Below are 57,671 nucleotides of genomic sequence, written 5' to 3'. Positions count from 1 at the left end.
ACGGTTCCGTATACGGCGGTTCCTGCCTACTGACAAACAGCATCAGCGAGCTTGATTCCGTTGATGTATCGCCTGCAGTAGCTAAGCGCCCAGACCGAACCGGCCCTCGGAGTTTCCGACTCCTACCTCCTGATGATCTCGCCCCCGCTCTTCGCGGAGTTTCTGCTTTACGCTCCAACAGAGAGCACACCCGACTTTCCACTCATGGCAGGTTCAGCCCTTCATCACTCCGGTTCCGAGCAACTACTATGCGGATTCCACGCCATCCGGCCTCTGCTGACTTCTGTTCGCCCATCCCGTCACCTCTCGGGGCCGGTAGCACATGGCAGGCCAAACAGATCTCCCAGGGTAATTCGCGCGACCTTCCTGCTTATGCCTGTCGGATTTACGTCGTAGCGTTCCGTGCAAGTATCGGGCTTTGGCAATCGTTGCTACCTCACCCCGCTACGCCGCCTCTATCCGCTTCCTGTTCGTCAGGCCAGCATTTTGCCTCGGGCTTCCTTCAGATTCGCAGTCGCCCGCGACACCCTTGCCTCTGGCTAACACTTCCCCTTGCCGGGTGTGTAGAGGACTTTCACCTCCAAGTCGTCCAGTCCACCACCACAGTGAACCGAACAGCGCCAGTCACGGCGCTACGCGCCATGCCTGGCGCACAACGAAAACGCCGCGCATCGAGCGCGGCGTCTGTCATCAGGCGAAGCATTCAGATCGAGAAGGACGACCCGCAACCACAGGTGGTGGTGGCATTGGGGTTCTTGATCACGAAACGCGAACCTTCCAGCCCTTCCTGATAGTCGACCTCCGAACCAGCCAGATACTGGAAGCTCATGGCATCGACCACCAGACTCACGCCTTCACGCTCGACGATGGTGTCGTCCTCGGCCACGTCCTCATCGAAGGTAAAGCCGTACTGAAAGCCCGAGCAGCCGCCGCCCGTGACGAACACGCGCAGCTTCAGGCGCGGATTGCCCTCTTCATCGACCAGGTTCTTCACCTTGCTGGCCGCGCCTTGGGTAAAGTGCAAGGGGGCAGGGGTGAAGGTTTCGACGCTCATTCTGGACTCCCGGCGCCATGCGCCATACTGCTTTGGGCGTGCATTATCCGCTTGCCCGACGAAATTGGTCAACTATTGCTCGATTTCCAGCGTAGCGGGAAGCTCGAGTGGCCGCTCACCATCCTTGAGGTGACAGAGGCGCCCCTCGATCTGCGCCCCCATGGCCATCTCCATCAGGCCGTAATGCAGGTTGCCGCGAACCCGGGAGCGTGAACCCAGCTCAAGATGGCCGCTGGCGAACACATCACCACTCACCTCTCCATCGATCACTATATGGGGTGCGCGTATCTCACCTTCAACCAGGCCGCCTGCACTCACGCGCACCAGCCCTTCGGTAGCCAACAGATTACCGGTGACCCGACCATCCACTTGCACCGCGCCCTGAAAGCGCATGTCGCCTACCAGCTCGGCGCCAACGGCAATCAGGCTGGTCTTACCGCTGAAGCGCTGCAAGTCGGGTTTGGTCTTGTCTTTACTCCACATGGGTGGCTATCGCTCCTGATTTTATCCATTCGAATGTACGGCTCAGCGGTTTGTCACCCTCGACCTCCGCCTGAACCTTGACCTGACGCGGCTCGAAGCCCTCAGGTAGTTGTAGCTCGCCGAAACGACCCGCTTCGGGGAAGGACTGGAAGTGCTTGAAGGAGAAGGCAATGCTGCTCTCGCTGACCTCGTCGGACAACGCCGCCAGCTCCAACATGGCCGGCTTACCGTCCTGCAGTCCTTCGACCGTGATACGCAAGCGCCCCTGCAATGCCTCATCACTGGTACCGACTCGGCTCATCAGCAATTTGTAGCGGAATCGCTGCGGCGCGTCCGTGGCTTGCAGCTCAAAGGCGCGAATGCGAATGCCTTCACGACGACTGGCAGGTGCCAACACGCCTTTATAGAAGGCCAGATCCTGCTGCTGCTTGAAGATCTGCTCCTCCAGCAGTTTGATGGTGCGGCGATTCTGCTCCATGGCCTGCTGAGTGACCTTGTCGCTACTGCCGACCACAGCCAGGCGCTGGCGCAACAGCTCCAGTTCCTGCTCCTGTTCGGCAACACGGGTCAGCAGTGCGTGCGTATCTTCGGGCGTCTGCTGAGGCTGCACCTGTGGCCAGTACCATCCCAGGGCAAAGGCCGCCGGTACGGCGAGCACCAGCAGCAGTTGCAGCCAACGGCGTCTGCGCTCACGACGCGGATCGCTGAGGCGGACCTCCCAGCCCGGTATCACGGCAGCAGGGCCGCGTGCGACAGGCCGAGACGCTCGTCGAGACCGAAGAGGATGTTCATGTTCTGCACCGCCTGGCCGGAGGCCCCCTTGACCAGGTTGTCGATCACCGAGAGCACCACCACCAGGTCGCCGCCCTGCGGACGGTGCACGGCGATGCGGCAAACGTTGCCTCCGCGCACGCTGCGGGTTTCCGGGTGGCTGCCCGCCGGCATCACATCGACGAAAGGCTCGCCGGCGTAACGCTTCTCGAACAGTGCCTGCAGATCGACCGAGGTATCGGCCACGCGCGCATACAGGGTCGCGTGAATGCCACGAATCATCGGCGTCAGGTGTGGTACGAAGGTAAGGCCGACATCGCTACCTGCTGCCTGGCGCAGCCCCTGGCGAATTTCCGGCAGGTGGCGGTGGCCCTTGACCGAGTAGGCTTTCATGCTCTCGCCGGCCTCACAGAACAGTGAACCAACGCTGGCGCCACGACCGGCACCGCTGACACCGCTCTTGCAGTCGGCGATCAGGCTACCGGTCTCAGCCAGTCCAGCTTCAAGCAGCGGGATCAGCCCCAGCTGAGTAGCGGTCGGGTAGCAGCCGGGTACGGCGATCAGGCGCGCAGTCTTGATCGCCTCACGATTGACCTCGGGCAGACCATACACCGCCTCGCTCAGCAGCTCGGGGGCGCCGTGCGGCTGGCCGTACCACTTGGCCCACTCCTCGGCGTCCTGCAGACGGAAGTCAGCGGAGAGGTCGATTACTCGCGTACCCGCAGCGAGCAACTCACCAGCAAGCGCATGGGCCACGCCGTGCGGAGTGGCGAAGAACACCACATCACAGGCGCCCAGGGTGGCGACATCCGGCACGCTGAACGCGAGCTCGGGGTAATGGCCGCGCAGATTGGGGTACATCTCATCGACGCGCAGGCCGGCCTCGGAACGGGAAGTGATCACGCTCACCTCTGCCTGCGGGTGTTGCGCCAGCAGACGCAGCAGTTCGACACCGGTGTAGCCCGTGCCGCCGACGATACCGACCTTGATCATCACATGCCCCTTTGCAAAAGCCATTGGAAAGCTGCCGATGATAAAGCCGCATCGGCCAAGCTCCAACCGCGGAGGTGACGCAGGCGTCGACTGCCTCTACTATCGAGACCATTTTTCAGCGTGAGAGGCGAAAATGCTCTATCTCTGGCTCAAGGCTCTGCACATCATCGCCATGGTCTGCTGGTTCGCCGGCCTGTTCTATCTGCCGCGTCTGTTCGTCTATCACGCCATGAGCAGCGACGCAGCCAGTCACGAGCGATTCTGCATCATGGAGCGCAAGCTGTATCGCGGCATCATGATCCCCTCGATGATCGCCACGCTGGGCCTGGGCATCTGGTTACTCAGCCTCAATTCGGCGTACTACTTCTCGCAGGGCTGGATGCACGCCAAGCTCACGCTGGTGGTGGCCCTGGTGATCTATCACCACCTGTGCGGAGCACAGCTCAAACGCTTTGCCCGCGGCGAGAACAGCCGCAGCCATGTGTTCTATCGTTGGTTCAATGAAGCACCGGTGCTGGCACTGCTGGGGATCGTCATCCTGGTTGTCGTCCGCCCCTTCTGAGGAGTTCATCATGTCTCTACCTGCCCTGCTCGATCAACGCCTGCGCCTGCCTCTGGTGGCTGCGCCGATGTTTCTGGTGTCCAACCCGCCGCTGGTCAGTGCCTGCTGCAACAGCGGCATCGTCGGCAGCTTTCCGGCGCTGAACCAGCGCGAGAGCGCCGGTTTCGCCGCCTGGCTCGATGAGATCGAAGGCAGCCTGGCAAGCAACGCCGCGCCTTATGCCGTCAATTTGATCGTGCATAACAGCAACCCGCGCCTGCAGGCGGATCTGGCCATCTGCGTCGAACGCCGCGTGCCCATCGTCATCACCAGTCTGGGCGCGGTGAAGGAAGTGGTCGATGCGGTGCACAGCTACGGCGGCCTGGTATTCCATGACGTGACCACCCGCCACCATGCGGAAAAAGCTGCCGAAGCGGGTGTGGACGGCCTGATCGCCGTAGCCGCTGGCGCGGGCGGCCACGCCGGGACCTGGAGTCCTTTCGCCCTGCTAGCCGAGATTCGTCAGTTCTTCGACAAGACCGTGTTGCTGTCCGGCTGCCTCAACCACGGCCACGAAATTCTCGCCGCGCAGTTGCTCGGCGCCGACCTGGCCTATATGGGCACCCGCTTCATCGCCACGACCGAGAACAATGCGTCGGCCGATTACAAGGCGATGATTCTCGAAGCGCGGGCCGCCGACATCATTCTCACACCCGCCGTGTCCGGTGTACCGGCCAGCTTCATGCGTCAGAGTCTGGAACAGGCCGGCTACGACCTGAAACAGCTGCAGAACAAGGGCGATATCAACTACGGCGAGAAGCTCAAGCCGATGGATGAAGAAGCCAAGGCCTGGAAAACCGTCTGGTCGGCCGGCCAGGGCGTCGGCGGCATCGACGACCTGCCGTCGGTGCAGGAGCTGGTGTCGCGACTCGACCACGAATATCGCGCCGCACTGACACGTAGCCAAGCGCTGGGGCAACGCTGGCCGCGATGAAGCGTCGCCACCTGCTGGGCCTGGGCGCGCTCGGTCTACTCGGCGGCTGGGCGCTGCGCCCAACTGATCGAGGTCGCGAGCATGACGCCTACTTCGCCGAGCTCAACCGGCACTTGCAGCGCGATGGCGAGGGCATCCCCACCCTGCTGCTCGACCTCGATCGGCTCGACGCCAACGCCGATCTGCTGGCCGCAAGACTGGGCGGTCGTCTCCAGCTGCGCCTGGTGGCCAAATCACTGGCCAGCACCGGCCTATTGGAGTACCTGGCCAAGCGCCTGCAGACCCCGCGCTTCATGGTCTTTCATCAGCCGCAACTGAACCACCTGGCCAGGAGCTTTCCCCAGGCCGACCTACTGCTTGGCAAACCCATGCCGGTTGCCGCTGCGCTGAATTTCTATCGCCAGCTTGCGCACCACCTGGATTTCGATCCCGACCGCCAGGTGACCTGGCTGATCGACAGCCAGCAGCGCCTGGTGCAATACGGTGAATTGGCCAAGGCGCTGGGGCGACCGCTGCGCATTGCGCTGGAAATCGACGTTGGCCTGGAGCGCGGCGGTTTCACCACGCCGCAAGCGCTGGCTCAAGCGCTGCTGCAGCTTCGCCAGCAGCCGGCACTGCATCTGCAGGGGCTGATGGCTTATGACGCGCATGTCGCACACAGCCCGCCCTGGCAGAATCAGTTACGAGCATTCAGCGAGGCCGATGAGCGCTATCGACTATTTATCAGCAGCGCTCAGGGCTTCAGCGATCTTTGGCCAGCTAAGCCGCTGCTCAACGGTGCCGGCAGCCTGACCTACCTGCTGCACAGCCAGCAGGAGACTTCGCTCAATGAAGTCGCCGTCGGTTCCGCCCTGCTCAAGCCCGCGGAGTTCGACACGCCACTGCTCAAAGAGCATCAGCCGGCCCTGTGGATCGCCAGCCCCATACTCAAGACGGTCGACGGCGCCCTGCCCTACCTGCAACCGCTGCACCCCCTGATCAGCGCCTGGAACCCCAACCGAGAGAACGCCTACTACCTCTACGGCGGTCGCTGGCCGGCGCAGCCCGTCTCACCGGCCGGGCTCGACTACGACGAACTCTACGGCCGTAGCGCCAACCAGGAGCGCCTGGTGGGTGGTAAAGGCACACGACTGACGAACAACGATTGGGTATTTCTGCGCCCCGCGATCAGCGAAGGCGTGCTGGGCGATTTCAGCGAAATACGTCTACTACGCCGCGGCCAACTGGTCGGCCGCTGGAGCACAATAGGTAACAGCTGAACAATAGCCATGAGCGGCGCTTCAGGCCGCTTGTATATTGGCCTCGCGGCACTCTAGGCTTATGCCTCGCTTGCTGCTCAACGGGCGCTCGCTCCCCCCACTTCCCGCCGACAAGGAAGCTCGCATGAATCAACCGCGCTACAAGATCGTGTTCGACGGCCAACTGATGCCCGAGGCATCGCTGGAAATGGTCAAGACAAACCTGGCCCGTCTGTTCAAGAGCGACCTTGCCCGTATCGACAGTCTGTTCAGCGGAACGCCGGTGGCGCTCAAGCGTGATCTGGGCGAAGGCGAGGCGGAGCAGTACCTCAATGCTCTGCAGAAGGCGGGGGCCAAGGTGCGCAAGGAGCTGGATCAGGCCGCCAGCCTGAGCCTGGTGCCAACCGAAGCCGAAACCGAGCAGGCCGTGGACGCGGCCACACCGCATATGACCTGCCCCAAATGCGGTCATGAGCAGGTCAAGGCGAGCGAGTGCTCCGCCTGCGGCATCATCATCGAGAAATACCTCGCGCGCCAGGCACAGTTGGCCGAAGCCGCTCCGGCCCCGGTACCTGTCGCAGCGGCTGCATCGCCCTACGCACCGCCACAGGCAAATGTCGCCGAGCAATTGCCGCAGTACTCCGAGCTCAAGGTCCTCGGCGTCAGCGGCCGGATCGGCCGCGTGCGTTACCTGGGCTGGCTGATGGCAATGACGCTGTGTTTCATCCCGATCATGTTGATCGGTACCGGCATTGCAGCCATGTCCTCGACCCTGGCCATGTTGGCGCTGGGCATCGTCAGTATTGCAGCTGTGGTGATCGGTATCTTCATCGGCGTGCAGCGTCTGCATGACATCGGCTGGTCCGGCTGGCTGCTGCTGGTACACCTGATCCCGGTAGTCGGCAGCGTGTTCGCCCTGCTGATGCTGATCATCCCCGGCACTCAAGGCGTCAACCGCTACGGCCCGCCACCGCCCCCCAACAGCACCGCAGTCAAGGTACTGGCCTGGTTGTTCCTGCTCATCCCCATCAGCGGCATCGTCGCTGCCATCGCCATTCCCCAGTATCAGGGCTATGTCGAGCGCGCCGCCGAGTATCAGGAGCAGTAATTCCCGACCATGCGCAGCTATGCATTGATCACCGGCGCGTCCAGCGGCATTGGCCTGGCCTTGGCCGAAGCCCTGGCACGCCGGGGGCGCAACCTGATCCTGGTGGCGCGCCGGCGTGATGCACTGGAAAGCATCGCCTGCGAGCTGGCCCAGCGCTTCGGCGTCGAGGTGCTGTTTCGTCTCTGCGACCTTAGCGAGCCGCTGCAATTGTCCGGTCTGCTACTGGAACTGGAAGAAGGCCAGTGGCATGTCGATCTGCTGGTGAACAACGCCGGCCTCGGCTGCGCAGGTCCGTTCCTGGAACAGGACTGGAGTCGCGAGCTGGAGCAACTGGAAGTCAACGTGCTGGCGCTGACCCGCCTGTGTCACGCACTCGGTCAGCGCATGGCCGAGCACGGCAGCGGGCAGATTCTCAACGTCGCCTCGGTCGCGGCCTTTCAGCCCGGCCCCTGGATGAGCAGCTACTACGCCAGCAAGGCCTATGTACTGAATTTTTCCGAGGGTTTGCGCGAGGAGCTGAGAGGCCGCGGCGTGCGTGTGTCAGTACTCTGTCCTGGCCCGACCCGCAGCGCCTTCTTCCGCGCAGCGCAGATGGACGTCGCGCGGATCGCCGGCAGCAAGCTGATGATGAGCGCCGAGGAAGTCGCGCTGATCACCGTTCGCGCACTGGAAAAGAACCGCGCCATCATCATTCCCGGCTGGCGCAACCGCCTGCTGGCCCTGAGTCCACGCCTCGCGCCGCGCTGGCTGGTACGCAAAATCAGTGGTCGCCTGAACCGCCACTTCACCGGCGCCTGATCAGCCGGCATTGACCGTGCGCCCATCGGCCCACTCTCGCAACGCCATCAAGCGCTCGGCCATCACCACCGACAGCGGCGCCGTGCTCTGCAGCGCGCGCAGCAGCAACCCCTGATCGACCGCCTGCTGCTGCGCCTGACCAGCGTACAGGGCGCTGACCACTGCCTGCTCAATCTCGGCACCCGAGTAGCCCTCGCTGGCAGCAGCCAGCTGCGCGAGATCGAAGCTGCCTGGTTCCAGTTCACGACGCTGCAGGTGGATACGGAAGATGTCGGCCCGCACCTCGGCACTGGGCAGGTCGACGAAGAACAGCTCGTCGAAGCGCCCCTTGCGGACCAGTTCCGGCGGCAGACGGTCGATGGCATTGGCCGTGGCCACCACGAACACTGGCGCCTTGCGCTCGGCCATCCAGGTCAGCAGGGTGCCAAGTACTCGTTGGCTCACGCCGCCATCGTGCTCGCCACTGGCAAGCCCTTTCTCCACCTCGTCCATCCACAGCACGCAGGGCGCCATCTGTTCGGCCAGGCGCAGCGCCTCACGCAGGTTGCGCTCGGTCTCGCCGAAGAATTTGTTGTACAGGCAGGCGAAGTCCAAACGCAGCAGCGGCAAGCCCCAGAGCCCGGCCACTGCCTTGGCCGCCAGGCTCTTGCCACCGCCCTGTACCCCGACCAGCATCACGCCTTTCGGCGCATCCAGGAGCTTGCCTTCGAGAAAGCCGGCCTGACGTTCGGCCAGCCAGCGCTTGAGGTTGACCAACCCGCCGACTTCGGCGAAGCGTGCAGTGTCGTATTCGAAGCTAAGCACGCCCTCCAGATCCAGCAGCTGGAACTTGGTCTTGTTCAGCTCGGGGATGTCTTCCTGGGTGATCGCGCCATCATCGCAAATCACGTTGCGCGCCAGCGCGCGTGCCTCGGCATGGCTGAGGCCGCGCAGGTTCTTCACCACCTGCTGCAAGGTGCGGTTGTCGGTACGCACGCGTACGCCGCGATTGCCTTCGCTCCAACGCGTCGCTTCGTCACGCACGATGCTCAGTAGCTCGTCTTCCGACGGCAGCGCGAGACTGAAACGAGCCGCGAAACGCTGTACTTCGGCAGGCAGCTTGAGCGCATGCGACACCAGCACCAGCGTCGGCTTGTGCGCGGCCTCGCTCATGGCGATTTCCTTGAGCAGGCGCACCAGCCTGGGGTTGTCATCGAGGAAGGGATGCAGGTCGCACATCACGTAGAGGTTCGGCTGCAGATCGGCCTTGATCATGCGCAGAGCGGCTTCGGGCTCCAGGGTCGGTGACTCGTCCACCGCTGCGCCGCCGAAACCCAGACGCTGCAGGCCTCGGTCACCGACCAGGTGTGCAGGCCGAGACCGCGTTTGATCGCCAAACCTGTCAGGGTTTCCAGCACGCGCAGCTCGTCCCAGGACTCGATCACCACCAGCTTGACCTTGGAATCCAGCACCAGTCCAAGATCATGAATATCGTTCTTCAACACCGACTCCTTGGGAGATTTGGCCAGCCAGGCACGCAGGGTTACCATCCGCGGCTTCACAGAATCGAGAACTTACCGCATGGGCCGCCTGAACATGCAGATCGTCGCTGGAGGCATCACGCCGTGCAAGTGCTGAAAGCGCGCTGCGTCACAGTATCCATGGCCATCGCAGCCGGCCTGCTGGTTAACCTGCCGGCCACTGCTAGCGAAACCATCAGCGACCCCTTGCCCGGGGGCGCTCAGGGCCCCGAAGTGGTGGTGATTCCGGCTGGCGAGTTCCGCATTGGCGATGCCAGCGGTCGCGGCAATGACAACGAGCGTCCGCAACGATCGATCAAGTTCGATCAAGCCTTCGCCATCGGCCGCTACGAAGTCACCTTCGCCGACTGGCAGAAGTACGCCGACGCCAACGGGCTGCCCACGCCTAACAACGAGGGCTGGGGCCTTTCGGCGCAGCGCCCGGTGATTCACGTGTCCTGGCGTGACGCTCACGCTTACACCCAGTGGTTGTCACGCGAGACGGGTGCGCGCTATCGCCTGCCGACCGAAGCCGAATGGGAGTATGCAGCGCGCGGAGGCAGCCAGAGCTACTACTGGTGGGGCGAGCAGCTCGACAGCAGCGAGCAGGCGCCACGCGCCCACTGCCGTGGTTGCGCCAGCTCGCGCCTGCTGCGCAACAAGACAGCCGCTGTTGGCCAGTTTCCGGCCAATGGCTTCGGCCTGCATGACACTGCAGGCAATGTCTGGGAATGGACAGCTTCCAACTACACGCAGCGCTTCGACGGCAGTGAAACGCAGAGTGCCGGCCTGCTCGACAATAGCCCGCGCGTGGTGCGCGGCGGCGGCTGGAACAGCGGCCCGGTCTACCTGCGCAGCAGCATGCGCGACCTCAAGCAACCGCATCACCGCGACTATGCCCTGGGCTTTCGCGTGCTGCGCGAGCTGCCCTGAACGCGGACGACCTGGCGACTTTGCAGTAGACTAGCGCTGTTGTTACCTCTGGAGGTGCCCCATGGCCAGCGAACGCCAGTATTCCCCCGTCGACCGCCTGCTACTGCAAGCCGATGCCGCGCTGCGCACGCTGCTGCCATTCAGCGGCGCGTCGAGTCGCCCCTCGCCTGCCATCGTGCAGAACGAGACCGAGCTGAGCAGTGAGGAGTCGCGTCATGTCGCCGGCCTGATGCGCATCAATCACACCGGTGAAGTGTGCGCCCAGGCGCTCTATCAGGGCCAGGCGCTGACCGCCAAGCTGCCGCAAGTGCGTAGCGCCATGGAGCATGCGGCCGATGAGGAAATCGACCACCTTGCTTGGTGCGAGCAGCGCATTCGTGAACTGGGTAGCCACCCGAGCGTGCTGAACCCGCTGTTTTACGGTCTGTCTTTCGGCGTTGGCGCCGTCGCCGGCCTGGTCAGTGATCGCGTCAGCCTCGGCTTTGTCGCCGCCACCGAGGATCAGGTGTGCAAACACCTGGACGAGCACCTGGAGCAACTGCCCGAGCATGATGCCAAGTCGCGCGCCATCCTCGAGCAGATGCGCATCGACGAACAGCAACATGCCAACAGTGCCCTGGCGGCGGGCGGCGTGCGCTTTCCGGCGCCGATCAAGTTCGGCATGACCTTGCTGTCGAAGGTGATGACCAAGAGCACCTACCGCATCTGAAACGAACGAGGGCGCCATTGGCGCCCTCGTCATTTTCAGCGAACCTCAGCCCAGCTCGACGATTTCGTAATCGTGGCTAATATCGACGCCGGCACGACCCAGCATGATCGAGGCCGAGCAGTACTTCTCCGCCGATAGCTCCACCGCCCTTTTCACCTGAGCCTCTTTCAGCCCACGGCCCTTGACCACGAAGTGCAGGTGGATCTTGGTAAACACCTTGGGCTCCTCGTCTGCACGCTCGGCATCCAGGAACACTTCGCAGCTTTCTACCGGCTGGCGGCCCTTACGCAGAATGCTGACCACATCGAAGTTGCTGCAGCCTCCGAGGCCGATCAGCAACATCTCCATCGGCCGAATACCGAGGTTACGACCACCGGCATCGGGTGGACCGTCCATCACCACGGCATGGCCACTACCGGACTCGCCGAGGAACAGAGCTTCACCGGCCCATTGCACACGCGCTTTCATCGTTCTTGGCTCCCAGAGTGGAAAAGTCCGGCAGATTAGCACAGCCGGGCAGCAGTCCGATGTGCGTCGATAACGCTAAAGTTCCGCCGGGTTATGTTACCCAGGTCGCAAAAAAGACCCCACTCATAGCGTGTCTGTTAAGCTGACGCCGGATTGCTGGCACACTTGGCCGGATAACAAATAAGAAATTGCCGTTGGACAAAGGCCTTCACTTTTCATATTCGGGACTCGGGCATGGTTGCTATTACCCTTACACCAAAAATCAAGAATCTCGACAAGCTTCTCGCGCACTGTCATCGCCGTCGTTACACCGCCAAAAGCACCATCATCTACGCAGGTGATCGCTGCGAAACCTTGTTCTTCATCGTCAAGGGCTCGGTCACCATCCTGATCGAGGATGACGATGGCCGTGAAATGATCATCGCCTATCTCAACTCTGGCGACTTTTTCGGCGAGATGGGCCTGTTCGAGAAAGATGGTTCAGAGAAGGAACGCAGCGCCTGGGTCCGCGCCAAGACCGAATGCGAAGTCGCGGAAATCAGCTACGCCAAGTTCCGCGAACTGACCCAGCAAGACCCCGAAATCCTCTTCGCCCTCGGCAGCCAGATGGCCGAACGCCTGCGCAATACTACGCGCAAGGTCGGCGACCTGGCCTTCCTCGATGTCACTGGCCGTGTTGCGCGTACTCTGCTCGACCTGTGCAAGCAGCCGGACGCCATGACTCATCCGGATGGCATGCAGATCAAGATCACCCGCCAGGAAATTGGACGCATCGTCGGTTGCTCACGGGAAATGGTCGGCCGCGTGCTCAAGTCCCTGGAAGAGCAAGGCCTGGTTCACGTCAAAGGCAAGACCATGGTGGTCTTCGGCACCCGCTGAACGGCCCCAATAGAAAAAGCCGGCTTGATTGCCTAATGCTGATCAGATAAGTTAGTCACCACCCCCTCCTACTTGCAGTAGAGGGGGCGCTTTTCGTAGGAGCCAGCTTGCTGGCGATGCTTTTTATGGCGGATCGCCGGCAAGCCGGCTCCTACAAAGATCGAGTGCAACGGCTTAACTGACTGGCATTAGGCTTGATTGCCGGCTTTTTTATGCGCGTTATTCCGGGTCCGCGCCGATTACTGCAGGCCGGCCGCGTTCGGGAAAGAACAGACGCTGCAATTCGCCGCCCGGGCTCTCGGCGCGCATAAAGGCCTCACCGACCAGAAAGGCATAGACCTCGTTGATCTCCATCAGCTCGACATCGGCGCGATTGAGAATGCCGCTTTCGGTCACCACCAGGCGATCACGCGGAATACGCGGCAGCAGGTCGAGGGTGGTTTCCAGGCTGACATCGAAGGTGTGCAGGTTGCGGTTGTTGATCCCCACCAGTGGTGTGTCCAACGTATTCAGCGCCCGCTCCAGCTCGGCGCCGTCATGCACCTCGACCAGCACGTCAAGGCCGACGTCCTTGGCCACCGAGGCCAGCTCGGCCATGCGCACGTCATCCAGGCAGGACACGATCAGCAGCACGCAGTCGGCACCGAGGGCGCGGGCTTCGACGATCTGGTACGGATCGACCATGAAGTCCTTGCGGATCACCGGCAGCGCACAAGCGGCGCGGGCCTGTTGCAGGTACTGGTCGGCACCCTGAAAGAAGTCGATATCGGTCAGCACCGACAGGCAGGTGGCGCCACCGGCCTCGTAGCTGCGGGCGATATCTGCCGGGACGAAGTCGGCGCGCAGCACACCCTTGCTCGGCGAGGCCTTCTTGATCTCGGCGATCACCGCCGGCTGCTTGCGCGCCGCCTGCTCGAGCAGTGCGCGGGCGAAGCCTCGCGGTGCGTCGGCACTGCGTGCAGCAGCCTCGACTTCGGCCAGGCTGACCTGGGCGCGCCGCGCCGCCACTTCCTCGAACTTACGGGCGACGATCTTCTCCAGTACGGTTGGTACGCTCACCCTTCGTTCTCCTGTTTGAATACCGCGGTAAAGGACACCAGCTCTTCCAGCTTCTCGCGCGCCAGGCCGGTGTGCAGGGCGTCATGCGCCAGCTGCATACCTTCGCGCAGGCTGCTGGCATGATCCGCAGCGTAGAGCGCCGCGCCAGCATTGAGCACGATCATATCGGCGGCCTTCTGACCGTTGTCGGTCTTGCGCCGGCCGAGGGCATCGTGGATCAGCGCCAGTGACTGCTCGGCGTTGTCGACGGTCAGGCCGATCAGGCTCTGACTCTTGATAGCGAAGTCCTCAGGCTGGATGCGGTACTCGCTGACCACGCCATTCTTCAGCTCGGCGACGAAGGTCGGCGCGGCCAGGCTGACCTCGTCCAGGCCGTCCTGCGCGTGCACCACCAGCACGTGCTCGCTGCCCAGACGCTGCAGCACTTCGGCCATCGGCCGGCACAGCGCCTGGCTGAACACGCCGATGACCTGATGCTTGGCGCCTGCCGGGTTGGTCATCGGGCCAAGCATGTTGAAGATGGTGCGCAGGCCCAGCTCGCGGCGCGGGCCGATGGCGTGCTTCATCGCCCCGTGATGAGACGGCGCGAACATGAAGCCGACGCCCACACTCTCGACGCAGCGCGCGACCTGCTCCGGCTTGAGCCCCAGGTAGACGCCGGCGGCTTCCAGCAGATCGGCGCTGCCACTCTTGCCGGAGACTGCGCGGTTGCCGTGCTTGGCCACCTTGCCACCGGCCGCAGCGACGACGAAAGCCGCCGCAGTGGAGACGTTGAAGATGTTCATGCCATCGCCACCGGTGCCGCAGGTGTCGACCAGCCGCTCGGCGTCGATCTTCACCGGCGAGGCCAGCTCACGCATGACGCTGGCGGCACCGACGATCTCGTCAATGGTCTCGCTCTTCATGCGCATGCCCATGAGAAAGGCGCCGATCTGCGCGTCGGTGCACTGGCCGGTCATGATCTCGCGCATGACCGCCTGCATTTCCTCGGTGGTCAGATCGAGCTGGGCGACGATGCGGCCCAGGGCTTCCTTGATATTCATGCGCGCACGCCTCCGGTCTGCTTGAGGAAGCTGGCGAACAGTTCGTGACCCTGCTCGGTGAGGATGGACTCGGGGTGGAACTGCACGCCCTCGACGTTCAGGGTCTTGTGGCGCAGGCCCATGATCTCGTCGACCGAGCCGTCTTCATGCTGCGTCCAGGCGGTGATTTCCAGGCAATCCGGCAGGGTCTCGCGCTTGACCACCAGGGAATGATAGCGGGTCACGGTGAGCGGGTTATTGAGGCCGGCGAACACGCCCTTGTCTGCATGGAACACCGGGCTGGTCTTGCCGTGCATCACCTGGCGCGCGCGCACCACCTCGCCGCCATAGGCCTGGCCGATGCTCTGATGGCCCAGGCAGACGCCGAGGATCGGCAGCTTGCCGGCGAAATGCAGGATGGCCTCGATGGACACGCCCGCTTCGGTCGGCGTACAGGGGCCGGGAGAGACGACGATGCGCTCGGGCTTGAGTGCTTCGATTTCAGCGATGGTCAGTTCGTCGTTGCGAATCACGTGCACATCAGCGCCCAGCTCACCCAGGTACTGCACGACGTTGTAGGTAAAGGAATCGTAGTTGTCGATCATCAGCAGCATGGTATGCATTGCCTCTTGATGTACTGCCTTGGTAGCCCCGAAGAACAGGTTTCACGCCCGAGCACGGCTCGAGGACAGGGGAAACAACGGGAGCGAACGATAACGAACCGGCCGGGCCGGCAAGGGAAAGGTCAGGCGCGCCAGCGCCAACGGGCCAGGGCCTTGAGGAGACGCATCAGAAGGGTGCTGCTGAAGGTCACAGGGGTATCTCGCTTCACGATTGCCGCACAGTAGCCCAGCTCATGGCCAGGCGCAACCGTGAACGGCGGTTCAACGTACGCGACGCGCATAAGCAGCCAGCACGGTGCGTTCGGACTGCACCAGGTAGGCATCAAGCGCCTGCGCAGCCTCCTGAACCTGACCGGCTTCGAGGCGCTGGAGAATTGCCGCATTCATGTCGATGTAGGGCGAATGAAGGAGCTCGGCATCGTTGAGCAGACCGAAGGCCAGGCGCAGCTCGGCGGACAGATGGGCATAGAAGGTATTGAGGCGCTCACTGTCGGCCAGTTCGACGATGGCGGCGTGAAACGCCATGTTGGCGGTCCCCGCGCCGCTCCAGTCCTGCGCCTCACGGCAACGTTCGGCTGCGGCCACGGCCTGTGCCATGCGCTGCACGGCGGGATGTTTGGGGTAGGCCTGAGCCAGTGCCTGACATTCGATGAACCGGCGCACTCGGTATATATCGATGATCGAGGCCATATCCGGTATGGCGACGAACACTCCACGATTGGGCTCGTGCTTGAGCAGACCTTCCTGGGTCAGCACACGGAAAGCTTCGCGCAGGGTATTGCGAGAAATATCCAGGCTTTCACTCAGCGCAGCCTCTGACAGGCGCTGACCAGGCACCAGCTCACCATCGACCAGCTTGCGGCGGATTTCGGCCGTCACTGTTTCGCCAAGAGTGCGCGGGTTGTCGGGCATGTCTTTGCTCATCGTTCCATCCATTGTGCTTGGTGGGGCTGCCGGGCTCGCAGATGCTCCATGAGTCCGCCCCCCGAAGCAAGCGCTGCCGGGTGTCACCAGTTGCACAGCAATGGAACACAATCGGGTAATTAGGTAACAAAACAGTGCATATTGATGAACCATAAAATATTTATTGTTGAACAATATGCTCAGCATTAATCAACAATACAGCCCGACTCGAAGGGTCTTGGCACAGTGATTGCCTTGTCATGGACAACAGATCCTCCCCCATCCAGGAGCGCCCCATGCAAGCCCAGACCACCGCTGACTTCGCCCGCTCACGCCGCTCATCATTGATCGCGGCCATTTTCCTGATGGCCACTTCGGCCATTGGCCCCGGCTTCATCACCCAGACCGCCACCTTCACAGCAACCATGGGCGCCGCCTTTGCCTTCGGCATCCTTGCTTCGATCCTCATCGACTTCGTTGTCCAGCTGAACGTCTGGCGTATCGTCACCCTGACCCGCATGCGCGCCTCGGACCTGGCCAACGCGGCAATTCCCGGTAGCGGCTATGTGCTGGCGGTGCTGGTGATCTTCGGCGGGCTGGTGTTCAACGTCGGCAACATCGCTGGTGCCGGCCTGGGCCTGAATGCGCTGATGGGGCTGGATCCGAAATGGGGCGGCGGCCTCAGTGCGCTCGTCGCCATCGGTATCTTCCTGTCCAAGCGCGCAGGCATCGCAGTTGACCGTCTGATCGTGGTGCTGGGCCTGCTGATGATCCTGCTCACCCTGTTCGTCGCCATCGCCTCCAATCCGCCCCTGGGCGAAGCGTTGCGCCAAACTGTGTGGCCGGACACGATCAACTTCGCCACCATCACCACCATCGTCGGCGGCACTGTGGGCGGCTATATCACCTACGCCGGCGCACACCGCCTGCTGGATCGCGGCCTGGTCGGCGAGGAGCATGTGAAGGAAGTTACCAAGGCAGCGCTGAGCGGTATCGCGGTTACCGGCGTAATGCGCTACATCCTGTTCCTGGCGATTCTCGGCGTAGCCGCCAGCGGCGTGGTCATCGACACCTCAGGCCAGGGCGCCAACCCGGCGGCACAAGCCTTCCAGGCGGCGGCGGGTCAACTCGGCCTGCGCGCTTTCGGCCTGGTGCTCTGGGCTGCGGCCATCACCAGCGTGATCGGCGCGGCCTATACCTCCATGTCCTTCATCACCGCCTTCATGCCTGGCATCAGCGAACGGGGGCGTAACCGCGCTACGGTGTTGTTCATTGCTCTGTCGCTGAGCGTTTATCTCATGCTCGGCACTGCGCCAGCCGCTCTGCTGGTGTTCGCTGGCGGCTTCAACGGCCTGATTCTGCCGATTGGCCTGAGCATCTTCGTCTACGTCGGCTGGCGTCGATCCGACCTGATGGGCGGCTACCACTATCCACGCTGGCTGCTGACCCTGGGTGCCGTTACCTGCATCCTGACCTGGTACATGGCGGTCAAATCGGTCGGCCCGATTTTCGCCTTCCTCAACGTGGCCTGACTCCAGGAGACCCAACATGCCAACCATCGACCTCAACAGCGACCTGGGCGAGAGCTTCGGCCAGTGGTGCATGGGCGACGATGCCGCAATGCTCGACATCGTCACCAGCGCCAACGTCGCCTGTGGTTTCCACGCCGGCGACCCGGCCGGCATCCTGCGTACCCTCAGGGCCGCAGCGGCCAAGGGCGTGACCATCGGCGCCCATGTCGCCTACCCGGACCTGGTCGGCTTCGGCCGCCGCAACATGGATATCGCCAGCTTTGATCTGACTGCCGACGTGATCTACCAGATCGGCGCCCTGCAGGCCCTGGCCACTGCCGCCGGTACATCGGTGCGCTACGTGAAGCCCCATGGCGCGCTGTACAACACCATCGCCCACGACACACGCCAGGCCCTGGCGGTGATCGAGGCGATCCGCGCCGTCGATGCACGCCTGGTGCTGGTCGCCCTGGCCGGCTCGCCGCTGATCGAGCTGGCGCGCCACGAAGGCCTGACCTGCATCGCCGAAGCCTTTGCCGACCGCGCTTACACGCCAACGGGCGCCTTGGTGTCGCGCCGCGAGCCAGGCGCCGTGCTGCACGACGCCGAGCAGGTGGCCCAACGCATGCTGCGCCTGGTGCAGACCGGTGAGATCGAAGCCATCGACGGCAGCGTCACGCGCATCGAAGCCGACTCCATCTGCGTGCACGGCGACAGCCCCGGTGCCATCCAGATGGCCCGCGAGGTGCGCCAGTTGCTGGAGCAGTCCGGCGTATCCCTGCAATCCTTCGCCGGAGCCGCCCGATGAACACCATCCAACGCGCCCAGCAGGCGGCCATTGCAGCCGCCCGCCAGGCCCGCGCCGAGTACCGCAACGGCCGCGTCGCGCCTACGGCCGGTATCGCGCCGGGCATGACCCAGGCCAACCTGATCGCCCTGCCCCGCGACTGGGCCTATGACTTTCTGCTCTACGCCCAGCGCAACCCCAAGGCCTGCCCGGTGCTCGACGTGAGTGACGCCGGCAGCCCGCACACGGTACTGGCAGAAGGCGCCGACCTGCGCACCGATCTGCCGCTGTACCGCATCTGGCGCGATGGCAAGCTGGCCGAGGAAGTCAGCGACGCCACCGCTGCCTGGGCCGAACACACGGACATGGTGACCTTCCTGATTGGCTGCAGCTTCACCTTCGAGACCGGCCTGCAGGAGGCCGGCATCGAGGTACGGCACATAGCAGATGGCTGCAACGTACCGATGTACCGTACCAACCGCGCCTGCCGTCCGGCGGGTCGCCTGCATGGCGAGATGGTCGTGTCGATGCGGCCGATCCCGGCGGATCGCGTGGCCGAGGCGGCCGGCATTTCCGGGCGTTATCCTTCGGTGCACGGCGCACCGGTGCATATCGGCGAGCCGGATCGGCTCGGCATCAAAGACCTGCACAAGCCGGATTTCGGCGACGCGGTGCGTATCGAGCCCGGCGAGGTGCCGGTGTTCTGGGCCTGCGGCGTGACGCCCCAGGCGGCGGTCATGGCCTCCGGCGTGCCCTTCGCGATCACCCACTCGCCGGGCCATATGTTCATCACCGACGTGCCTGACAGCACGTACCACGTATAGGACAAGCCCGTGCGTTTTCTCCCCGCCAACCTCGATACGTTGCTCGTCGAACTGGCCGATCTCGACGAAACCCTGGCGCTGTTCGCTGCACTGCAGGCCGAGCCCATCGCCGGGGTCGAGGAAATCGTCCCGGCGGCCCGTACCCTGCTGATCCAGTACCGGCCCAGCGCCATCGACCGCCAGGCATTGATCGACGATCTCGCCGGCCGCGACCTGAGCCGGCGCAGCGCCCGCGACAGCCGCTGCGTGGAAATCCCCGTGCACTACAACGGCGAGGATCTCGACGAGGTCGCAAGCCTGCTCGGCATCAGCCGTGAAGAAGTGGTGCGCCGCCACACCAGCGCCGATTACGAAGTGGCCTTCTGCGGCTTCGCCCCCGGCTTCGGCTACCTGACCGGCGGTGCCGACTTCCAGGTGCCGCGCCGGCAGACCCCGCGTACGCGCATCCCGGCTGGTGCCGTGGCCCTGGCCGGCAATTTCAGTGGCATCTACCCCAAGGCCAGCCCCGGTGGCTGGCAGATCATCGGCGTCACGCCGTTGCAGATGTGGGATTTGCAGCGCGACGAGCCGGCTCTGCTGCGCCCTGGCTACAAGGTGCGTTTTGTGGATGCCGGCCCGCTGCCGGCAGGTGGTCTGCCCGCCCATAAACAAACGACAGCCAGCAAGCCGCCGGCCGGTGCCCATCTTGAAATTCTCAGCCCCGGCCTGCAAACGGTGCTGCAGGATCTTGGCCGCGCAGGTCATACCGACCAGGGCGTGTCGATGTCCGGCGCCCTGGATCGCGGTGCCCTACGCGCGGCCAATCGCACAGTGGGCAATGACTCGGCCTGCGCCTGCCTGGAAGTGGTGCTCGGCGGTCTGAGCTTCCTCTGCCACGGTCGCACGCTCATCGCCATTACCGGCGCGCAAACGCCCATCACCGTCACCACTGCCAGCGGCCTGCAATGGCAGCCCGGTAATTACCAGCCCATCGAACTGGACGACGGCGACCGCGTCAGCCTCGGCGCGCCCCAGGCCGGGCTGCGCAGTTACCTGGCGATTCGCGGCGGTTTTCAGGTGGCGCCGGTGCTGGGCAGTTTGTCCTATGACAGCCTGGCACAGGTCGGACCGCCGCCGCTCAAGGCTGGCGACCGTCTTGCCTTCGACGCAATCAGCGCTGGCACCAGCGTCTCTATCAGCGAAGGCCCGGCATTCGAGCTGCCGACCAGCAAGGACGTGATCACCCTGGATGTAGTGATGGGCCCGCGCAGCGACTGGTTCACCCCGGCGGCCATCGAACGCCTGAGCAGCCAGCTGTGGCGTGTCACCCCGCAATCCAACCGGGTCGGCATTCGCCTCGAGGGCGAGGTGCCGCTGGAGCGCTGCAACCATGACGAGTTGCCCAGCGAAGGCACTTCACTGGGCGCCATCCAGGTGCCCGCGAGCGGCCAGCCGGTGCTGTTTCTCGCCGACCACCCGCTGACCGGCGGCTACCCGGTGATCGCCGCCGTGGCCAGCCACCATCTGGATCTGGCCGGGCAAATCCCGATCAACGCGCAGATTCGCTTCAACCCAATCGAGGCGTTCGCCGAACTGCAGGCCGACGTACTCCTTACCACTGCCGACGCGAAAGAGATCCCATGAAAAAAGTATTGATCGCCAACCGTGGTGAAATCGCCGTGCGTATCGCCCGCGCCTGCCGTGATTACGGTGTAGCCTCCGTGGCCGTGTACGCCAATGCCGATATCGACGCCCTGCATGTGCGCCAGGCCGACGAAGCCTATGGGCTGGACGGCGAGCGCCCGGCCGACACCTACCTGAACATCGACAAGCTGCTGGCCATCGCCAAGCGCGCCGGTGCCGATGCCGTGCACCCCGGCTACGGCTTTCTCTCCGAGCGTGCCGACTTCGCCCGCGCCGTACAAGGCGCCGGGCTGATCTGGATCGGCCCGAACCCGGAAACCATCGATGTGCTCGGCGACAAGGTCGAAGCTCGCAAGCTCGCCCAGCAGGTCGGCGCGCCCCTGGTGGCCGGCACGCCCGGCCCGGTGCAGAGCGCCGCCGAGGTGCTGGCCTTCGCCGAACAGCATGGCCTGCCGATCGCCATCAAGGCCGCATTCGGCGGCGGCGGACGCGGCATGAAGGTCGCCTGGCGCATGGACGAAGTGGCCGAACTGTATGCCTCGGCGGTGCGTGAAGCCGAAGCCGCCTTCGGGCGCGGCGAATGCTTCGTCGAGCAGTTCCTCGACCGCCCGCGCCACATCGAAGCCCAGGTGATCGCCGATAGCCACGGCAACGTGGTGGTGGTCGGCACCCGCGACTGCTCGCTGCAACGCCGCAACCAGAAGCTGGTGGAAGAAGCGCCAGCACCGTTCATCACCGATGAGCAGCGCCAGCGCATTCACCAGTCCGCCCACGCCATCTGTGCGAAGGCCGGCTATGTCGGCGCCGGCACCGTGGAATACCTGCTCAGCGCCGATGGCACACTGTCATTCCTGGAGGTGAACACCCGCCTGCAGGTCGAACACCCGGTCACCGAGGAAACCGCCGGCGTCGATCTGGTCATCGAGCAATTGCGCATTGCCGACGACCTGCCGCTGTCGTTCAGTGAAACACCGACGCCACGCGGCCACAGCTTCGAGTTCCGCATCAACGCCGAGGATGCCGGCAAGGGCTTTCTGCCCACCCCCGGCAAGATCAGCGAATTCCGCGCCCCGAGCGGCCCCGGTGTGCGCCTGGACAGCGGCGTGGAAAGCGGCTCCAGCGTGCCTGGCACCTTCGACTCGATGATGGCCAAGCTGATCGTCACCGGCGCCACCCGCGAACAGGCCATCGCCCGCGCGCGCCGCGCCCTGGCCGAGTTCCAGATCGAGGGCATCGCCTCGGTACTGCCCTTCCACCGCGCGGTGATGGATCACGACGATTTCACCGGCGGGCACTTCGCCGTGCACACGCGCTGGATCGAAACCGACTTCGCCAAGCAGATCACCCTGGCACCGCGCACCTTGCCAGTGGCCGGAGAGGCGGTGCTGCGCACCTTTATCGAGATCGATGGCAAGCGCCATGAACTGGGCCTGCCGAGCGCGCTGCTGCAAGGCCTGGCGCCATTGGGAGGTAACGTCCAGGCGGCGCCTCAGGCCTCGGCACATGCCGCCGAAAAAGGCCTGGTCAGCGCACCGATCTCCGGCAACCTGCATGCCTGGCTGGCCGAGGACGGCGCCCAGGTCAAAGCCGGCGACGTGATCGCGGTGATGGAGGCGATGAAGATGGAAACCCAGGTCACCGCGCCGACGGACGGCACCCTGCGCATTCGTGAGCAGGCCGGCGCTTATCTGGACGCCGGAGCGGCGCTGGCCAAGCTCGAGGGCTGAGATCGGCCCCAGGTATCACTGCGCTCCACCCAGGCTGCGGTTTGTCTGTAGGAGCCGGCTTGCCGGCGATGCTCTTAAAACGTATCGCCAGCAAGCCGGCTCCTACATCAAAACGACTTATGCTGCCTCAGCGCGAGCCCTGTTCCGCCAGCGCCACGGCCTTGAACATGGCGCGGCGCTTGTTCAGGGTTTCTTCCCACTCCAGCGCGGGCACCGAGTCGGCGACGATGCCGGCGCCGGCCTGCACGTGCAGCTCGCCGTCCTTGATCACGGCGGTGCGGATGGCGATGGCGGTATCCATGTTGCCGTTCCAGGCGTAGTAGCCGACTGCACCGCCGTAGACGCCGCGTTTGACCGGCTCCAGCTCGTCGATGATTTCCATCGCGCGGATCTTCGGCGCACCGGACAACGTGCCGGCCGGCAGGATGGCGCGCAGGGCATCCATCGAAGTCAGGCCTTTTTTCAGCTCGCCGGTGACGTTGGAAACGATGTGCATGACGTTGGAGTAGCGCTCGATGACCATCTTCTCGGTCAGTTTCACCGAGCCGATTTCCGAGACGCGACCAGTGTCGTTGCGGCCCAGGTCGATGAGCATCAGGTGCTCGGCGACTTCCTTGGCATCGGCCAGCAGATCTTCTTCCAGCGCCAGGTCCTGCTCCTCGGTGGCGCCGCGCGGGCGAGTGCCGGCGATGGGCCGCACGGTGACCAGGTTGTCTTCGACGCGCACCAGCACTTCCGGCGACGAGCCGACGACGTGGAAGTCGCCGAAGTTGAAGAAGTACATGTACGGCGTCGGGTTGATGCAGCGCAGCGCGCGGTACAGATCGATGGGCGCGGCCTTGAACGGAATCGACATGCGCTGGGAAATCACCACCTGCATGCAGTCGCCAGCGAGGATGTAATCCTTGATGGCGCTGACCGAGCGTTCGTAGTCCTCGCGGCTGAAGCTGGAGCGGAACGCCGGCTCCGCGCCTGCCGGCTTGTTCAGATCCACACCCAGACGCGGTGTGAACGGCTGACGCAGCTTGTGCAGGATGTCCTGCAGCTGCTGCTGACCACGCTCGAAGGCGTCCGCCTCGGCCGGGTCAGCCAGCACGATGGCGTGCATCTTGCCCGCCAGGTTGTCGAACACCACCACGGCATCGGAGACGTTGAGCAGAATGTCCGGCGTGCCCAGCGCATCGGGGTTCCCCCCGGCAGCCAGCTTGGGCTCGACGTAACGCACGCTGTCATAGGCGAAGTAACCGACCAGGCCACCATTGAAACGCGGCAACCCGGCGATGGTCGGCACCTTGTAGCGCGCCTTGAACTGCTCGACGAAGGCCAGCGGATCGGCGCACTCGTGACGCTCGACCTCGACGCCGTCGGTGGTGATCACCACCTCATGTCCGTGCACACGCAGCACGGTGCGCGCCGGCAGGCCGATGATCGAGTAACGTCCCCACTTTTCGCCGCCCTGCACGGACTCCAGCAGGTAGGAGTTGGGCGCATCGGCCAGTTTCAGGTAGATCGACAGCGGCGTGTCGAAGTCGGCGATGGTTTCGCAGGCAAGCGGAATGCGGTTGTAGCCTTCAGCGGCTAAACGCAGGAATTCTTCATGGGTCATGATCAGCCTCATGGCTCGGGGTAAACGGTCGGGTGCAAACGGGCCGCGCAGCGGCGGCAGGACGGGATCAGGCGCGCCAGCGCCAACGGGCCAGAGCCTTGATCACTTTCATCCAGAGTTTGCAGCTGACCACCACGGTGCGATCTCGACAGGCGGGGAATAGGGAGAGCGACCAAGGTAGCGCAGCCGCTCAGGCTAAGCAACCCGTAGGAGCCCGCTTGCGGGCGATCAACCGAATCATCGCCCGCAAGCGGGCTCCTACGCACAAATGCGATTACAGCAACTCAGCCAGGCTATGGACCACCAGACTCGGCTCTTCCTCGGCAATCGGGCGACCATGGTTGTAGCCATAGCTCACTGCGATGCACGGTACGCCCGCAGCGCGCGCGGCCAGCACGTCGTTGCGCGAGTCGCCGATGAACAACGCTTGCGCCGCCTCCACCCCAGCCAGGCGCATCACCTGCAGCAACGCCGCCGGGTCAGGCTTCTGCTGCGGCAAGGTATCGCCACCAATGATCCAGCGGAAATAACCACCGAGGCCGACCTGCTCCAGCAACGGCGCGACGAAACGCTCCGGCTTGTTGGTCACCACGGCGAGTTCGACAGCCGCCGTGCTCAGCGCTTCGAGCAGCTCATGCACACCGGGATAGAGCGCGGTCAAGTGATGACAGTCGGCGTAGATATCGAGAAAGCGCGCCAGCGCCTCTTCCGTCTCGGCTTCACCCACGGCCGAATGATCCAGACCACCGGCCAGGGCACGGCGCACCAATACCCGTGCGCCATTGCCGACCCAGTCACGGACCTTTTCAACGCCAGCAGGTGCACGCCCCATTTCGACCAGCATGCGGTCAACGGCTTCAGCCAGGTCAGGCACCGAGTCAATCAGCGTGCCGTCCAGGTCGAACATCACCAGGCGCGGCAGCTCACCGGCGCACAGCGCGCGCAGCGGTTTCATCCACGCACCTGGGCCAGTTCGGCACGCATGGCGTCGATCACGGTTTTGTAGTCCGGCTGGTTGAAGATCGCCGAGCCGGCGACGAAGGTGTCGGCGCCCGCCTCGGCGATCTGGCGGATGTTCTGCACGTTGACGCCGCCGTCGATTTCCAGGCGGATCTCGCGACCGCTGGCGTCGATCAGCGCACGCGCTTCACGCAGCTTGTCGAGGGTGCCGGGGATGAACTTCTGCCCGCCAAAGCCGGGGTTGACGCTCATCAGCAGGATCATGTCGACCTTGTCCATCACGTACTTGAGCACGTCCAGCGGAGTGGCCGGATTGAACACCAGACCCGCCTTGGCGCCGCCGGCCTTGATCAGTTGCAGCGAGCGGTCGACGTGCTCGGAGGCTTCCGGGTGGAAGGTGATGTACGAGGCGCCGGCCTCGATGAAGTCGCCGATGATGCGATCCACCGGCTTGACCATCAGGTGTGCGTCGATCGGCGCGGTGATGCCGTACTTGCGCAGCGCCGCGCAGACCATCGGGCCGATGGTCAGGTTGGGCACGTAGTGGTTGTCCATGACATCGAAGTGGACGATGTCCGCACCGGCGGCGAGTACGTTGTCCACTTCTTCACCCAGGCGGGCGAAGTCGGCGGAAAGGATCGACGGGGCGATGGCGAAGGGTTGCATGGCGCACCTCTGAGAACCGATTTGGGATCTCGCGAGCTAGAGCCGGGCTAGGCAAAAACTGGCGAGAACGTAACGAAGTGAAGTAACAGCCGCAGGCTGGCCCGTAGGGGGAGCGCAGCGAATCAAGCGGAGTTTACTGAAGTAAATGAGCATTCCGAGCCTGTTTTTAACGACGGCTGGCCGACGCGCAGCAGATCGCAAACGGTTCGTAGTGCTGGATAACGGTGGCGCGCATTGTAACGGCTGTGGCGCCCTTGATCGACAAGCGCAGGAGACAGGACAGGGACCGTGGGAGGGGCTTTAGCCGCGTCTGGCCTTGTGCCAAGCCAGTCGCAGCTAAAGCCCCTCCCACAATAGCGACCTGATTCAAATACCGCCGAGGCAGAGGTACTTAATCTCCAGGTACTCATCCAGGCCGTACTTGGAGCCTTCGCGGCCCAGCCCTGAAGCCTTCATACCGCCAAATGGCGCTACCTCGTTGGAGATCAGCCCGGTGTTGATGCCGACCATGCCGTACTCCAGCGCTTCGGCGACACGGAAGGTGCGCCCCAAGTCGCGGGTATAGAAGTAGCCGGCCAGGCCGAACTCGGTGTCGTTGGCCTGGCGTACCACCTCGGCTTCGTCGTTGAAGCGGAACAGTGGCGCCAGCGGACCGAAGGTTTCTTCACGGGCCACACGCATATCAGGGGTGACGTCGGTGATGACCGTCGGCTCGAAAAAGTGCCCGCCCAGCTCATGCGCCTTGCCGCCCTGCAGCACCTTGGCGCCCTTCTCCAGCGCATCGGCCAGATGCGCCTGCACCTTGGCCACGGCATTACCGTCGATCAACGGCCCAATGACGACGCCTGCTTCATCACCCGGGCCAACCCGCAGTTTGGCCACGGCCGCAGCCAGCTTTTCGGCAAAGGCATCGTAGACGGCCTCGTGTACATACAGGCGATTGGCGCAGACGCAGGTCTGCCCGGCGTTGCGGTACTTGGCCACCAGCGCGCCTTCGACCGCTGCGTCGAGATCGGCATCCTCGAAGACGATGAACGGCGCATTGCCGCCCAGCTCCAGCGAAAGTTTCTTCAGGGTCGGAGCGCATTGCTCCATCAGCTTGATGCCAACGCCGGTGGAGCCGGTGAACGACAACTTGCGCACGATGGGGTTGGCGCACAGCTCGGCGCCGACTTCGCGGGAACGCTCGGCATCGGCCGGCAGTACGCTGAACAGCCCGGCCGGGATGCCCGCGCGCTCGGCCAGCACAGCCAGCGCCAGGGCACTGAACGGTGTCTGCGGCGCCGGCTTGAGCACCATGGCGCAGCCAGCGGCCAGCGCCGGACCGGCCTTGCGGGTGATCATCGCTGCCGGGAAGTTCCAGGGCGTGATCGCCGCGGTCACGCCAATGGGCTCCTTGGTCACGATCAGGCGCTTGTCCGGCTGGTGGCCTGGGATGGTGTCGCCGTAGACGCGCTTGGCTTCCTCGGCGAACCATTCGATGAAGGATGCCGCGTAAAGCACCTCACCGCGCGCCTCGGTCAGCGGCTTACCCTGCTCGGCCGTCATGATCCGCGCCAGATCTTCCTGATTGGCCAGCATCAACTCGTACCATTTGCGCAGCCGCGCCGCGCGCTCCTTGGCGGTCAGTGCGCGCCAGGCCGGCTGAGCAGCCTGGGCGGCCTCGATGGCGCGGCGGGTTTCGTCGGCGCCCAGGTTGGGCACGAAACCCAGCGATTGGTCATTGGCCGGGTTGAAGATTTCCGTGGCACTCCCATCGGGTGCATCGCACCACTTGCCGTCGATATAGGCCTGGTGGCGCAGCAGATCGGGATCGTTGAGTTGCATAAGTCGCTCCTGCAGTTGAGCGCACTCGGCGCCCAACTGACATATTCAATCGAAAGGAATCACTCGGCCGGCGGCAGATCCTTGGTGAAGGTCTGGTCGTTCTCGCCACGGAAGAAACGGGTGCCGTAGATCAGCAGGCACAGTCCCAGGCCGATGGCGAATGCCCAGCCGGCACCCTTGATCGCCAGTACCGCGCCGATCACGCCGGCAATGCCCAGGTCACGCTGGCTGCGCACCTCCATGATGCCCAGGCGCACGCTGACGTAGCCCTGGATCAGCAGGGTCAGCGCCAGCGCCACACCGAGAATCGGCTGCACCAGGGTCACCACCGGCAACAGCAGCAGACCGGTGTTGGTGCCCCAACGGAACGAGCCGACGCCGCCGTAGATGGATTTCATCGCCTTGGCGCCACCCTTGAAGCGTTCGGTGATCACCACCTGCATGGCGGACCACTGCGGACCACACATGGCCACGTCCGGCCCGAAGATGCTCATGAAGGCATTGCGCCCACCGAAGATCAGGTGCGAGCGGTCGGGGTTGAAGTCGACCTTCTCGTCACGGCGCACATGGTCGGCTTCGCCGAGGATCGCCTTGGCGCCGAGCACGTCGCCGAACACCACCAGATAGGCGGCGAACACGGTGGGAATGGCGGTGATGAACATCATCAGCGGCGGCATGCCCAGACCGAACACCGTGTATTCGTTGAACAGGGTGACGAAGTCCGGCTGGCTGATGCCCCACTCGATGCTGGGCCAGGGTGCCTCACCGAAGATCGGCGCGACGATCACCGCCAGCAGGATGATCGGGAAGATGCCCAGCTTGGCGAAGTTCCACCAGAAGCGGTTGCGCTTCTTCAGCTCCTGGAAATGGATGGAAAACACCAGGTAAAAGGCGATGCCGATGGCAATGGAAATGGTCCAGGGGAAGGCATCGAAACGGCCGCCTTCCTTGAACACCGTCACCACCGCACTGAGGCCGGCGCCCATGATGATGCCGGCCTTGAGCGCGGAAGGCACCAGCGACACCACCTTGCGCGCCATGCCCGTCATACCGAGGCTGATGGAGAATATCCCCAGCATTAACTGGAAGGCAATCAGCGCATGCACCCGCTCCGGGCCCTCCGGAAACTGGCTGCAGTAGGCCATGAGCAGTGGAATCGCCGGGGTGATCCAGCCGGGCACCACGGGATCACCCAGCAAGTGGTGAGTGAGGTAGAGCAGGCCATTGAGTATGACCACCGCCAGCGCCACCTCGAAGGGCATGCCGAGGAATTCGGTCATCAGCGGAATCGCCGCCAGATCCACCGCGCACATGAGCAGGCCCTGCATGTAGTCGGAGATTTCAAAGCGGTAATGAATGAAAGGCAGACGCACCTTGAATGGCCCCACCGGCCAGTAGGGGGCTTCCACACCAAGGTCTTGTTGATGCAGTTCGGACATTTGAGTCACCCAGCTTTATTAGAGTTGTATTTCAGCCGGCCCCAGTACACTGGGGCCTTTCATCTTCGTTGCGGTAATCAGTAGGCGGCGCGGTAGATCTGCTCGATATCGCCGGCCGTCAGGCGCCGCGGATTGTTGCGCATCAGGCGGTCGATCTTGCTGGCCTCTTCGGCCATGGCCGGGATGGCATCTTCCGGCACGCCGAAGCTGCGCATGCCCTTGGGAATGTCGACGCTGGCGCACAGCTCGGCCATGGCCTCGACGGCCAGGTCGGCGGCGGCCTTGTCGCTCAGGCCATGGGTTTGCACACCGAGAGCAGCAGCGATCTCGGCCATGCGCTCGACGCAGGCCAGCTTGTTCCAGGCCATCACGTAAGGCAGCAGCAAGGCATTGCTGACGCCATGAGCGATATTGAAGCGACCGCCCAGCGGATAGGCCAGCGCATGCACGGCGCCCACGCCGGCATTGCCGAAGGCCATACCGGCCATCAGGCTGGCGGTGGCCATGTCTTCGCGAGCGAGCAGGTCAGCCGGATTGGCATAGGCCTTGGGCAACGCCTTGGCGATCAGCTTGATGGCGCCGATGGCCAGGGCGTCGGTGATCGGCGAGGCATTCACCGACAGGTAGGACTCCACCGCGTGCACCAAGGCATCGACGCCACTGGCGGCGGTCACGCCACGCGGGCAGGTCAGGGTCATCAGCGGGCTAACCAGGGCCACGTCGGGCAGCAGGTAATCGCTGACGATGCCCTTTTTCAGTTGCGCCTGCTTGTCGGAGAGGATCGACACATTGGTCACTTCCGAGCCGGTGCCAGCAGTGGTCGGAATGGCAATCAGCGGCGGGCCTTTACGCTTGATCTGATCGACGCCGAACAACTCTTCCAATGCACCGTCATGCCCGACATAGCCAGCCACCGCCTTGGCGATATCGATGGCGCTGCCGCCACCGACGCCGATCAGGCCATCGTGGCCGCCGTCGCGATAGACCTTGGCGCAGGCTTCGACGATGGCGATCTCCGGCTCCGGCTCGACACCGTCATAGATGCCATAGCGGCGCTCGCCGAGTTGCTTGAGGACATGCTCGACCGTACCGGACTTGATCAGGATGGTGTCGGTGACGATCAGCGGATTGGTGATATTCAGTCGAGACAGTTCGAGAGCCAGTTGCTCCACGGCACCCTGGCCGGTCAGCAGCTTGTTGGCGATCTTGAATGCGGCAGTGTTCATCAGCAGGCCCCTTGTGCGTTGTTGTGCTGAGCGGGTTCGGGGCTTGCCATAGCCATTCCTGTGCCAGCTCGCCGAAAGCGGCGTGCTAGAAGGCTTGCGTCGATTTGTCACAGCGTGCAGCGGGTTGCGCTTGATCAGAAAACCAATCAAATGAGCCTTTTACGATCCATTTTCCAATCAACCCTGCTCCCAGCGCTTCATCTTCTGCACCAGGGTCGCCTGGCTCATACCGAGCACCTTGGCCGCTTCGCGGGTGGTCTTGTGCTGCATCAGCGCACGGCGGATGAGGCGCCGTTCAAGGTTCTCCACCTGCTTGCGCAATGGCAGCAGGTCGTCTTCGCCTGCGTCGCTGCGGGCGGTGCGCATCTCCTCCGGCAGGTCGAACAGCTCGATGCGTTCGCCACTGCAGGTGACCACCAAGCGCTCGACCAGATTGATCAGTTCACGAATGTTGCCGGGCCAGGCGTAGTCGGTCAGTGCATCGAGCGCTTCGAGTTCCCAGCTCAGCGCTCGACCATAACGCTGGTTGAACTCGGCCAGGTAGAAATCCAGCAGCGGCTGAATTTCCTCGGGGCGCTCGCGCAAAGCGGGGATGTGGATCGGCACCACGTTGAGCCGGTAGTAGAGGTCGGCGCGAAAACGCCCCTCGGCGACCATCGTGCGCAGGTCATGGTGGGTGGCGGTGATGATGCGCACGTCCACCTCCTTCAACTCCAGGCCACCAACCGGAATGAAGCGGCTCTCCTCGATCACCTTGAGCAGCTTGACCTGCAGCGGCAGCGGCAGATCACCGATCTCATCGAGAAAGACCGTGCCCTGGTGCGCCAGTTCCAGCAGACCGCGCTTGCCCTTGCTGCCGGCGCCGGTAAACGCACCCGGTACGTAGCCGAACAACTCGGCCTCGATCAGGTTCTCCGGCAGCGCACCGCAGTTCAGCGCCAGAAACGGCTGCGCCGCGCGCGGGCTGCTCTTGTGAATGTACTGGGCGATCAGGGTCTTGCCGACGCCGGTTTCCCCTTGCAGCAGCACCTTCACGTCGCTGGCCGCGACCTGCCGCGCCTGCATGAAGACTCGCCCCGAAGCCGGCTTGTCGGCGACCGGGGAGGCATCGAGCAGGTCGTCACGCTGACCGGCATGCAGCTTGGCCGTGCTGTTGCGCAGCTGCTTGAGTTGCTGCAGCTCGTCGCGCTCGTGCTTCATGCGCAGCAGCTCGGTCATGTCGCGCACGGTACTGACCACGTAGCGCACGCGTCCATCGGCGGCGAAGATCGGCGTACCACTGACCAGCAGGCGTTTGCCCTGGCTTACGCTCTGCATCAGCGACAGCGCCTTGCCTTCCTTGAGCACACGCAAGGACACCGACTGCGAGATCACACCCTGCTCTACCAGCGCCTGCATGTGCTGGCCGACGACATCCTCGGCACGCAGCCCGGTCAGGCGCTCATAGGCACTGTTGACCTTTAGGGTGATGCCATCGGCGTCGGTGATGTAGACGCCATCGTGCAACGCGTCGATCAGTTCACGAAAACCGGGATCATCGAAGTCCATCTGGCCGCCTTGTTGGGACAGGAGAAACTGCACATTCTACGCCCGAAAACGAGCAAGGCCCCGCCGGTTTCCCAGCGAGGCCCTGAACATACAACTGCGGCGATCTATTCCGGCATCGAAGTGCGTAGCTTCTCGCTACGCCCACGCAGCCACTCCAGAGTCAGCAGCAGCAACACCGAGAAGCCGATCAGCAGGGTCGCCGCGGCAGCGATGGTTGGCGACAGGTTCTCGCGGATGCCGCTGAACATCTGCCGCGGCAGGGTGGCCTGCTCGGGGCCGGCGAGGAACAGGGTCACCACCACTTCGTCGAACGAGGTGGCGAAGGCGAACAGCGCACCGGAGATCACGCCCGGCGCGATCAGCGGCAGGGTCACCCGGCGAAACGCCGTCAATGGCGAGGCGCCGAGACTGGCGGCGGCACGCACCAGGTTGTGGTTGAAGCCCTGCAGCGTCGCCGACACGGTGATGATCACGAACGGCACGCCGAGCACTGCGTGCACCAGGATCAGCGACAGGTAGCTGTTGCCCATGCCCAGCGGGGCGAAGAACAGGTAGCTGGCAACACCGATGATCACCACCGGGACGATCATCGGCGAGATCAGCAGGCTCATCACCAGGGCCTTGCCACGGAACTCGCCACGGGTCAGGCCAATGGCGGCCAGGGTGCCGAAGACCATGGCCAACAGGGTGGCGGCCGGGGCGATGATCAGGCTGTTCTTCAGTGAGCGCATCCAGTCGGCGGACATGAAGAAGTCTTCGTACCAGCGCAGCGAGAAGCCCTGCAGCGGGTAGACCAGGAAGGTTCCGGAGTTGAACGACAACGGCACGATCACCAGCACCGGCAGGATCAGAAACAGCAGCACCAGGCCGCAGAGAATGCGCAGACCGTAGTACCAGAGGCGCTCGACGGGGGACATGTAGGGGCTGAGCATGGCTGTGACTCCATTTAGCGTTTAGCTCCCCTCTACCATTTATGGGAGAGGGGCTGGGGGAGAGGGCGCTCTTCATGCGCCCTCCTCCCGTGTTCGGTTACCGAGAAGCAGTGGTGCCGAAACAAGCACCCTCTCCCGCCCTTCGGGCACCCTCTCCCATAAATGGGAGAGGGGCATCAGGTGGTCTGCTGCGCAGACCGTGTTTATCCAAGCCTCAGCTTGCTGGCGCCGACCAGCCAGCTGTACACCACGTAGAGCACCAGCGTCGCGGCCAGCAGCAGGCCGCCGAGGGCCGTGGCCATGCCCCAGTTGATGGTGGTGTTGGTGTAGAAGGCGACGAAATAGCTGATCATCTGGTCGTTCGGGCTGCCCAGCAGCGCCGGGGTGATGTAGTAGCCAATCGACAGGATGAACACCAGCAGGCAACCGGCGCCGACACCGGCCAGGGTCTGCGGGAAATACACCCGCCAGAAGCTGGCGAACGGGTGGCAGCCGAGTGACACCGCCGCACGCATGTAGCTGGGCGAGATGCCCTTCATCACGCTGTAGATCGGCAGGATCATGAACGGCAGCATGATGTGCACCATGGCCACGTACACGCCGCTGCGGTTGAACACCAGTTGCAGCGGTTGCTCGATGATGCCCAGCGATATCAGCGCGCTGTTGATCAACCCTCCTGACTGCAGCAACACGATCCAGGCCGCCACCCGCACCAGAATCGAGGTCCAGAACGGCAGCAGCACCAGAATCATCAGCAGGTTGCCCTGCCGCGTCGGCAGGTTGGCCAGCAGGTAGGCCAGCGGGTAAGCCAGCACCAGGCAGATGGCGGTGATCACCAGGCTCATCCAGAAGGTACGGGCGAAGATGTCCAGATAGATGGCCTGATCCGGCGTGGCCTTGGCCAGTTCGCCGAGGTCGTCGATGCGGTGATCGAGCGCGGCCAACAGGTAATAGGGGGTGACCGACGAGGCATTGCGGCGGATCACCTGCCAGTAGGCGGGATCACCCCAGCGCTCGTCCATATCGAGGAAGGCCTCCTGGTAGGACGCCGGTTCCTCGCTTAGCGGCAGTTTGCGCGCGGTGGCGCTGACCAGGCTGCGAAAGCCCGCCAGTTCCATGTTCAGGCGCTTGGACAGATCGCCCAGGCTCTGGTTACGCCGTGCCTCGAGCATATCACTGGCAATCGCCCGGTATACCGCCTCATCCGGCAGGCCACGGCCATCCCAGGCAGCAATCGCCTCGACGGTGCGCGGCAGGCTGCCGACCACTTCCGGGTTGTCCACACTGCGCAGCAGCAAGGCGCCGATGGGCAGCAGGAAGGTCAGCAAGAGAAACAGCAACAGCGGCAGGATCAGCGCCTTGGACTTCAGGCGATTGAAACGCTCGGCACGGGCCAGTCGCTGCTTCAGGCTTGGCCCGGGCAAATCATTGGCAGGCAGTACGGCGGCCATGGACAACTCCGCAAGCTAAGGCCGCATCTGGCGGCAGAAATTCGGGGATACGACAAACATCGATTGGGCAGCTCTGCCCCCTCATCCGGCGCTATGCGCCACCTTCTCCCGCAGGAGAAGGGGACGAGGAAGGCGTCGCTGCGCGACGCACGGGTTAACGGGCCGCCCAGGCGTTGAAACGCTGCTCCAGCTGCTCGCCGTAGTCAGCCCAGAAGGTCACGTCGATGGCCACCTGGTTGGCGATGTTTTCCGGGGTGGTCGGCATCAGGCTCAGACGCTCCGGCGCCAGCAGCTCGATGGCCTGCTTGTTGGCCGGGCCGTAGGCGATGTTCTCCGAGTAGGTCTTCTGCGCTTCGGGTTTGACCGAGAAGGCGATGAACTGCTTGGCCAGCTCGGCGTTCTTGGCGCCACGCGGAATGGCCCAGGAGTCGAAGTCGTAGATGCCGCCGTTCCACACTACTTGTAGGTTGCTCTCGCCCTGCACCGCCGCGATGCGGCCGTTGTAGGCCGAGCTCATCACCACGTCACCGGAAGCGAGATACTGCGGCGGCTGCGCGCCGGCCTCCCACCACTGGATATTGGGCTTGAGTTCGTCAAGTTTCTTGAACGCACGATCCTGGCCTTCCTTGCTGGCCAGCACCTTGTATACGTCCTTGACCGGCACGCCGTCGGCCATCAGGGCGAATTCCAGGGTGTACTTGGCGCCCTTGCGCAGGCCGCGCTTGCCCGGGAATTTCGCTACATCCCAGAAATCGGACCAACTGGTCGGTGCGGCGCTCATTTTGTCGGCGTTGTAGGCCAATACCGTGGACCACACGAAGAAGCCCACGCCGCACGGCTGGATGGCGCCGTCGATGAAGTTGGCTTCATCGCCGAACTGGGCCGGCTCGAGCTCCTCGAACAGACCTTCGTCGCAACCGCGGGCCAGCTCCGGCGACTCCACCTCCACCAGATCCCAGCTCACGCTGCGGGTGTCGACCATGGCTTTGACCTTGGCCATTTCACCGTTGTATTCGCCGCCCAGCACCTTGTTGCCGGTTTCCTTCTCGAAAGGTTCGTAGAAGGCCTTGACCTGCGCCGCCTTGTTCGCGCCGCCGAAGGAAACCACGGTTAGATCCACCGCCAGTGCCGGCATGGCACAGCTAACGCCCAGGGCCAACGCCGCGAGCTTCAGGGATTTCGTCATTCTTATCAGCTCCTCTGTGTTACGGGGGTAAAGGTGAAGCACTGCGCGAAAGGCTCACTCGACTTGGAGTGGATCCAGCGCGCGGACATGCTCGACAGACCAGCCGAGCGGAACCAGGTCACCAACCGCCAGCGCCGGATCGAGTTCGGCCACGGGTTGCTTGACGTAGAAATCGGATTTGCCGCAGACCTCCAGGCGGATGCGCACGTGGTCGCCCAGGTAGATGAACTCGGCGATGCGCCCGGAGAAGCGGTTCGGGCAGGCCTCGCTGTGGCCGTTGAGGCGAATGCGCTCGGGGCGGATCGACAGGCTCACCGCCTCACCGACGGCGCCGACGTTGACCGCTGTGGCGCGCACTTCCTCACCGCGCGCCAGGCGCACCACGCACTGCTCGCCATCGCGACTGACCAGCTCGCCAGCCAGACGATTGTTCTCGCCGATGAACTGGGCAACGAAGGTGTTGTGCGGCGCTTCGTAGAGTTCGCGCGGCGGGGCGATCTGCTGGATCTCGCCCTGATGGAACACAGCCACGCGGTCGGACATGGTCAGCGCCTCGCCCTGGTCGTGGGTGACGTAGACCACGGTTACGCCCAGGCGCTGGTGCAGGTGCTTGATCTCCATCTGCATGTGTTCGCGCAGTTGCTTGTCCAGCGCGCCGAGGGGTTCGTCCATCAGCACCAGCTGCGGCTCGAACACCAGCGCACGGGCCAGGGCCACACGCTGCTGCTGACCACCGGAAAGCTGGCCGGGGTAACGGTTGCGGAACGAATCGAGCTGCACCATCGACAGGGCGCGTTTGACCCGCTCGCTGATATCGGTGCGCGACATGCCACGCACGCTCAGCGGGAAGGCCAGGTTCTCGGCCACGGTCATGTGCGGGAACAGCGCGTAGTTCTGGAACACCATGCCGATGTCGCGCTTGTGCGGCGGCAGTTTGTTCAGCGAGCGGCCATCGAGGAGGATTTCGCCAGCGGTCGGCGTCTCGAAACCGGCCAGCATCATCAGGCTGGTGGTCTTGCCGGAACCGGACGGGCCGAGCAGGGTCAGAAACTCACCCTTGCGGATATCCAGGTTGAGGTCTTTGACGATCAGCGTTTCGCCGTCATAGCTCTTCTGTACGCCACGGAAGCTCACCAGTACATCGTTTGCCATCACACCACACCCTTGTTCTTGTCTCAGGCCGATGACTCAAGAGTAGGTTGACAAGACCGGGTGAAAAATCGGGCGGGATGACAAGCTGATATCAGGCGCGAGGAAATTCTTGTGTAGGGATTGCCCTACAAATTCCGAGTAATCGCATCGGTTATACAGCGCATGAAAACCGTGGGAGCGGCTTCAGCCGCGAAGCTCCGGTGGGCGATTCATCGCGACTGAAGCGGAGTGCCGCCCAGCCGCTCCTACGAAAGCGGTCGCTCAGACCAGGCGATGCTCCATGGCGTAACGCACCAGATCCGCCATCGAATGCGCGCCAAGCTTCTGCATCAGGCGCGCCTTGTGTGTGCTCACGGTCTTGTTGCTGATCGCCAGGTGCAGGGCAATGTCGTTGACGCCCTCGCCGCGCACCAGGCGCTCGAATACCGAAAACTCGCGTTCGGAAAGCTGCGCGTGGGGCGGGCGCGAGTCGGTCAGGCCGACCTCGAAGACCATGCGGTCGGCCAGCGCCGGGTCGATATAGCGACCACCACTGGCCACCTTGCGAATCGCGGTGATCAGCAGCGCCGGGTCGCTGTCCTTGGTGGCATAACCGGCGGCACCAGCCTTGAGCGCACGCGCCGCCATCTGCGCCTCGTCGTGCATCGACAGCACCAGAATCGCCGGGGCCTCGGTCAGCGCACGGATACGCGGAATGGCCTCCAAACCGTTGACACCGGGCATGGAGATATCCAGCAGCACCACGTCGCAAGGCGTGCGCCGCAGCACCTCGAGCAATTGCTCGCCGTTACATGCCTCGCCCGCTACCTCGAGATCGCGTGCCATGCCGATCAGTTGCTTGATGCCTTCCCGCACTATGGTGTGGTCTTCGGCTACCAGTACCCGAATCACGCTGCGATCTCCTCTTCCAGATTGATGCGCGCGCACAGGGTAGTGCCCTCGCCCGGCTGGCTGTCAATCTGCAACTGGCCACCAAGCATGAGCATGCGCTCCTGCATGCCGACCAGGCCGAAAGATTGCCCCGGCTTGCGCAGCACCGGATCGAAGCCCTTGCCATCGTCGACCACCGACAGACACAGGCTGCCGCACTCCTGCCACAAACGCACCTCGACGCTGTGCGCGCCAGCGTGGCGCATGATGTTGGTCAGCGCCTCCTGGAGGATGCGGAACAGGCCGATGGCCTGGGCATCCGGCAGATGCGGCAGGTGCTCCGGCACTTCGACCAGGCAAGGAATCTGCGTGCGCTCCTCGAAGCGCCGCACTTGCCACTCGATGGCAGAGGCAATGCCGGCATCGAGAATCGGCGGGCGCAGCGCCGTAGCCACATCACGCACCAGTTGGAACAGCTGGGCGATCAGACGCTTCATGCTCGCCAGGCGTTCGTCCAGTTCAGGCATCTGCCCGGCGCAGACCAGCTCGCACATCGCCGTCTCCAGTTTGAGCACAGTCAATACCTGACCCAGCTCGTCGTGCACTTCGCGGGCAATACGCGCCTTCTCTTCCTCACGCACGCTTTCCAGGTGCGCCGATAGTTCGCGCAGACGCGCCCGCGAATGGCCAGTGCCAGCTCGGCCAGCTTGTTCTCGGTGATATCCCAGAGGATGCCGTCCCACACCACCCGGCCATTGCCCAGCGGACGCGCGGTGGTACGAATGTCCGCCCACAGCACCTCCTGCTCGGCGGTGAGGATGCGCCCCTGCCAGTACCAGTCGCTTTCGCCTTCCAGCGCCAGCGTCTGGCTGTTCAGATAGCTGTTCAGATCCTGCGGATGTACCAGGCTGCGGATGCCGCGCTCCTCACGCTGCAGCTCCTGCGCCGGCCAGCCGACCATCTCCTGGCTGGCCTCGCTGATGTAGGCAAAGTTGACCACCGCTCCCGGCCCGGCGCGCTCCAGGCGGAACACCAGGCCGGGCACGTTGCCGGCGATGCCCTTGAAGCGCGCCTCGCTCTCCTCCAATGCCGCACGAGCGCGACGGCGTTCGGTGACGTCGCTGAGAAACACCACCAGGTACTCGGCCTGGCGATAGCGTAGGAAACTCAGCGATACGTCAGCCGGCATGCGGCTGCCATCGGCGCGCAGGCAGTCGACCTCAAAGCTGGGTGAACCCTCGTCCTGCTCGCGCACGCGCTTCCACAGGTTGAGCCAGCGGTCCATATGCAGGCCGGGTTCCAACTGACTCAATGGCTTGTCCACCAGCTCACCGGGGGTGTAGCCGAGCATGCGCTCGGCAGCGCGGTTGGCGTAGCGCAGGTGACTGTCCCAGTTGACCCAGAGAATGCCCACCGTGCTGTGATCGATAGAGAACTGGCTCAGGCGCAATGCCTCGGCGGCCTGCTGGTGACGATCCAGCTCGCCACGCGCGCTCAGCAGCCCGCGCTCGAGCAAACGCGTCTGCTGTCGTTGCCGATAAAGCGCGGTTGCCCCCAGCATCAGCAGCAGGCCGAAAAATAGTGCGAGCGTCTTCCAGAAGCCGACGAAATCGGTGGACTGTGGATAGCGCAAAGGCATCCAGGTGTCGCGCAACTCCTCCAGTTCGCGCGCCGGCAGCGCCTTCAGGGTCTGATCGACGATACCGGACAACAGCGCTTGATCGCGGCGCGTGGCCAGGCGCAGGAGCTGCGGCAAACCGATGTCGCCAACGATGCTCAGGCTGGAGAAACGTGATTCGCGCAGCAACAGGCTGAGGCTCGCCTCGTCCAGCACCGCATAGCTGACCTCCTGATTCAGCACCAGCAACAGCGCCGAACGCTCCGAAGGCGTCGCCCGCAGACGCAGGTTGGTATGAGTGCGCTCCAGATATTCGGCAGCCTGGCTCGGCGAGCGCAGGGCCACCATCTGCTCCAGCGGCAACTGGTCGAGGTCCACCGCACCATTGCCGCTGCGCTCGCCGACCACCAGATGCGGTACTCGCAGGTAAGGCATGGAGTAATGCCAGATGCGCAGGCCGGCCGGCGTCTGCTGCAGGCCTGGCGCCAGATCCACCTCGCCCGCACTGGCGGCCCGTTCCAGGGCCTCCAGATTCGGATACAGGCGCCAGTCAGGCGCGACGCCCATGCCTTCGAGCAGGCGCTGCATCAGTTCGACATTGGCGCCCGTCAGTTGCCGGTTCTGGCCACGCAGAACCCAGGGCGCCTGCTGGATCAAACCCACGCGCAGCACGGGATGCTCCTTGAGCCAGGCGCGCTGTTCGGCATCGAAAGCCGGGCGCAATGGCATGCGCGCGCTCTCGGCCCAGGCGGTGGAAACAGCCAGCATCAGCAGGAGGGCGAGGGAACGAAGAAGGGAATTCATGCACGGCGAATCCGCTGACGCGATCCCCTACCTTACTCCAGTCTTGCGCCAATCGCCTGACAAAAGCGGAGCCCGGCATTAGGCTCTGTAGCAGACGATCAGGAGCCTCATCGATGCGCCTTCATTCACTAGCACTGCTCGGTTTCTGCCTGCTCTCCTGTCCCGCGGCCTGGGCCGAGGAGCCGGCCGAGGATGCGCCGGCTGATAGCGCCGACGCCCCCGCGGCGAGCGAACGTCCGCTGTTGCCCGAACGCAGCATCAGCGACGCGCAGACGCTGGAGCAACGTCTGGACAAACGTGAGCAGCAGATGCTGCAGGCCGGCGCCGAAAGTTTTCTCGCCCTGTGGCTGCCAGCCAACGTCGGCGAGCCCAGTGGTGCGGTGATTCTGCTGCCCGGTGATGTGGAAAACGCCGACGGCGCCGCCGCGATCGGCCCGCTGCGGCGCAAGCTGCCCGACGCCGGTTGGCACAGCCTGAGCCTGACGCTGCCGGATCCGGACGGTGACCCGCTGCCACTGCGCACTGCCGCCACTGCAACAGCGGCACCGCAAAGCGATACCACCATTACCGAGAGCGCTCCTGCCATCGAGAGCGCGTCCGACGCGACCGTAGACGAGGCTGCACAACCTGCGGGCAGCGGCGCGATCAGCCCGGAGCAACGGCGTCTGGCGCATGCCGGGCGGGTGATGGCGCGCATCGATGCCGCCATCGCCTTCGCCAACCAGCAGCAGGCCAGGGCTATCGTCCTCCTCGGTCATGGCAGTGGCGCTTACTGGGCTGCGCGCTACCTGAGCGAGCGCCAGCCGGACAACGTGCAGAATCTGCTGATGGTGGCAGCCGAACTACCTGCCGGTTTCGCGCCGCCACTGGATGAGATGGTCGCGCAGCTGGCCGTGGCCACCGGCGACTTCTTCTACAAGGACCAAGCCACCGACCGCATGGCTGCGTTGAAACGCCTGCAGGCGAGCAAGCGCGCCAAGCTGCCCAACTACATCCAGGTAGCGATGAAAGCCCTGCCGGGCAATCTGGACGTGCAGCACGAACAACTCTATCGCCGCCTGCGTGGCTGGCTGCAGAAGCACACCAACGCCACAGGCAGCTAGCCTAGCGGATACCCCGGCGCTGACGAATCAACGCATAGGCCTGATGCAGTTGACGCGTGGTGTCGGTGGCTTCACGAATGCGCTCAGGCGAAGCGCCGGAGCCGGCCAGTTTGTCCGGGTGATGGCGGCTGAGCAGGCGCCGGTAGGCGCGCTTGATCTGCTCAGGCTCGCTGCCTTCATTGACGCCCAACAGGCGCAGCGCCTCCTGGTAATTGCCGCCAGCCGGTGCCGGCTGCTGACTGCGACGCGGCGCGTATTCCGCGCCCAGGCTATCGAGCCGGGCGCTGTCCCAGCCGAGCCACTTGCCCCAGAGCAGAATCAGCTCATGCTCGCTGGGCGACACCCGTCCATCGACCCAGGCCATGCGCCAGCAGGCCCGCAGCATGGCATCGGCACGCTCGCGTTGACGCTGCAGCGGCGCACGCAGGTTGTCACGCCCGGTCTTGCCACGGGCAAAGGCCTCGATGGCACGTCGCTGAGCCGCAGCGTCCAACCCCAGCCTTTGCATTTCCGAGCGTGCCTGCTGGATATGACTCTGCACCACCCGGCCGTCACTCTTGGCCAGACGCCCCAGCATCAGAAACAGCAGGTCGTCATCCGACGGCGCAGCACGACCGCCCAGACGCTCGCGCAGATTGTCCCAACCATGCAGGCGCAGACGACGATCCAGCACCTGCCCGAGCAGACCGCCCAGCAGTGCGCCAGGGATGCTGGCCAGGGCGAGTCCGGCCGCTGCCCCGAGCATGGTGGCCGGCCACAACACCTAGCGTGCCTCCTGTAGCAAACGCTCGACTTCGGCCAGACGCTCGTGCGTACCGACATCGACCCAGCAGCCACCATAATGCTCGCCACTGACCTGCCCGGCCGCCATCGCCTCACGCAGCAGCGGCGCCAGCTTGAAGGCGCCGGGCTGAGAAGAGCCGAACAGACGCGGGTGTAGCACGGCGAGACCGCTATAGGTCAACCGCTCGCCTGTCGCCTCGCCGTCATGGACCTGACCTGCCGCGAGAATGAAATCGCCCTGCGGGTGATGGGCCGGGTTATCCACCAGCACCAGATGCGCCAGACCGACAAGCGGCTGGCGCAGCGCGGTGAAGGGGTAGTCGGTGAAGACATCGCCATTGACCACCAGAAATGGCTCGGCACCCAACAGCGGCAGCGCCTTGAAGATGCCGCCCCCCGTTTCCAGCGGCTCACCTTCGGGGGAATAGACGATACGCACGCCGAAGCGCGAGCCATCGCCGAGGTAGTCCTCGATCTGCCGGCCTAGCCAGGCGTGGTTGATCACCAGCTCGGTGAAGCCTGCAGCAGCCAGGGCGCGGATGTGGTACTCGATCAACGGCACGCCCGCCACCTGCACCAGCGGTTTTGGCGTATGCAGCGTCAAAGGACGCATGCGCTCGCCCTTGCCCGCCGCGAGGATCATCGCCTTCATGCACGTACCCCTTCATCTTTCGCCAGGCTGGCGAACAGCTCTCCCAACTCGGCAAGCTCCGGCCGGCGCGCCAGCACAGCTTCTATATAAGAGAAGAAACGCGGCACATCGCCGAGATACTTGGGCTTGCCATCGCGGTGGCAGATGCGCGCGAAGATGCCGATGACCTTGAGGTGGCGCTGCACACCCATCAGATCGCTGGCGCGCAGAAAGTCGTCGAACGAGGCCTGCACCGGAATGCCCGCCGCCCTGGCACGCTGCCAATAATCCTGCAGCCAGGCGTGCACGCGCGCCTCGGGCCAGCTGAGAAAGGCATCCTTGAACAGGCAGGTGATGTCGTAGGTGACCGGGCCGTTAACGGCATCCTGGAAATCCAGCACGCCGGGGTTGGGCGAGCTCTGCATCAGGTTGCGCGGCATGAAGTCGCGGTGCACGACCACCTTGGGCTGCGCCAGGGCGCTGTCGATCAACAGGCGACTGATACGCTGCCAGGCGGCGTCCTGCTCGGGTGTAAAGGTAAGCCCCAGGTGGCATTGTACGTACCATTCGGGAAACAGCTGCAACTCACGACGCAGCAACGCCTCGTCGTAATGCGGCAGGTGGCTGTCGAGGGGCAAACGCTGCTGCTGCAGCAAGGCCTCGATGGCATCGTCGAACAACTCGTCGGCATTGTCTTCGTTGATTACATCCAGGTAGGTCTGCCGGCCCAGATCATCGAGTATCAGGAAGCCCCGCTCGAGATCGGCAGCCAGCACCTGCGGCACATGCACGCCAGCGCTGGCCAGCAGAGCCGCGATACGCACGAAGGGCTCGCAGTTTTCCTGCGGCGGCGGCGCATCCATCAAAATCAGGCTGCGCTCACCGGCCTGCCAACGAAAATAGCGGCGAAAGCTGGCGTCGCTGCTGGCGGGAGTGAGCTCGGCCTCAGGCACCACTCCCCATTCGTGTGCTGCGAAGAGGGGGGGCAGTTGCTCGGCGAGCCAGGTTTGCAGCTGTTGCAGACGTACATCGTGTTCCGACATCAAGGGGTCTCCGACGGCGCTAGCCGTTGCGCGGGTCATGCTTTATTATCCAGCATCTTTTTCAGCCCATCGAGAGGCGTGCGGCCCCTGGGCCGATAGCGCGCAGGAAGCCCGGACTAACAAGATGGCAGTAAAATACCCCGCGTTCCGCAAGAAATTCCCGCTGCTGGTCACCGGCAGCCTCCTGGCCTTACAGCCCGCGTTCAGCCTACAGTCCTTTGCCGCCGAGCAATACGATTGCCAGGCGTCGCCCACGGGCGGCTGGGCCTGCGCGCCGAAATCAGTGGCCAGCGCCCTGCCCCCGCGCCCTGTGCACAGCCGTGATGCTGTCAGCACCGGTGGTGCCAGCAGCGAGGCGGTAGCCAAGCAGGAGGCTGCCCCGGTGCTGGTCACCGAAAGCAAGGGCCGCGCCCTCGCCTCGCGCAGCCCCGATTACAGTCACTTGGACTGGGTCCCGCGCGATAAGTTGACTGCCGCGCAACTGGCCGAGGCCGGTCCTTACTGTGCAGGCGCCTACGTCGAGCCGCTGCGTCCGGGTATGGATGACACCACGCCGCTGGACGAGTCGCCGATGTACGTTTCCGCCAAGGCCTCGCGCTTCGAGCAGGAAAAGCAGATCGCCACCCTCGCCGGTGACGTCGTCCTGCGCCAATCCGGCATGCAGGTCGAGGCCGACGAAGCCAGCCTGCACCAGACGGAAAACCGTGGCGAGCTGGTCGGCAACGTGCGCCTGCGCGACAAGGGCACCCTGGTGGTCGGCGACCGTGCCGAACTGCAGCTGGATAATGGTGAAGCCCGTATCGACAATGCCGAATACGTGATGCACCAGGCTCACGTGCGTGGCAGTGCGCTCTACGCCAAGCGCGAAGAGACCGCGATCATCCGTCTAAAGGATGGTACCTACACCCGCTGCGAGCCGGGCGACAATGCCTGGCACCTGAAGGGCAACAACGTCACCCTGAACCCGGCCACCGGCTTCGGCACCGCGACCAACGTAACGCTGCGGGTCAAGGACATTCCGGTGTTCTACACCCCGTACATCTACTTCCCGATCGATGATCGCCGCCAGTCCGGCTTCCTGCCGCCGAGCTTCGGCACGTCGAGCAGCAACGGCTTCTCGCTGCAAACGCCGTACTACTTCAACCTGGCGCCGAACTACGACGCCACGCTGTACCCGACCTACATGGCCAAACGCGGCCTGCTGATGGAAGGTGAGTTCCGCTACCTGACCGAGAGCAGCGAAGGCCAGGTCGGCGCCGCCTACCTCGATGACAGCGAAGACGAACGCAAACTGCAGTCCGAGTACAAAGATCAGCGCTGGATGTACAGCTGGCAGCACAAGCAGGGCTTGAACTCGCGCCTGCTCGCCGAAGTCGACTACACCGATATCAGCGACCCGTACTACTTCCAGGATCTCGATACCGATCTGGGCATCGACAAGCAAACTTACGTTAACCAACGCGGTACGCTGACCTATCGTGGTGACAGTTACCGCGCGCGGCTGAACCTGCATGCCTACGAACTGGCCAATATCACCGATGTGACGCCGTATGACCGTCTGCCGCAGATCACCCTGGATGGCAAGCTGCCGTTCAATCCGGGTGGTCTGGACTTCACCTACGGTACCGAGTACGTACGGTTTGATCGCAACCTGCGTTCTGGCAACTACATCAACAAAAACGGTGTTGACGAGGGTCTGTACTACGACGGGCGCCTCACCGGCCTGAATCGCGCTGACGGCGAACGCTTGCACTTGGAGCCTGGCGTAAGCTTGCCGCTGGATTGGACTTGGGGGTTTATCAAGCCTCAGATCAAATACATGCAGACTCAATATGACCTGAGCCTCGACAGTGTTGGTAAAAATAGTCTGCTCCCAGAACAGCAATACAAATCCTCCCAGAATCGTGGTGTAGGCCTGTTCAGCGTCGACAGCGGCCTATACTTTGATCGTGACACCCAGCTGTTCGGCCAAAACTTCCGTCAGACCCTGGAACCACGCGCGTTCTATCTGTACGTACCGGAAGAAGACCAGACCGATATCCCGGTCTTCGATACAGGCGAGCCAACCTTCAGCTACGCCTCGCTGTGGCGTGAAAATCGCTTTAGCGGCAAGGATCGCATCGGTGACGAGAACAAGCTGTCGCTGGGCGTGACCAGCCGATGGATCGAGCCGAACGGCTTCGAGCGCCAGCGCTTCAGCATCGGCCAGGCCTTCTACTTCGAAGATCGCAAGGTACAACTGGCGGGCATTGATTACCGCGTTCGCCCGGATGCAACCTCGGATGTATCGCCTTACGCACTGGAGTACCTGTATCGCTTCAATCGCGACTGGCGCTTTTCCTCGACCTTCAACTGGGATCCGGACCAGCACGCCACCCGCTCGGGTAGCGCAATGTTCCACTACCAGCCAGAGGCCAACCCGAACAAGGTCGTCAACCTCGGCTATCGCTATCGTAACGACACCGTACGTTATGACCGTGACAGCGGCACCTGGACCACCAACCCGGACTACGGCACCCGAACAATTTCCGATGGCGCTGGCGGTACGATCGAGAACCCCAACTACATCAAGAACTATTACAAGATCGACCAGCATGACTTCTCCGTCATCTGGCCACTTGCGCCACAGTGGAGCCTGATCTCGCGCTGGCAGTACGACTATGGCCGCAACCGTACCCTCGAAGCCTTCGGTGGTTTCGAGTACGACAGCTGCTGCTGGAAGCTGCGCCTGATCAACCGTTACTGGATCGATTACGACGAAGTCAGCCTCAACCCATCGCGCAACGACGAGCCGGATCGCGGCATCTTCCTGCAGATCGTCCTCAAGGGCCTCGGTGGCGTTGTGGGCAACAAGGTGGAAACTTTCCTCGACCAAGGCATTCAAGGTTACCGTGAACGTGAAGACCAAGCTTTCTGATCGCCTGCGCCCCCTGCTATTGGGCGCAGCACTGCTGGCGGCAACGGCTCAGGCCCAGGTTCGCCCACTGGATCGCGTCGTGGCCATCGTCGACAACGACGTGGTCATGCAGAGCCAGCTCGACGCTCGCCTGCGTGAAGTGCAACAGACCATCGACAAGCGCGGTGGCGCCCTGCCTCCGGAGAATGTACTCAGCCAGCAAGTGCTCGAACGCCTGATCATCGAGAACATCCAGCTGCAGATCGGCGAGCGCTCCGGCATTCGTATCACCGACGAAGAGCTGAACCAGGCCATGAGCACCATCGCCCAGCGCAACGGCATGAGCCTGGAGCAGTTCCGCGAAGCGCTGGCTCGTGATGGCCTGTCCTATGCCGATGCCCGTGATCAGGTGCGTCGCGAGATGATCATCAGCCGTGTGCGTCAGCGCCGCGTGGCCGAACGCATCCAGGTCACCGACCAGGAAGTGCAGAACTTCCTCGCCTCCGACCTGGGCAAGATGCAGCTGTCGGAAGAGTTCCGTCTGGCCAACATCCTGATTCCAGTTCCCGAGGGCGCGTCCTCCAGTGAAATCCAGGCCGCCGAGCGGCAGGCGCAGGAGGTGTATCAGCAGCTGCAGCAAGGCGCAGACTTCGCCCAACTGGCGATTTCCCGTTCGGCCAGTGAAAACGCGCTGGAAGGCGGCGAGATGGGCTGGCGTAAAGCCGGTCAGCTGCCGCCACCGTTCGACAACATGATCAGCCAGCTGAACCCGGGCGAAGTCACCGAGCCGGTGCGCACGCCGGGTGGTTTCATCATCCTCAAACTGATCGAGAAACGTGGTGGCGATACTCAGGTGCGTGACGAAGTGCATGTTCGCCACATTCTGATCAAGCCCAGCGAGATTCGCAGCGAAGAAGAAACCCGTCGCCTGGCCGAGCGCCTGTACCAGCGCATCGTCGATGGCGAGGACTTCGCCGAACTGGCGAAGAACTTCTCGGAAGATCCGGGTTCTGCACTCAATGGCGGCGACCTGAACTGGATCGACCCCGAGGCGCTGGTGCCCGAATTCCGCGAAGTGATGAACAACACTGCCAGCGGCGAGCTGTCCAAGCCGTTCAAGAGCCCGTACGGCTGGCACGTGCTGCAAGTCATGGGCCGCCGCGCTACCGATAACAGCGCGCAGTTCCGCGAGCAACAGGCCGCAAACCTGCTGCGTAACCGCAAGTACGACGAAGAGCTGCAGGCCTGGCTGCGCCAGATCCGCGACGAAGCCTACGTCGAGATCAAGCTGTAATAGCGGTATTGCTCCAAAAGCCCGGCCAAGTGCCGGGCTTTTTCGTTATTGGCCCGGCAGCGTAAACTGACGCCCCAGCCCGCACAGAGAGCGACCATGACTGCGCAGCACTGCTTTGCCCTCACACCTGGCGAGCCCGCCGGTATCGGCCCCGATCTCTGCCTGCTGCTGGCCCAGCAGGCGCAGCCAGCGCCTCTGGTCGCCATCGCCAGCCGCGAGCTACTGGCAGAACGCGCTAAGCAACTGGGGCTGAATATCGAATTGCTGACCGTCGGCCCGCAGCAATGGCCAAACAGCCCCGCAGCGGCTGGCGGCCTCTACGTCTGGGATACGCCCCTGGCGACACCTGCCGTCCCCGGCAAACTGACGCCCGCCAATGCTGCCTATGTGCTGCAGACCCTCACCCGCGCTGGCCAAGGCTGCCTGGACGGGACATTTGCCGGAATGATCACCGCCCCCGTACACAAAGGTGTGATCAACGAAGCGGGTATCGCCTTCTCTGGTCACACCGAGTTTCTCGCCGAACTGACCCACACCCAGCAGGTGGTGATGATGCTGGCGACCCGCGGCTTGCGCGTCGCGCTGGTCACCACTCACCTGCCACTGAAGGATGTCGCAGCCGCCATCACCGCCGAACGCCTGGAGCGTGTGACGCGCATCCTGCATGCCGATCTGCAAAGCAAGTTCGGTATCGCCGAGCCGCGCATCCTGGTCTGCGGCCTCAATCCGCACGCCGGCGAAGGCGGGCATCTAGGACGTGAGGAAATCGAGATCATCGAACCGACGCTGGAGCGTCTGCGCAGCGAAGGCATGAACCTGATCGGCCCGCTGCCGGCCGACACTCTGTTTACCCCCAAGTATCTCGAACAGGCCGATGCCGTACTGGCCATGTACCACGACCAGGGCCTGCCAGTGCTCAAGTTCAAGGGCTTCGGTGCGGCGCTCAATGTCACGCTGGGCCTGCCGATCATCCGCACCTCGGTGGATCATGGCACCGCCCTGGATCTGGCCGGTACTGGCAAGGTGGACATCGGCAGCCTGCAGGTGGCACTGGAAACCGCCTACCAGATGGCCGCCAGCCGCCAGGAATGAACCCCTGAGACCGCGGCCCGCGCCCGCGGCGCCATTCGCTGGTAGACTGTGCGACTTTCTTTTTTGCATCCAGCCTCGAGCAACACGACTCGAGGCGTTGCGCGGAGCCGTACATGCCCGAATACCAACACCGCGCGCGCAAGCGCTTCGGCCAGAACTTCCTGCATGATGCCGGGGTGATCGACCGTATCCTGCGCGCCATTCGCGCCAAGGAAGACGAACGCCTGCTGGAGATCGGCCCGGGCCAGGGCGCCATTACCGAGGGTTTGCTCGGCAGCGGCGCGCAGCTCGACGTGATCGAACTCGACCTTGACCTGATCCCCATCCTGCAAAACAAGTTCGGCGACAATCCGCGTTTTCGCCTGAATCAGGGCGACGCACTGAAATTCGACTTCGCCCGCCTCGACGCGCCACCACGCAGCCTGCGCGTTGTCGGCAACCTGCCCTACAACATCTCCACGCCGCTGATTTTCCACCTGCTGGACAACGCACCGCTGATTCGCGACATGCACTTCATGCTGCAAAAAGAAGTGGTCGAGCGCATGGCCGCCGGCCCGGGCGGCGGCGATTGGGGGCGGCTGTCGATCATGGTGCAATACCACTGCCGCGTGGAACACCTGTTCAACGTCGGCCCCGGGGCCTTCAACCCACCACCCAAGGTCGACTCGGCCATCGTCCGCCTGGTGCCGCATGAAACCCTGCCGCACCCCGCCAAGGACCATCGCCTGCTCGAACGCGTCGTGCGTGAGGCCTTCAACCAGCGCCGCAAGACCCTGCGCAACACGCTCAAGCAATTGCTGCCCGCCGATGCCATCGAGGCTGCCAGTGTCGATGGCAGCCTGCGCCCCGAACAGCTGGATCTGGCCGCCTTCGTCCGCCTGGCCGACCAACTGGCTCTACAGCCCTCTGCTGCGCAGGACTAAACTGCAATCACGCCCAACGGATCATTCGCATGTCCGACCCTCGTTATCAGATCGACGTCAGCGTCACCACCCGCTACTTGGCCGCGCAGTCGCAGCCGGAGCAGAGCCGCTACGCGTTCTCCTACACCGTGACCATCGTCAATAACGGCGAGCTGCCCGCTCAGCTGTTGTCGCGCCACTGGATCATCACCGACGGCGACGGCCGCGTGCAGGAAGTGCGCGGCGCCGGCGTGATCGGCCAGCAACCGCATATCGAGCCCGGCGCCAGCCACACCTACAGCAGCGGAACGGTCATGACCACCCAGGTCGGCACCATGCAGGGCAGCTACCAGATGCTCGCCGAGGACGGCAAACGCTTCGACGCGACTATCGCGCCCTTCCGCCTGGCTGTACCGGGAGCCCTTCACTGATGGCGGTGTATGCCGTCGGCGACCTGCAGGGTTGCCTCAAACCGCTCAAGTGCCTGCTCGAGCAAGTGTCCTTCGATCCCGCGCAAGACCAGCTTTGGCTGGTCGGCGACCTGGTCAACCGCGGCCCGCAGTCGCTGGAGACCCTGCGTTTTCTCTACTCCATTCGCCACGCCGTGACCTGTGTGCTGGGCAACCATGATCTGCATCTGCTGGCCGTGGCCCACAACATCGAGCGTCTGAAGAAGGGCGATACCCTGCGCGAGATTCTCGATGCGCCGGACCGCAACGATCTGCTCGATTGGCTGCGCATGCAGAAGCTGGTGCACCACGACGCCGAGCGCAAGGTGACCCTGGTACATGCCGGCATCCCGCCGCAATGGACGCTGAGCAAGGCGCTGCGTCGTGCCGCCGAGGTCGAAGAGGCGCTGCGTGACGATGCCCGTCTGCCGCTGTTTCTCGATGGCATGTACGGCAACGAACCCGCCAAGTGGCACAAGGACCTGCATGGCGTAACCCGCCTGCGCGTCATCACCAACTATTTCACCCGCATGCGCTTCTGCAAGGCAGATGGCACGCTGGACCTCAAGAGCAAGGAAGGCGCCGACAACGCGCCGCCCGGCTTCGCCCCCTGGTTCAGCCACCCGCAGCGCAAGATGCGCGGCGAGAAGATCATCTTCGGCCACTGGGCGGCGCTGGAAGGCAATTGCACGGAACCTGGCCTTTACGCGCTGGATACCGGCTGCGTCTGGGGCGGTGCGATGACCCTGCTCGATGTCGACACCGGCGCCCTGCACCGCTGCACCTGCCCCAAGGAATAAGCCAGCCTCCCATACGGTAAAGGTCCCCGAACATGAGCGAATTCAAGCGTATTTCCCCGCAACAGGCGCAGGAGCTGCGCGCCCAGGGCGCCGTGGTGGTCGACATCCGCGACCCACACAGCTTTGCCAATGGTCATATCAGCGGCTCGCGTCATCTGGACAACCACTCGCTGCATGACTTCATCACCCACGCCGACCTCGACGCGCCACTGATCGTCTCCTGCTACCACGGCAACTCCAGCCAGGGCGCCGCAGCCTACCTGGTCGCCCAGGGTTTCTCCGAGGTGTACAGCCTCGACGGTGGTTTCGAGTTGTGGCACGCCACTTACCCGAGCGAAACCGCGCAAAGCAGCGAAGAATAAATTTCTTCAGCCGGCAGGCCGCGCCCGCTCTGGCCTGCCGCCCTTCCCCGACGCACGGTAACATCCCGTTATCGCTGTCCCGCCCTTGACGCTCTGCAGAACGAACTATTCTGTTAATCAGGCCATCCCACTGAAGGTAGAGCCGGCAAACCGGCATCGGGCCATCGGTAACGACTTTTAGGTTTTGGGGGATTGTTCCCGACTTCTTCGGAGCCGGAGTTACCCAGCACCTGCACGCACGACCGATCCCGAGCCAGCTTTCAGCATCGAGCGAGGTGAAGTCATGAGCATTTTCAGTCACTTCCAACAACGTTTCGAGGCGACCCGCCAGGAGGATTACTCGCTGCAGGAGTACCTCGAACTGTGCAAACAGGATCGCAGCGCCTACGCCACTGCGGCCGAGCGCCTGCTGATGGCCATTGGCGAGCCGGAACTGCTGGACACTTCCAGCGATTCACGGCTGTCACGCATCTTCTCCAATAAGGTCATCCGCCGCTATCCGGCCTTCGCCGACTTCCACGGCATGGAAGAGTGCATCGACCAGATCGTCTCCTACTTCAGGCATGCCGCGCAGGGCCTGGAAGAGAAGAAGCAGATTCTCTATCTGCTCGGCCCGGTGGGTGGCGGTAAATCCTCGCTGGCGGAAAAGCTCAAGCAACTGATGGAGAAGGTGCCCTTCTACGCCATCAAGGGCTCGCCGGTGTTCGAGTCGCCGCTGGGGCTGTTCAACGCCACCGAAGACGGCGCCATTCTCGAAGAGGACTACGGCATCCCGCGCCGTTACCTCAGCTCGATCATGTCGCCGTGGGCCACCAAGCGCCTGCAGGAGTTCGGCGGCGACATCAGCCAGTTCCGCGTGGTCAAGCTGTACCCCTCAATCCTCAACCAGATCGCCGTGGCCAAGACCGAACCAGGCGATGAGAACAACCAGGACATCTCCGCCCTGGTCGGCAAGGTGGATATCCGCAAGCTGGAAGAATTTCCGCAGAACGACGCCGACGCCTACAGCTACTCGGGCGCGCTGTGCCGGGCCAACCAGGGCCTGATGGAATTCGTCGAGATGTTCAAGGCGCCGATCAAGGTCCTGCACCCGCTGCTGACCGCCACCCAGGAAGGCAACTACAACAGCACCGAAGGCCTCGGCGCGATTCCCTACAGCGGTATCCTGCTGGCCCACTCCAACGAGTCCGAGTGGCACAGCTTCCGTAACAACAAGAACAACGAGGCCTTCATCGACCGTATCTACATCGTCAAGGTGCCCTACTGCCTGCGCGTCACCGATGAAATTCGCATCTACGACAAGCTGCTGATCAACAGCTCGCTGGCCAAGGCGCATTGCGCGCCGGACACCCTGAAGATGCTCGCACAGTTCAGTGTACTGAGCCGCCTGAAGGAGCCGGAGAACTCCAACATCTACTCGAAGATGCGCGTCTACGACGGCGAGAACCTCAAGGACACCGACCCGAAAGCCAAGTCGATTCAGGAGTATCGCGACAGCGCGGGTGTCGATGAGGGCATGAACGGCCTTTCGACCCGCTTCGCCTTCAAGATCCTGTCCAAGGTATTCAACTTCGATCCGCACGAGATCGCCGCCAACCCAGTACACCTGCTGTACGTGCTGGAGCAGCAGATCGAGCAGGAGCAATTCCCCGCCGAGGTGCGCGAGCGCTACCTGCGCTACATCAAGGAATACCTGGCGCCGCGCTACATCGAGTTCATCGGCAAGGAAATCCAGACCGCCTATCTGGAGTCCTACAGCGAATACGGGCAGAACATCTTCGACCGCTACGTGCTGTACGCCGACTTCTGGATTCAGGATCAGGAGTACCGCGACCCGGAGACCGGCGAGATTCTCAACCGCGTAGCGCTCAACGAGGAGCTGGAGAAGATCGAGAAACCGGCCGGCATCAGCAACCCGAAGGATTTCCGCAACGAGATCGTCAACTTCGTGCTGCGCGCCCGCGCCAACAACAACGGCAAGAACCCCACCTGGCTCAGCTACGAGAAGCTGCGCGTGGTGATCGAGAAGAAGATGTTCTCCAACACCGAGGATCTGCTCCCGGTCATCAGCTTCAACGCCAAGGGCAGCAAGGAGGATCAGCAGAAGCACAACGACTTCGTCAAACGCATGGTCGAGCGCGGCTACACCGAGAAGCAGGTTCGCCTGCTGTCGGAGTGGTATCTGCGCGTACGTAAATCGCAGTAAGCGGCCTCAGGTGACAGGCCGCCGGCTCCAGGCGAAAGCGCTTGCAGCCTGGGGCCTGAAGCCTCAGCGCCCGGAGGGCTTGTATGAGCTACGTAATCGACCGTCGACTCAATGGAAAGAACAAGAGCACGGTAAACCGCCAGCGCTTCCTGCGGCGTTACCGTGAACACATCAAGAAGGCGGTGGAGGAAGCCGTCAGCCGGCGCTCCATCACCGACATGGAGCACGGCGAGCAGATCAGCATTCCCGGCCGTGATATCGACGAGCCGGTGCTGCACCATGGCCGCGGCGGCAAGCAGACCATCGTTCATCCCGGCAACAAGGAATTCACCACCGGTGAACGCATCCCACGCCCGCAAGGCGGCGGCGCCGGCCGCGGCAGTGGCAAGGCGAGCAACTCCGGCGAAGGCATGGACGAGTTCGTCTTCCAGATCACCCAGGAGGAATTCCTCGATTTCATGTTCGAGGACCTGGAGTTGCCCAATCTGGTCAAGCGCCACCTGACCGGTGCGGAAACCTTCAAGACCGTGCGCGCCGGTATCAGCAACGAGGGCAACCCCTCGCGCATCAACATCGTGCGCACCCTGCGTTCGGCCCACGCACGGCGCATCGCCCTGTCTGGTTCCAGCCGCGCCAAATTGCGCGAAGCCAAGGCCGAACTGGAACGACTACGCCGGGAAGAGCCGGACAACTTCGGCGATATCCAGGCCATTCAGGAGGAAATCGAGCGGCTCAGTGCACGCATCCATCGTGTGCCGTTTCTCGACACCTTCGACCTCAAGTACAACCTACTGACCAAGCAGCCCAACCCCAGCTCCAAGGCGGTGATGTTCTGCCTGATGGACGTCTCCGGATCCATGACCCAGGCCACCAAGGACGTAGCCAAACGCTTCTTCATCCTCCTGTACCTGTTCCTCAAGCGCAATTACGACAAGATCGACGTGGTGTTCATCCGCCACCACACCAGTGCCAAGGAAGTGGACGAGGAGGAGTTCTTCTACTCTCGCGAGACCGGCGGCACCATCGTCTCCAGCGCCCTGAAGCTGATGCAGGAGGTGATGGCCGAGCGCTATCCGGTCAACGAGTGGAACATCTATGCCGCGCAGGCGTCGGACGGCGACAACTGGAACGACGACTCGCCGGTATGCCGGGATATATTGATCAACCAAATCATGCCGTTCGTGCAGTACTTCACCTACGTCGAGATCACCCCGCGCGAGCACCAGGCGCTGTGGTTCGAGTACGAGCAGGTGGCCGAAGCCTTCGCCGACAGCTTCGCCCAGCAGCAACTGGTGTCCGCTGCAGACATCTACCCGGTGTTCCGCGAACTGTTCCAGCGTCGCCTGGTGAGCTGAGGGCCAAGCCATGAATGCCAGCACGAGAAAGCGCGAACCGATCTCCACCGGCTCGGAATGGACCTTCCACCTCATCCGCCAGTACGACAAGGAGATCGCCCGCATCGCCGAACGCTATGCGCTGGATACCTACCCCAACCAGATCGAAGTGATCACCGCCGAGCAAATGATGGATGCCTATGCCTCGGTCGGCATGCCGCTGGGCTATCACCACTGGTCTTACGGCAAACACTTCCTGGCCACCGAAAAAGGCTACAAGCGCGGGCAGATGGGCCTGGCCTACGAGATCGTGATCAACTCCGATCCGTGCATCGCCTACCTGATGGAAGAGAACACCATCTGCATGCAGGCGCTGGTGATCGCCCACGCGTGCTACGGCCACAACAGTTTCTTCAAGGGCAACTACCTGTTCCGTACCTGGACCGACGCCAGCTCGATCATCGATTACCTGGTGTTCGCCAAGCAGTACATCATGCAATGCGAGGAGCGCTACGGCATCGACGCCGTGGAGGAGCTGCTCGACTCCTGCCACGCGCTGATGAACTACGGCGTCGACCGCTACAAGCGCCCCTACCCCATCTCTGCCGAGGAGGAGCGCCGGCGCCAGAAGGAACGCGAGGAGCACCTGCAGAAGCAGATCAACGACCTGTGGCGCACCATTCCCAAAAGTGCGGACAAGGGCGGCGAGAAGGACAGCAAGCGTTTCCCCGCCGAACCACAGGAGAACATCCTCTATTTTCTGGAAAAACACGCGCCCCTGCTGGAACCCTGGCAGCGCGAGGTGATTCGCATCGTGCGCAAGATCGCCCAGTACTTCTACCCGCAACGCCAGACCCAGGTGATGAACGAAGGCTGGGCCACCTTCTGGCACTACACCCTGATGAACGACCTGTATGACGAAGGCCTGGTTACCGACGGCTTCATGATGGAGTTCCTGCAGTCGCACACCAGCGTGGTCTACCAGCCACCGTTCGACAGCCCCTACTACAGCGGCATCAATCCCTATGCTCTGGGTTTTGCCATGTACCGCGACATCCGCCGCATGTGCGAGAACCCCACCGAGGAAGACAAGCGCTGGTTCCCCGACATCGCCGGCAGCGACTGGCTGACCACGCTCAAGTTCGCCATGACCAGCTTCAAGGACGAGAGCTTCATCCTGCAGTTCCTCTCGCCCAAGGTGATTCGCGACTTCAAACTGTTCAGCATTCTCGACGACGACCAGAAGGACGAACTGCTGGTGCCGGCCATCCATGACGAACCGGGCTATCGCACCATCCGCGAATTGCTCGCCGCGCAATACAACCTGGGCAACCGCGAGCCCAATGTACAGATCTGGAACATCGACCGCCGTGGCGACCGCTCGCTGACCCTGCGCCATCAGCAACACGACCGCAAACCACTGGGCGACTCCACTGGCGAAGTGCTCAAGCACCTGCATCGGCTGTGGGGCTTCGATATCCATCTGGAGGTGTGCCAGGGCGATCAGTTGATCACCACTCAGCATGTGCCACCGCGCGGCAGCTCGGAGGGCGAAAGCGACTACCCGAGGCTGGACCTGATCATTCCGCCAATTTGAGCGCCTGCGCACCCGGCACGTTCTTCGGTATCCTCTGCGCCTCGTGGAGGAATGCACATGCAGATTTACAAAGTCGGCGGCGCCGTACGTGACCGCCTGCTGGGTCGCCCCATCACTGAAGTGGACTGGGTCGTGGTCGGCGCCAGTGCCGAGCAGATGCTCGAACTCGGCTATCGCCCGGTGGGTGCTGACTTTCCGGTGTTCCTGCACCCGCAAACAGGCGAGGAATACGCGCTGGCCCGTACCGAGCGCAAGAGCGGGCGCGGCTATGGCGGTTTCACCTTTCACGCCAGCCCCGATGTCACCCTGGAACAGGATCTGATCCGCCGCGACCTCACCGTCAACGCCATGGCCGAGGATGATCACGGCAACCTGATCGATCCCTACGGTGGCCAGCATGATCTTGAAGCCCGCATCCTGCGCCACGTTTCGCCGGCATTCGCCGAAGATCCGTTGCGCGTCCTGCGCGTCGCCCGCTTTGCCGCACGCTATGCGCCGCTGGGTTTCAGCGTCGCACCTGAAACCCTGGCACTGATGCGTCAGTTGGCCGAATCCGGCGAGCTGACCCACCTCACCGCTGAACGCAGTTGGAAAGAAATCTCCCGCGCCCTGATGGAGCCGCGTCCAGACGTGTTCGTCCAGGTGCTGCGCGACTGCGGCGCGCTGGCCGCACTGCTGCCGGAAGTGGACGATCTGTTCGGTGTGCCGCAACCGCAGGCACACCATCCGGAAATCGATACCGGCGTGCATGTGCTCAGCGTGCTGCGCCAGTGTGCGGAGCACGACCAGCCGCTGAACGTGCGCTGGGCCAGCCTGCTGCATGACGTCGGCAAAGGCCTGACACCGGAGGCCGAGTGGCCACGGCATATCGCCCATGAGCACAAGGGGCTGCGCCTGATCGAGGCGATTAACGCGCGCTGCAAGGCGCCGCGTGAATGCGCCGAGCTGGCCATGCTGGTCGGTGAGTTTCATACCCACGGTCATCGCGCACTGGAGTTGCGGCCCTCGACGCTGCTGGAACTGCTGCAACGCTTCGACGTGTTCCGTCGCCCGCAACGTTTCGTCGAATTCGTCGCCGCCTGCGAGATGGACGCGCGTGGTCGCCTGGGTCTGGAGCAGCGCGACTATCCACAAGCTGCTTACCTGCTCGGTGCTGCCGAAGCAGCGCGGCAGGTGCCGGTCAAACCGCTCGTGGAGAAGGGATTCAAAGGGGCGGAGCTGGGCGAAGCGCTCAACCGCGAGCGCCTGCAAGCGCTCAAGGCCTACAAGGCGCAACATGCCCCCTCGTAGGAGCCCGCTTGCGGGCGATCATCGCCGGCAAGCCGGCTCCTACAGACCGCCGCAACA

49 protein-coding genes and 2 pseudogenes are annotated in these 57,671 nt (G+C 63.4%); 25 read left to right on the top strand and 26 right to left on the bottom strand.

Annotated elements, in window-relative coordinates; translation table 11 throughout:
- Positions 1-703: 703 nt before the first annotated feature.
- The 4 genes from erpA to argC all read right to left on the bottom strand — a co-directional run bounded on the left by erpA (position 704) and on the right by argC (position 3,301).
- A complete protein-coding gene (gene erpA, locus N5J71_RS14960) occupies positions 704-1,054 on the bottom strand; it encodes an iron-sulfur cluster insertion protein ErpA (protein WP_003463426.1) in 351 nt (116 codons plus the stop codon).
- 72 nt (positions 1,055-1,126) lie between these two features.
- The gene (locus N5J71_RS14955) at positions 1,127-1,537 is read right to left on the bottom strand and encodes a bactofilin family protein (protein WP_003463429.1); all 411 of its coding nucleotides are present in this window, start codon (positions 1,535-1,537) and stop codon (positions 1,127-1,129) included.
- Positions 1,527-2,270 (bottom strand): DUF6776 family protein, encoded by a 744-nt coding sequence (locus N5J71_RS14950; RefSeq protein ID WP_242408763.1) that lies wholly within the window; start codon positions 2,268-2,270, stop codon positions 1,527-1,529. The genes N5J71_RS14955 and N5J71_RS14950 overlap by 11 nt, the downstream gene beginning before the upstream one ends.
- Positions 2,267-3,301, bottom strand: coding sequence for an N-acetyl-gamma-glutamyl-phosphate reductase (gene argC, locus N5J71_RS14945; protein WP_100549046.1), 1,035 nt, complete (start codon positions 3,299-3,301; stop codon positions 2,267-2,269). The genes N5J71_RS14950 and argC overlap by 4 nt, the downstream gene beginning before the upstream one ends.
- A 133-nt stretch (positions 3,302-3,434) precedes the next feature.
- Between argC and hemJ the strand changes: the two genes are divergently transcribed.
- From hemJ to N5J71_RS14920, 5 genes are all read left to right on the top strand, one after another.
- Positions 3,435-3,863, top strand: coding sequence for a protoporphyrinogen oxidase HemJ (gene hemJ / locus N5J71_RS14940; RefSeq protein WP_003463438.1), 429 nt, complete (start codon positions 3,435-3,437; stop codon positions 3,861-3,863).
- 10 nt (positions 3,864-3,873) lie between these two features.
- The gene (locus N5J71_RS14935; protein ID WP_279917160.1) at positions 3,874-4,836 is read left to right on the top strand and encodes an NAD(P)H-dependent flavin oxidoreductase; all 963 of its coding nucleotides are present in this window, start codon (positions 3,874-3,876) and stop codon (positions 4,834-4,836) included.
- Positions 4,833-6,095 carry an alanine racemase gene (locus N5J71_RS14930; RefSeq protein ID WP_003463444.1) on the top strand — a complete coding sequence of 421 codons (1,263 nt, stop codon included), beginning with the start codon at positions 4,833-4,835 and terminating at the stop codon, positions 6,093-6,095. The genes N5J71_RS14935 and N5J71_RS14930 overlap by 4 nt, the downstream gene beginning before the upstream one ends.
- A 124-nt stretch (positions 6,096-6,219) precedes the next feature.
- Positions 6,220-7,182: a DUF805 domain-containing protein gene (locus tag N5J71_RS14925; protein ID WP_279917159.1), complete on the top strand. Its 963-nt coding sequence runs from the start codon at positions 6,220-6,222 to the stop codon at positions 7,180-7,182.
- Positions 7,183-7,191: 9 nt separating this feature from the next.
- Positions 7,192-7,980 (top strand): SDR family NAD(P)-dependent oxidoreductase, encoded by a 789-nt coding sequence (locus N5J71_RS14920; RefSeq protein ID WP_003463458.1) that lies wholly within the window; start codon positions 7,192-7,194, stop codon positions 7,978-7,980.
- Here the strand turns inward: N5J71_RS14920 and N5J71_RS14915 are convergent.
- Positions 7,981-9,461: pseudogene (locus tag N5J71_RS14915) on the bottom strand (AAA family ATPase).
- Positions 9,462-9,584: 123 nt separating this feature from the next.
- On the opposite strand from N5J71_RS14915, the gene N5J71_RS14910 reads away from it, so the two are divergent.
- A complete protein-coding gene (locus tag N5J71_RS14910) occupies positions 9,585-10,412 on the top strand; it encodes a formylglycine-generating enzyme family protein (protein ID WP_279917158.1) in 828 nt (275 codons plus the stop codon).
- A gap of 61 nt (positions 10,413-10,473) precedes the next feature.
- Positions 10,474-11,121, top strand: a complete 648-nt coding sequence (gene coq7, locus N5J71_RS14905; protein WP_084342071.1) for a 2-polyprenyl-3-methyl-6-methoxy-1,4-benzoquinone monooxygenase — start codon at positions 10,474-10,476, stop codon at positions 11,119-11,121.
- A gap of 45 nt (positions 11,122-11,166) precedes the next feature.
- Here the strand turns inward: coq7 and N5J71_RS14900 are convergent, their stop codons facing one another.
- Positions 11,167-11,589, bottom strand: a complete 423-nt coding sequence (locus N5J71_RS14900; RefSeq protein ID WP_003463479.1) for an OsmC family protein — start codon at positions 11,587-11,589, stop codon at positions 11,167-11,169.
- 234 nt (positions 11,590-11,823) lie between these two features.
- Here N5J71_RS14900 and crp point away from each other — a divergent pair, with 234 nt between their 5' ends.
- Positions 11,824-12,468: a cAMP-activated global transcriptional regulator CRP gene (gene crp / locus N5J71_RS14895; RefSeq protein ID WP_017675648.1), complete on the top strand. Its 645-nt coding sequence runs from the start codon at positions 11,824-11,826 to the stop codon at positions 12,466-12,468.
- A gap of 219 nt (positions 12,469-12,687) precedes the next feature.
- On the opposite strand, the gene trpC is transcribed toward crp, so the two are convergent.
- The 4 genes from trpC to N5J71_RS14875 form a co-directional block, all read right to left on the bottom strand.
- Complete coding sequence (gene trpC, locus N5J71_RS14890; protein WP_104727473.1) at positions 12,688-13,527, bottom strand: indole-3-glycerol phosphate synthase TrpC; 840 nt, start codon at positions 13,525-13,527, stop codon at positions 12,688-12,690.
- Positions 13,524-14,570 (bottom strand): anthranilate phosphoribosyltransferase, encoded by a 1,047-nt coding sequence (gene trpD / locus N5J71_RS14885; RefSeq protein ID WP_003463491.1) that lies wholly within the window; start codon positions 14,568-14,570, stop codon positions 13,524-13,526. Before trpD ends, trpC begins: the two co-directional genes overlap by 4 nt.
- A complete protein-coding gene (locus N5J71_RS14880; protein ID WP_279917161.1) occupies positions 14,567-15,163 on the bottom strand; it encodes an aminodeoxychorismate/anthranilate synthase component II in 597 nt (198 codons plus the stop codon). Before N5J71_RS14880 ends, trpD begins: the two co-directional genes overlap by 4 nt.
- 270 nt (positions 15,164-15,433) lie before the next feature.
- On the bottom strand, positions 15,434-16,096 hold the full coding sequence (locus N5J71_RS14875) for a GntR family transcriptional regulator (RefSeq protein WP_039965204.1): 663 nt from the start codon (positions 16,094-16,096) through the stop codon (positions 15,434-15,436).
- A gap of 275 nt (positions 16,097-16,371) precedes the next feature.
- Here N5J71_RS14875 and N5J71_RS14870 point away from each other — a divergent pair, with 275 nt between their 5' ends.
- Genes N5J71_RS14870 through N5J71_RS14850 form a run of 5 tightly spaced genes read left to right on the top strand, consistent with a single transcriptional unit; the run spans position 16,372 to position 22,547 of the window.
- Positions 16,372-17,607 (top strand): NRAMP family divalent metal transporter, encoded by a 1,236-nt coding sequence (locus tag N5J71_RS14870; RefSeq protein ID WP_055985410.1) that lies wholly within the window; start codon positions 16,372-16,374, stop codon positions 17,605-17,607.
- Positions 17,608-17,623: 16 nt separating this feature from the next.
- Entirely contained in the window at positions 17,624-18,394 is a 771-nt protein-coding gene (locus N5J71_RS14865; protein WP_279917157.1) for a LamB/YcsF family protein, read from the top strand.
- Positions 18,391-19,197 (top strand): putative hydro-lyase, encoded by an 807-nt coding sequence (locus N5J71_RS14860; RefSeq protein WP_279917156.1) that lies wholly within the window; start codon positions 18,391-18,393, stop codon positions 19,195-19,197. Before N5J71_RS14865 ends, N5J71_RS14860 begins: the two co-directional genes overlap by 4 nt.
- A 9-nt stretch (positions 19,198-19,206) precedes the next feature.
- Entirely contained in the window at positions 19,207-20,820 is a 1,614-nt protein-coding gene (locus N5J71_RS14855; RefSeq protein WP_279917155.1) for a 5-oxoprolinase subunit B/C family protein, read from the top strand.
- A complete protein-coding gene (locus tag N5J71_RS14850; protein WP_279917154.1) occupies positions 20,817-22,547 on the top strand; it encodes an acetyl/propionyl/methylcrotonyl-CoA carboxylase subunit alpha in 1,731 nt (576 codons plus the stop codon). Before N5J71_RS14855 ends, N5J71_RS14850 begins: the two co-directional genes overlap by 4 nt.
- Before the next feature lie 127 nt (positions 22,548-22,674).
- Here N5J71_RS14850 and trpE read toward each other — a convergent pair whose 3' ends face one another.
- From trpE to N5J71_RS14785, 13 genes and pseudogenes are all read right to left on the bottom strand, one after another.
- The gene (gene trpE, locus N5J71_RS14845; protein WP_279917153.1) at positions 22,675-24,153 is read right to left on the bottom strand and encodes an anthranilate synthase component I; all 1,479 of its coding nucleotides are present in this window, start codon (positions 24,151-24,153) and stop codon (positions 22,675-22,677) included.
- A gap of 274 nt (positions 24,154-24,427) precedes the next feature.
- Entirely contained in the window at positions 24,428-25,108 is a 681-nt protein-coding gene (locus N5J71_RS14840; RefSeq protein ID WP_424960574.1) for a phosphoglycolate phosphatase, read from the bottom strand.
- Positions 25,105-25,779 (bottom strand): ribulose-phosphate 3-epimerase, encoded by a 675-nt coding sequence (gene rpe, locus N5J71_RS14835; protein WP_128578673.1) that lies wholly within the window; start codon positions 25,777-25,779, stop codon positions 25,105-25,107. Before rpe ends, N5J71_RS14840 begins: the two co-directional genes overlap by 4 nt.
- Before the next feature lie 366 nt (positions 25,780-26,145).
- A complete protein-coding gene (gabD, locus tag N5J71_RS14830) occupies positions 26,146-27,606 on the bottom strand; it encodes an NADP-dependent succinate-semialdehyde dehydrogenase (protein WP_003463511.1) in 1,461 nt (486 codons plus the stop codon).
- Between the two features lie 59 nt (positions 27,607-27,665).
- Positions 27,666-29,045 (bottom strand): hypothetical protein, encoded by a 1,380-nt coding sequence (locus N5J71_RS14825; protein WP_279533869.1) that lies wholly within the window; start codon positions 29,043-29,045, stop codon positions 27,666-27,668.
- A gap of 77 nt (positions 29,046-29,122) precedes the next feature.
- Positions 29,123-30,271 carry an iron-containing alcohol dehydrogenase gene (locus tag N5J71_RS14820; RefSeq protein ID WP_116620067.1) on the bottom strand — a complete coding sequence of 383 codons (1,149 nt, stop codon included), beginning with the start codon at positions 30,269-30,271 and terminating at the stop codon, positions 29,123-29,125.
- A gap of 177 nt (positions 30,272-30,448) precedes the next feature.
- Entirely contained in the window at positions 30,449-31,819 is a 1,371-nt protein-coding gene (locus N5J71_RS14815; RefSeq protein ID WP_279917152.1) for a sigma-54 interaction domain-containing protein, read from the bottom strand.
- 104 nt (positions 31,820-31,923) lie between these two features.
- A complete protein-coding gene (locus N5J71_RS14810; RefSeq protein ID WP_084340945.1) occupies positions 31,924-32,751 on the bottom strand; it encodes an ABC transporter permease in 828 nt (275 codons plus the stop codon).
- A gap of 203 nt (positions 32,752-32,954) precedes the next feature.
- Positions 32,955-34,202 carry an ABC transporter permease gene (locus N5J71_RS14805; protein WP_003463516.1) on the bottom strand — a complete coding sequence of 416 codons (1,248 nt, stop codon included), beginning with the start codon at positions 34,200-34,202 and terminating at the stop codon, positions 32,955-32,957.
- Positions 34,203-34,356: 154 nt separating this feature from the next.
- The gene (locus tag N5J71_RS14800) at positions 34,357-35,388 is read right to left on the bottom strand and encodes an ABC transporter substrate-binding protein (protein WP_104727458.1); all 1,032 of its coding nucleotides are present in this window, start codon (positions 35,386-35,388) and stop codon (positions 34,357-34,359) included.
- A gap of 54 nt (positions 35,389-35,442) precedes the next feature.
- Complete coding sequence (locus N5J71_RS14795; RefSeq protein ID WP_003463518.1) at positions 35,443-36,540, bottom strand: ABC transporter ATP-binding protein; 1,098 nt, start codon at positions 36,538-36,540, stop codon at positions 35,443-35,445.
- Positions 36,541-36,801: 261 nt separating this feature from the next.
- A complete protein-coding gene (locus N5J71_RS14790; protein ID WP_003463520.1) occupies positions 36,802-37,431 on the bottom strand; it encodes a response regulator in 630 nt (209 codons plus the stop codon).
- Positions 37,428-39,832: pseudogene (locus N5J71_RS14785) on the bottom strand (PAS domain-containing sensor histidine kinase). Before N5J71_RS14785 ends, N5J71_RS14790 begins: the two are co-directional and overlap by 4 nt.
- A 113-nt stretch (positions 39,833-39,945) precedes the next feature.
- Here N5J71_RS14785 and N5J71_RS14780 point away from each other — a divergent pair.
- Positions 39,946-40,935: an alpha/beta hydrolase family protein gene (locus N5J71_RS14780; protein ID WP_279917151.1), complete on the top strand. Its 990-nt coding sequence runs from the start codon at positions 39,946-39,948 to the stop codon at positions 40,933-40,935.
- A gap of 1 nt (position 40,936) precedes the next feature.
- On the opposite strand, the gene N5J71_RS14775 is transcribed toward N5J71_RS14780, so the two are convergent.
- Genes N5J71_RS14775 through N5J71_RS14765 form a run of 3 tightly spaced genes read right to left on the bottom strand, consistent with a single transcriptional unit; the run spans position 40,937 to position 43,392 of the window.
- Positions 40,937-41,698, bottom strand: a complete 762-nt coding sequence (locus N5J71_RS14775; protein WP_279917150.1) for a DnaJ domain-containing protein — start codon at positions 41,696-41,698, stop codon at positions 40,937-40,939.
- Positions 41,699-42,370, bottom strand: a complete 672-nt coding sequence (gene murU, locus N5J71_RS14770; protein WP_125873939.1) for an N-acetylmuramate alpha-1-phosphate uridylyltransferase MurU — start codon at positions 42,368-42,370, stop codon at positions 41,699-41,701. It abuts the gene before it with no gap.
- Complete coding sequence (locus N5J71_RS14765) at positions 42,367-43,392, bottom strand: aminoglycoside phosphotransferase family protein (RefSeq protein WP_279917149.1); 1,026 nt, start codon at positions 43,390-43,392, stop codon at positions 42,367-42,369. Before N5J71_RS14765 ends, murU begins: the two co-directional genes overlap by 4 nt.
- A 124-nt stretch (positions 43,393-43,516) precedes the next feature.
- On the opposite strand from N5J71_RS14765, the gene N5J71_RS14760 reads away from it, so the two are divergent.
- From N5J71_RS14760 to N5J71_RS14710, 11 genes are all read left to right on the top strand, one after another.
- Positions 43,517-46,309 (top strand): LPS-assembly protein LptD, encoded by a 2,793-nt coding sequence (locus tag N5J71_RS14760; protein ID WP_279917148.1) that lies wholly within the window; start codon positions 43,517-43,519, stop codon positions 46,307-46,309.
- A complete protein-coding gene (locus N5J71_RS14755) occupies positions 46,290-47,582 on the top strand; it encodes a peptidylprolyl isomerase (protein ID WP_088339333.1) in 1,293 nt (430 codons plus the stop codon). The genes N5J71_RS14760 and N5J71_RS14755 overlap by 20 nt, the downstream gene beginning before the upstream one ends.
- Positions 47,583-47,678: 96 nt before the next feature.
- Positions 47,679-48,674: a 4-hydroxythreonine-4-phosphate dehydrogenase PdxA gene (gene pdxA / locus N5J71_RS14750; protein ID WP_074858711.1), complete on the top strand. Its 996-nt coding sequence runs from the start codon at positions 47,679-47,681 to the stop codon at positions 48,672-48,674.
- Between the two features lie 113 nt (positions 48,675-48,787).
- The gene (rsmA, locus tag N5J71_RS14745; protein WP_278621359.1) at positions 48,788-49,597 is read left to right on the top strand and encodes a 16S rRNA (adenine(1518)-N(6)/adenine(1519)-N(6))-dimethyltransferase RsmA; all 810 of its coding nucleotides are present in this window, start codon (positions 48,788-48,790) and stop codon (positions 49,595-49,597) included.
- 29 nt (positions 49,598-49,626) lie between these two features.
- On the top strand, positions 49,627-50,007 hold the full coding sequence (gene apaG, locus N5J71_RS14740; protein WP_084340932.1) for a Co2+/Mg2+ efflux facilitator ApaG/CorD: 381 nt from the start codon (positions 49,627-49,629) through the stop codon (positions 50,005-50,007).
- Positions 50,007-50,825 carry a symmetrical bis(5'-nucleosyl)-tetraphosphatase gene (locus tag N5J71_RS14735; protein ID WP_279917147.1) on the top strand — a complete coding sequence of 273 codons (819 nt, stop codon included), beginning with the start codon at positions 50,007-50,009 and terminating at the stop codon, positions 50,823-50,825. The genes apaG and N5J71_RS14735 overlap by 1 nt, the downstream gene beginning before the upstream one ends.
- Before the next feature lie 32 nt (positions 50,826-50,857).
- Complete coding sequence (gene glpE / locus N5J71_RS14730) at positions 50,858-51,187, top strand: thiosulfate sulfurtransferase GlpE (protein WP_279917146.1); 330 nt, start codon at positions 50,858-50,860, stop codon at positions 51,185-51,187.
- A gap of 283 nt (positions 51,188-51,470) precedes the next feature.
- Positions 51,471-53,393 (top strand): PrkA family serine protein kinase, encoded by a 1,923-nt coding sequence (locus N5J71_RS14725; RefSeq protein WP_279917145.1) that lies wholly within the window; start codon positions 51,471-51,473, stop codon positions 53,391-53,393.
- Between the two features lie 83 nt (positions 53,394-53,476).
- Positions 53,477-54,748, top strand: a complete 1,272-nt coding sequence (locus N5J71_RS14720) for a YeaH/YhbH family protein (RefSeq protein ID WP_074858721.1) — start codon at positions 53,477-53,479, stop codon at positions 54,746-54,748.
- Between the two features lie 10 nt (positions 54,749-54,758).
- The gene (locus tag N5J71_RS14715) at positions 54,759-56,324 is read left to right on the top strand and encodes a SpoVR family protein (protein WP_279917144.1); all 1,566 of its coding nucleotides are present in this window, start codon (positions 54,759-54,761) and stop codon (positions 56,322-56,324) included.
- 57 nt (positions 56,325-56,381) lie between these two features.
- Entirely contained in the window at positions 56,382-57,614 is a 1,233-nt protein-coding gene (locus tag N5J71_RS14710; RefSeq protein WP_279917143.1) for a multifunctional CCA addition/repair protein, read from the top strand.
- Positions 57,615-57,671 lie beyond the last annotated feature (57 nt).

It is taken from the genome of Ectopseudomonas oleovorans (assembly GCF_029845265.1).
Taxonomy (GTDB): domain Bacteria; phylum Pseudomonadota; class Gammaproteobacteria; order Pseudomonadales; family Pseudomonadaceae; genus Aquipseudomonas; species Aquipseudomonas oleovorans.
The sequence above is the reverse complement of the archived record's forward strand: the minus strand, read 5'-3'. Positions and strand labels throughout refer to the sequence as shown.

Coding starts and splice junctions, on each gene's coding strand:
- erpA (WP_003463426.1), bottom strand. CDS start 1,054: ATGAGCGTCGAAACCTTCACCCCTGCCCCCTTGCACTTTACCCAAGGC.
- N5J71_RS14955 (WP_003463429.1), bottom strand. CDS start 1,537: ATGTGGAGTAAAGACAAGACCAAACCCGACTTGCAGCGCTTCAGCGGT.
- argC (WP_100549046.1), bottom strand. CDS start 3,301: ATGATCAAGGTCGGTATCGTCGGCGGCACGGGCTACACCGGTGTCGAA.
- hemJ (WP_003463438.1), top strand. CDS start 3,435: ATGCTCTATCTCTGGCTCAAGGCTCTGCACATCATCGCCATGGTCTGC.
- N5J71_RS14935 (WP_279917160.1), top strand. CDS start 3,874: ATGTCTCTACCTGCCCTGCTCGATCAACGCCTGCGCCTGCCTCTGGTG.
- N5J71_RS14930 (WP_003463444.1), top strand. CDS start 4,833: ATGAAGCGTCGCCACCTGCTGGGCCTGGGCGCGCTCGGTCTACTCGGC.
- N5J71_RS14925 (WP_279917159.1), top strand. CDS start 6,220: ATGAATCAACCGCGCTACAAGATCGTGTTCGACGGCCAACTGATGCCC.
- N5J71_RS14920 (WP_003463458.1), top strand. CDS start 7,192: ATGCGCAGCTATGCATTGATCACCGGCGCGTCCAGCGGCATTGGCCTG.
- coq7 (WP_084342071.1), top strand. CDS start 10,474: ATGGCCAGCGAACGCCAGTATTCCCCCGTCGACCGCCTGCTACTGCAA.
- N5J71_RS14900 (WP_003463479.1), bottom strand. CDS start 11,589: ATGAAAGCGCGTGTGCAATGGGCCGGTGAAGCTCTGTTCCTCGGCGAG.
- crp (WP_017675648.1), top strand. CDS start 11,824: ATGGTTGCTATTACCCTTACACCAAAAATCAAGAATCTCGACAAGCTT.
- trpD (WP_003463491.1), bottom strand. CDS start 14,570: ATGAATATCAAGGAAGCCCTGGGCCGCATCGTCGCCCAGCTCGATCTG.
- N5J71_RS14880 (WP_279917161.1), bottom strand. CDS start 15,163: ATGCTGCTGATGATCGACAACTACGATTCCTTTACCTACAACGTCGTG.
- N5J71_RS14875 (WP_039965204.1), bottom strand. CDS start 16,096: ATGAGCAAAGACATGCCCGACAACCCGCGCACTCTTGGCGAAACAGTG.
- N5J71_RS14870 (WP_055985410.1), top strand. CDS start 16,372: ATGCAAGCCCAGACCACCGCTGACTTCGCCCGCTCACGCCGCTCATCA.
- N5J71_RS14865 (WP_279917157.1), top strand. CDS start 17,624: ATGCCAACCATCGACCTCAACAGCGACCTGGGCGAGAGCTTCGGCCAG.
- N5J71_RS14860 (WP_279917156.1), top strand. CDS start 18,391: ATGAACACCATCCAACGCGCCCAGCAGGCGGCCATTGCAGCCGCCCGC.
- N5J71_RS14850 (WP_279917154.1), top strand. CDS start 20,817: ATGAAAAAAGTATTGATCGCCAACCGTGGTGAAATCGCCGTGCGTATC.
- trpE (WP_279917153.1), bottom strand. CDS start 24,153: ATGACCCATGAAGAATTCCTGCGTTTAGCCGCTGAAGGCTACAACCGC.
- N5J71_RS14840 (WP_424960574.1), bottom strand. CDS start 25,108: ATGAAACCGCTGCGCGCGCTGTGCGCCGGTGAGCTGCCGCGCCTGGTG.
- rpe (WP_128578673.1), bottom strand. CDS start 25,779: ATGCAACCCTTCGCCATCGCCCCGTCGATCCTTTCCGCCGACTTCGCC.
- gabD (WP_003463511.1), bottom strand. CDS start 27,606: ATGCAACTCAACGATCCCGATCTGCTGCGCCACCAGGCCTATATCGAC.
- N5J71_RS14825 (WP_279533869.1), bottom strand. CDS start 29,045: ATGTCCGAACTGCATCAACAAGACCTTGGTGTGGAAGCCCCCTACTGG.
- N5J71_RS14820 (WP_116620067.1), bottom strand. CDS start 30,271: ATGAACACTGCCGCATTCAAGATCGCCAACAAGCTGCTGACCGGCCAG.
- N5J71_RS14815 (WP_279917152.1), bottom strand. CDS start 31,819: ATGGACTTCGATGATCCCGGTTTTCGTGAACTGATCGACGCGTTGCAC.
- N5J71_RS14810 (WP_084340945.1), bottom strand. CDS start 32,751: ATGCTCAGCCCCTACATGTCCCCCGTCGAGCGCCTCTGGTACTACGGT.
- N5J71_RS14805 (WP_003463516.1), bottom strand. CDS start 34,202: ATGGCCGCCGTACTGCCTGCCAATGATTTGCCCGGGCCAAGCCTGAAG.
- N5J71_RS14800 (WP_104727458.1), bottom strand. CDS start 35,388: ATGACGAAATCCCTGAAGCTCGCGGCGTTGGCCCTGGGCGTTAGCTGT.
- N5J71_RS14795 (WP_003463518.1), bottom strand. CDS start 36,540: ATGGCAAACGATGTACTGGTGAGCTTCCGTGGCGTACAGAAGAGCTAT.
- N5J71_RS14780 (WP_279917151.1), top strand. CDS start 39,946: ATGCGCCTTCATTCACTAGCACTGCTCGGTTTCTGCCTGCTCTCCTGT.
- murU (WP_125873939.1), bottom strand. CDS start 42,370: ATGAAGGCGATGATCCTCGCGGCGGGCAAGGGCGAGCGCATGCGTCCT.
- N5J71_RS14765 (WP_279917149.1), bottom strand. CDS start 43,392: ATGTCGGAACACGATGTACGTCTGCAACAGCTGCAAACCTGGCTCGCC.
- N5J71_RS14760 (WP_279917148.1), top strand. CDS start 43,517: ATGGCAGTAAAATACCCCGCGTTCCGCAAGAAATTCCCGCTGCTGGTC.
- pdxA (WP_074858711.1), top strand. CDS start 47,679: ATGACTGCGCAGCACTGCTTTGCCCTCACACCTGGCGAGCCCGCCGGT.
- rsmA (WP_278621359.1), top strand. CDS start 48,788: ATGCCCGAATACCAACACCGCGCGCGCAAGCGCTTCGGCCAGAACTTC.
- apaG (WP_084340932.1), top strand. CDS start 49,627: ATGTCCGACCCTCGTTATCAGATCGACGTCAGCGTCACCACCCGCTAC.
- N5J71_RS14735 (WP_279917147.1), top strand. CDS start 50,007: ATGGCGGTGTATGCCGTCGGCGACCTGCAGGGTTGCCTCAAACCGCTC.
- glpE (WP_279917146.1), top strand. CDS start 50,858: ATGAGCGAATTCAAGCGTATTTCCCCGCAACAGGCGCAGGAGCTGCGC.
- N5J71_RS14725 (WP_279917145.1), top strand. CDS start 51,471: ATGAGCATTTTCAGTCACTTCCAACAACGTTTCGAGGCGACCCGCCAG.
- N5J71_RS14720 (WP_074858721.1), top strand. CDS start 53,477: ATGAGCTACGTAATCGACCGTCGACTCAATGGAAAGAACAAGAGCACG.
- N5J71_RS14715 (WP_279917144.1), top strand. CDS start 54,759: ATGAATGCCAGCACGAGAAAGCGCGAACCGATCTCCACCGGCTCGGAA.
- N5J71_RS14710 (WP_279917143.1), top strand. CDS start 56,382: ATGCAGATTTACAAAGTCGGCGGCGCCGTACGTGACCGCCTGCTGGGT.